The following is a 46196-nucleotide window of genomic DNA, read 5'->3' on the forward strand; positions in this document are numbered from 1 at the left end:
TATTCGAATTCATGGAACACTGGGCTATTTAACACCGGTGGAATTCAAGCAACAGTCCTTATAAAAGTTGTCCAGTTTTGTGTTGACACACCATTTACATTCGAATTGAGTTATTTAAGTTTTAGGAGACTCTATAGCAAGTAAGGAACAGCTGAGAGTTTTAATAATTAGCATGATAGTCTAATAACTTCATACTGGAAGGAGAATCAGATGTCAGAATATCATCAACAATCATCAACTGAAGTCATGGATATGTTGGACGTAACAAAACAAGGGTTAAGTGATTATGACGTCGAAAAGAGACAAGAAAAATACGGTTATAATGAATTGGTGGCAGGAAAAAGAACAAGTGCAATTGCCGTTTTCTTCGGACAGTTTACAGATTTATTAGTCATTATTTTAATGATTGCCGCTTTCGTTTCATATCTATTAGGTGAAGTAGGAAGTACTATTGTGATTTTGATTGTAGTTATTTTAAACGCAATCCTAGGCACTGTACAACATGTGAAGGCAGAAAAGTCTTTGGACAATCTGAAAGAATTGACCTCTCCAGTTGCAAAAGTGATGCGAGATAACCAGATTGTTGAAATTGATTCAGAAGATATTGTGGTTGGAGATCTGCTCTATTTGGAAGCCGGTGACTATGTAAGTGCTGACGGGAGATTATTAGAAAACTATAATCTTCATATAAATGAAAGCTCGCTGACAGGGGAATCGTTGGCTGTAGAGAAAAGTACATTAGCCATTAATGATGATCAAATTACGATTGGTGATAAAAAAAATATGGTTTTCACGGGGAGCTTTGTCACAAATGGACGTGGTATTGTCATTGTTACAGCTATTGGCATGGAAACAGAAATCGGGAAAATTGCCAATTTACTAGATACTGCAAAGGAAAAGAAAACACCTCTACAAGTTAGTCTAGATCAATTTGGAGAAAAATTAGCATTAGGTATTACGCTGATCTGTTTAGCCATTTTCACAATCGATCTTTTTAGAGGCCGTGAAATAGTAGAATCTTTTATGTTTGCTGTTTCGCTTGCCGTTGCTGCAATACCAGAGGCATTAAGCTCAATTGTTACCATTGTGTTGGCTTTTGGGACACAAAAGATGGCAAAGGAAAATGCCATTATACGTAAGCTTTATGCAGTTGAAAGTCTAGGTAGTGTTTCTGTTATTTGTTCAGATAAAACGGGAACCCTCACTCAAAATAAAATGATTGTGCAACAAGTATATGTTGATCAAAAAGTTATTTCACATAATGAACTCCATACAGAGAATGAAATCGAGAAGGATCTTATCTTAAAGGCAATCTTATGTAATAATGCCTTGGAGAGAGAACAAAAAGAAATTGGAGACCCTACTGAAATTGCACTTGTAAAATTAGGGAAGCAGTACAATCTCGACGAATTAATCGTAAGAGATCAATTTCCAAGAATGGCGGAAATTCCTTTTGATTCAGACAGAAAGCTTATGAGTACAGTGAATCATATTAATCAACAAAATGTCTTGATTACTAAGGGAGCATTAGATGTTCTTCTAGCTAAAATTGTGAAGATCAAAACATCTCAAGGCATCATTGATATTACGGCAGCACATCGTAAAAAAATAGAAGAAGTAAATCGTGCCTTTTCCATGAATGGTTTACGGGTACTAGCGATTGCTTACAAAGAAATTAGAAAAAATCAAACGATTCATGTCTCAGTCGAAAATGAATTAACCTTTTTAGGATTAGTAGCGATGATGGATCCTCCTAGAGAAGAGTCAAAAGAAGCGGTAGAAAGCTGTATAAAGGCTGGTATTAAACCAGTTATGATTACAGGGGATCATAAAATAACAGCAACTGCTATTGCTAAACAAATTGGTATTTTAAAAGATCCTTCAGAAGCCATCGAAGGATACGAAATTGAAGAGTTAAGTGATCAACAACTACAAGAAAAAGTTCCAGATATCTCTGTCTATGCCCGAGTAACCCCAGAGCATAAGATTCGTATCGTTAAAGCTTGGCAGGAGAAAGGGAATGTCGTTGCAATGACGGGAGATGGAGTCAATGATGGCCCTGCCTTAAAACAAGCAGACATCGGTGTAGCGATGGGGATAACCGGTACCGAGGTAGCGAAAGATGCATCCTCTATGATTTTAACAGATGATAATTTTTCAACGATTGTCAAAGCTATTTCGAATGGTAGAAGCATGTATACCAATATAAAAAACGCCATTCTATTCTTATTGTCAGGTAATGCAGGTGCTATATTTGTTGTTTTATATGCAACAATATTAGGTTTACCAGTTCCATTTGCCCCTGTGCATCTATTATTTATCAACTTACTTACCGATAGTTTACCAGCTATTGCAATAGGCTTAGAGCCACATAATAAGAAAACAATGAAGGACAAGCCTAGAAATATTAACACTCCATTATTAAATAAAAAATTTACTACTCGAGTGGTGCTCGAAGGATTATTAATTGGTATTTCAACCATCATTGCTTTTCAAATGGGATTGTCAACGGGAGATACTCTAACCGCAAGCACAATGGCATTTACTACATTATGTTTGTCAAGGTTAATACATGGCTTCAACTCGAGGTCAAAAGAATCGATCTTCACTATCGGTATATTCTCGAATAAATATACTTGGCTTGCATTTTTAATCGGATTTATAAGTTTACATTTAGTACTATTTGTTCCATCACTTACGGGTCTATTTGAAGTTGCAAAATTAAGTGGGGTACAATTAGGTATTATTTATAGCTTGTCTATTATGCCGTTTTTAGTGAATCAGTGGTATAAACTTCTGTTTGTTAGAAATAAATAAACTCATAAAGATTCTACGGTCTTTTTCTATTAAAAAATAAATAGATAAGATCGTTATTTCCGCTACGGTGGTCGCATTCCGCGGGCGGGCGCCAAGCCGCTTCGGCAGGGTCTTGTACTGTCCCGCTCTTCCCGCAGGAGTCGCCACCTCCGCTCCAATCAACTACGTATGTAATATAAACAAGTCTTTTGAGATGATAGAAAATAATGACATGAAAAACCCTGAAAGAGATCAAAAATAGTGACCCTGCAGGACCGCGGTGATTTAAAAATTCGCAAATTGAACTTGGCAAAGTTCAAAAATGGAATACATGTTAACACTCAAAGAGTCTTTTATCTATAAAAGTGAATTTTAAATAACCAAAATATATAAAAATAACAAAAGACATTCGAGATGTGAGAATTCTGAGTGCCTTTTGTCGAAATACTGAACAGACACTCTTAGCAGTGTCTGTTTTTTTTGCACAAATATTTGAATAATGGTAGTTCTACATTTTTGGGTTGATAACCAGAATAATTCCTATCAATTAAAGAATTTCTTCTATAGATTTATTACATAATAAATAATCATTGAAAATGAGCATTATTCAAATATAATCAAAAAATTTAGAGAATAATGACTTTGAGAAAAAGGGTTGCATTTCGCCTTATAAGCGAATATTATATTTAATGTTGCGAAAAATGTTCGTGTTTAAGAAGGAGGAATATAAATGTTTCGTTTAAAAGAACATGGTACGAATGTTAAGACTGAACTTATTGCAGGAATGACTACATTCCTCACTATGATATATATCGTTGTTGTAAACCCGGTAATATTATCGGATGCAGGTGTACCACTTGATCAAGTATTTATGGCAACTATTATTTCTGCTGTAATAGGTACATTATGGATGGCACTTTGTGCGAATTATCCAATCGCAATTGCTCCTGGTATGGGGTTGAATGCATATTTCACTTATGCGGTCGTATTATCCTCTGATGGTAAAATTGATTATTTAACTGCCTTTGCTGCTGTTTTCGTGGCAGGGATAATTTTCATTCTTTTATCTCTGACTCCATTACGTGAAAAACTAATAACGACAATCCCGCAAAATTTAAAACATGCAATTACTGCAGGGATTGGTTTATTTATCGCATTCCTTGGTTTACGTATGGCCAAAGTGATTGTCGCAAGTGATAGTAACTTAGTGATGCTAGGTGATTTAACTTCTCCTGGTGTACTCTTAACGTTGTTTGGTTTATTCATCACTGTAATTTTAATGGTACGTAATGTCAAAGGTGCACTATTTATCGGTATGATTGTTACTGGTATTGTAGCAGTGCTAACTAATCAATTACATATTGAAAAAGTGGTAGCTCTTCCTCATTTACCAGAAGGTATTTTAATTTGGAATCCAATTGAAGCATTTAGCCAAGTCGTTTCATTTGGATTATATGGCGTTGTATTCTCATTCATTTTAGTTACACTCTTTGATACAACAGGTACAATGGTTGGTGTCGCAAAGCAAGCAGGTTTGATGAAGGGCGATAAATTACCACGTGCACGTTATGCATTATTAGCTGATTCAGTTGCCACAACTGTTGGGTCTATGTTTGGTACAAGTCCAACAACAGCATTTGTTGAATCTTCATCTGGTGTTGCTGCTGGTGGCCGTACAGGTTTAACTAGCTTAACTGTAGCTATTCTATTCATCGTTGCTTCATTCTTTGGTCCATTAGTTGGTGCTGTTTCTGGTGTTGCTGCTATTACTTCTCCAACTTTAATTATTGTTGGTACATTAATGATTGGATCAGTAAAAGATATTGAATGGGGTAAATTTGAAGAAGCGTTCCCAGCATTCTTAATCATTTTGATTATGCCGCTAACTTCAAGCATATCAACAGGGATTGCTTTTGGTTTTATCACTTACCCAGTTTTGAAAATTGTTAAAGGTGAAGCAAAAGAAGTACATCCAATGCTTTATGTTTTCGCTATTCTATTTGCATTCCAATTACTATTCTTACCTCACTAATACAGAAAATGCTCACTGCCTATTTAGATGCAGTGGGCATTTTTTTCTCGTTATAGGATGATGGGTATTTCTTCACTTTCCAATACAACAAATAAACGGATTCTTGGATTTTCACAGGATTATCCTCTTATCTATAATGTGTTAATATATACCTATGTAATAACATTTAGGATGATATTTAAGGAGTATAAAACAAGTTAGCTCTTATAAAGCTTTAATGGAGTAACTCGTTACTATAAATAAGCATATTTTTTACATAGAAAACTACGTTTCATGTTCGAAAAGGTATGAAGCATCAACTGCTTATTATAAATAAAGGAATGAATTGAAAGATAAGTAATAAGATATTCATCTGAAAAGAGGACATAGTAATGGAATATAAGAGTATTGAAGAACTAGAAATTAAAGCTCAACAAGCCCGTGGTCTTACGTTTAGAGAAATCGACAAAAAAGGTCGTTTATTAAAAAAAGGAGCCACAGGGGCATTAGGTAATATAATAGAAGAAAGCTATTTTGAATATGAAATCAATAGTAAAGCAGAAGCGGATTTTGCTGAACTTGGTGTAGAGCTTAAAGTAACACCTTTTAAACAAAACAAAGATAAAAGCCTTTCAGCTAAGGAACGTCTCGTTTTAAATATTATTAACTATATGGAAGAAGTAAATTATACATTTGAAAATTCTAGTTTTTGGAATAAAAATCAAAAAATGTTGTTAATGTTTTATGAATGGAAAAAAGAACTAGAACGTGGTGAATATAAAATTATTGAGGCAATTCTTTATGAATTCCCTGAAGAAGATCTAATTATCATCAAAAAAGATTGGGAGTTTATCACCGATAAGATTCGCCAAGGAAAAGCTCACTTACTTTCTGAAGGAGATACACTATATTTAGGGGCTTGTACAAAAGGAGCCAATAAAAATTCTTTACGCAAACAGCCTTTTTCTGATGAGCTTGCTATGCAGCGAGCGTTTTCTCTGAAAAGTTCATATATGACATCTATTGTTCGGGAATACATATCCAAAGAAACATTAACGTATTTTTCTTCTAAAAATGAATTGAAAGAAAAAACAATAGAACAGCTGTTAAAAGAAAAATTTGCTCCATTTATCGGTATGACTTTCTATGAGATTGCTGATCAATTACAAGTTAAAATTAATCCTAGTAATCGATCATCTGTTGCGAATTTAATAAGTGCTTTATTAGGTGTAAAGGGAACTAAACTAGATAAAGTAGCAGAATTTGCAAAGGCGAATATTCAGTTTAAAACAGTTCGCTTGCAGCAAAATGGTAGACCACAACAAAGCATGTCATTTAAAAACATCGATTTTCATGAAATTCTTGAAGAAGAATGGGAAGATAGTTACATTCGAAACTATTTTCTCGAAATGCAGTTACTATTTGTAGTATTTCAGTTTGATCAAGAAAATATTTTGCGCTTCAAAGGTATTAAACTTTGGCATATGCCAATGGAAACAATTAAAGATGAACTCTTTAATTATTGGACGGAAATTCGCCGTGTTTTAAATGAAGGTGTCGTTTTAACTAAAACGAAAAAAGGGATTGAAAATAACTTTCCTAAAACAAATTATAATGGTGTATTGCACGTTCGTCCTAAAGGAGCAGATGGAAACGATAAAATTCAGCTACCTGATGGGCAATGGATAACAAAGCAATGTTATTGGTTGAATGCAGGGTATGTTGCTGAAATAGTTAAGGAGTAGGTGTAATAATGGCGGGATATATCTTTACGTTAGATAGTTTTGATTCATTGTCAGAAATCATTAATAATGGAATTTATAGTACAAACCTAAATATTCCTAGTAAGGATGTTTGGAGCAAACATCACGAGGGGACATTTGCAGATTATCTTTCAATGTCAGAGGGAGATAACGTTTATTTCTTTATTAAAAGAAAAATATATGGTGTAGGTAAACTGAAAAATATAGAAGGAGACTGTAAATTATTAAACTTTCCAGATGCGGATATTCCTAAGTGTAAAAAATTTCAAGATTTACAGGACCAAATGATTTTGAATAAAACTGAATTTAATTTAGGGAATCGCTTTATCTGTACTTTTGAAGGGGCTCCTCATTTTTATAAACAAGGTATTGACATGGATGACGTTTTAGAATCAAATCCGCAATCATTTAAAATGCTTAGAGTTTTATGGAAACTTTCATTTATTAAAATTGATGACATTGAAAATAAAGCATTATTAGATGTCATATTAAAAACGAATGAGTCAAAAATGTTCGATCAAGAAAATATTTTCGATACATCCATATTTCTACATGATAGAGTAAGAGCATTACATAGTGAAAGATATAAGGCGACATCTGAAAATATATTAGAACTTGCATCTAGCGAAGCCTTTATAAAACATGAAATGGCAATAGAAGCAGGAATCATCTCCTACATAAAAAACAACCCAAATGGAGAATTTGGTCATTGGGATTACCTTTCACACCAAGTGGTAGCTTCTCCATTTAAACCTGTAGATTATATGGATAAAATGGACGTTTTTGGTTATAAATTCATTCCGAACTTTCACACTGTATCAAAATATTTAGTAATTGAAATAAAAAAAGATAGTGCAACAGTTGATGTTATTCATCAAATTATGAAATATGTTGACTGGGTCAATCAGGAATATACTTACGGGGATTATGATATGGTTGAAGCTTTTGTTGTTGCAAGAGACTTTCCGGTAGATGTAATAGAATTAAAAAAACTAATTGGTAGAAGAGTTTTTACAAAAGGAAGAAGACCTCCTAAAACAAGTGAGTGGTTTAATTTGAAGCTCTTGAAATATAGTTACAATAAACAATTAAAAAAATTACAATTTGAAGAAGTTAAATAATTTATACGTAATTATGATATTAAAGTTAAGGTTTTTAGTTTCTAATTTAAAAAATTTAAAATTTATTAGCAGAAACAGTATTAAGTATGGGTATTTAATCCTATTGAGAATTAAAGTGATAATATTAATATGGTAGTATTACTAGTTTTGATCTTGACTTAAGGTGTTCTTTTTCATTATAATAAAGAAAGATAAGAAAGGATGTTCGCTATATGAAAAATGCTCTAAATGTAGTCGAGTTATTTGCGGGCGTGGGTGGATTTCGATTAGGTTTGGAAAAAGCGAACTCAGATGTTTTTAAAACAGTTTGGGCAAACCAATGGGAGCCATCGCGCAAAACGCAAGATGCATATGATTGTTATACTCGAAACTTCAATAGTGGAATTCATAGTAATGAAGATATTACGACAGTTCCGGATGAAGTATTCCAGATGTTAAACATAGATTTATTAGTAGGCGGTTTTCCTTGCCAAGATTACTCCGTAGCTCGTACTTTATCAAATGAAAAAGGACTTGAAGGCAAAAAAGGGGTATTGTTTTGGGAAATTAAACGAGTTCTTGAAAACTCACATCCTAAATATGTACTTTTGGAAAATGTCGATCGTTTATTGAAATCACCGTCAAAGCAACGTGGGCGTGATTTTGCAATTATGTTAGCGACATTCCGTGATTTAAACTATATTGTGGAATGGCGAGTAGTGAATGCAGCTGAATACGGATGCGCACAAAAACGCCGTCGTGTTTTTATTTTCGCATATAAAAATACACTTGATTTTGCAGAAAAACAGCTTGATTTTAATTCACATGATATTGTATTTAAAGAAGGCTTTTTTGCAAATACTTTTTCTGTAAAACAAGAACCTTATAAAGAACGTATTAGTACAGTAACTTTACCAGAAGATATTGTTGAAATTTCGGACAAGTTTTCTTTTTCTTTTCATACGGCAGGCGTGATGATGAATGGAAATGTCTATACAGCACAAACAATTGTAGAAAACGAAAAATCTATCCCTCTAAAAGATATTTTAGTAGAAGAAGCTACAGTAGATGAAAAGTACTATTTAACACCTGCTCAAGTAGAAAAGTTCTCCTATTTACGAGGACCAAAAAAAATTGAGCGAACATCAGCAGAAGGTCATAAATACATTTTCTCTGAAGGTGGCATGTCCGCAACTGATGATTTAAATGGGCCAGGCCGTACAATGTTAACTAGTGAAGCTTCAGTAAACCGTAGTACACATATAGTTGAGGTTGATGGACGAAAACGTTTCTTAACACCTATTGAGTGTGAGCGATTAAACTCATTCCCAGATAACTGGACTGCAGGAATGCCAGAACGTATGCGTTACTTCTGTATGGGAAATGCATTAGTGGTTGATCTTATTAAACAGATGGGATTAACAATTTTAGATATTGAAGTAAATGAACACATTACTTCAGAACAAATAATGTTAATGTTATGACGTATGCTGCATCTCAATCTCAATGATTGTAGGTGCAGTTTTTTCTTAACTTAAATACTTTTTGCTTCTCATTTGGCTGTTAGCTAGAAAGAGGGCTTAATAAAAATTCTGAGAAGCATAAATGCTCAACCAGATAGCCAGAAAAACAACCATCTATTTTTATAGATGGATTACTAGAAATGATTACTCTGACCGAATCTCACTCAATTTTTGAAGAGAAGGATAAAATCAGTGGGGACAGATTCAAAGTTAATAGCATTTAATTTTGCAAATACCGTCATCTTTTGTATGATACAAATGAGGAGTGAAGACTATGCAATTTCAAACAACAAGATCATTTATTTTAGCATCTGCATCACCACGACGTAAGGAGCTTTTCGGCCGTTTAAATATACCATTCGAAATTGTTACTGCTGATGTAGAAGAGACGAGTGTACAAGCGTCAGCAGTCTCGCAATATGTAACAGAGGTGGCACTATTAAAAGCGCGCGCAGTGGCGAAATTATCACCAGTTCAAGTAGTCATTGGTGCAGATACAGTCGTAGCAAAAGACAATCAATTGCTACATAAACCAAAGAGTCATGATGAAGCAATGGCACATCTTCGAACATTACGTAATACAGCACACGATGTTTTAACTGCTGTCGCAATTATTGAAGAGGACGGGACAGAAACAACATTAGTTGAAAAAACAACAGTTGTCTTTAAAAACGTTTCCGATGAATTGCTAGAAGCATATGTCGCAACTGGAGATCCTTTTGATAAAGCTGGTGGTTACGGCATACAAACTGAAGGTGTCTTTTTGGTCGATCGTATTGAGGGGGATTATTTAAACGTAGTTGGCTTACCGTTAGCATCGTTATGTGAGCATCTCATTGCTAGAAAACTAATCACATTATAAAAGTAACAATTTCTGTTTTTGTTTCGAAAAGTTAATGATACAAACTGTACATAAAAAGAGGACTTCAATTTTGAAGTCCTCTTTTTTAGATACCATTCCTTTTAAAGTCTATATTTTTTAAACACTTTAGAAGGAGATAGAAAGTTCGTTTCATCGAATTTATAACATTCTTTATATTCCCTGATTGTACCAAGTAGAATGACCTAAACACTACCTTTTTCTAAATCTAATCAAAATAAATTAATTTAGATAAGAAACATTTTCACGGCATTTTCGACATAAGTTCTTAATAACGCTCTCATTTCTTACGGAGTTATCAGTACGGATGAAGGGGGAAAAGTATTGATTGTCGATGGGGTATTTTCTGGTGGGGGAATTAAAGGCTTTGCATATTTAGGAGCATATCAAGTGCTTGAGGAAAGGGACATTCATTTTAATCGAGTTGCTGGAACGAGTGCGGGTGCTATTTTCGCAAGTTTTATCGCAGCCGGATTTACCTCAACTGAAATAGAGAAGATGTTAGATGAACTGGATGTTTCTTCGTTGCTTGATCCACCTAGAACATTGTTTGGATTGTCATTTCTGAAATGGCTAAATCTATATTTTAAAATGGGTTTATATCAGGGAAAAGCGCTAGAGAAATGGTTTTATAAAAAACTAGCAATTAAAGACATTTATACATTTGGTGATTTACCCAGCGGTTCTTTAAAGCTCATCGCTTCTGATTTAACGAATGGCAAAATGCTAATACTCCCCGATGATTTAAAAAACTACGGGGTAGATGGGGAGTCATTTTCAGTTGCACGCGCTTTACGAATGAGCTGTGGAATTCCTTTTTTCTTTGAGCCGGTCAAACTAAAGATTGCAAATGAAGAATCAATAGTAGTAGATGGAGGAGTACTTAGTAATTTTCCGATATGGATATTTGATAATGATAGTGGTTGGAAAGAACGGCCAGTAATTGGATTAAAGCTAAGTCATCCTAGAGAAGAAATGGATCCGCAAAAAATTAACAATGGACTGCAATTATTTGAAGCACTCTTTACAACTATGAAAGATGCACATGATGAGCGATATATTTCTCGTAGACTTGAAAAGGACATTATTTTCATACCCGTTGAAAATTACAGCGCGACACAATTTAATCTAAATCAAGAAACAAAAGAAAGTTTAATCAGTATTGGAAGAGAAAGCACATTGCAATTTTTAAAAACGTGGCAAAATGTGTTTTAGTCATAAAGTTGTTTATTTTAAATTTAAAACTGTAATAACCTCCTACCAATTAATTTGATAGGAGGTTATTACAGTTATTTGTTAATTTCTGTATTAAAGAATTCCAGTATCTTCTTATACACGTAAATTTCGTTCGCCTTTTTCGTGAATCCATGTCCCTCATCCTCTAGGACAGTATATGACACATTTCTCCCTTTTTCTTTCAATGCAGCAACGATTTGGTCAGATTCCTTTTGAACAACACGAGGATCGTTCGCCCCTTGAATAACTAACATAGGCTTCGTCATACCGTCTAAATACGTAATTGGTGAATCAGCTATTAATCTATCTTTATCCTGCTCGGGATCACCTATCCATTGCTTCATAAATGGTCCCCAAAACTCTGGAACAGACTCAATAAATGAAAATAAATTACTTGGACCAAAAATATCGACAACCGCTTTAAAGTAATCTGCATGACGGCCGTGTAGGAGAAGTGCCATATAGCCGCCATAGCTACCACCTAAAAGCAGCATTTTATCACGATCTGCATAGCCTTTTTCAATAAGCCAATCAATCCCCGTAATATTATCAAGACGAGGGCCATGACCCCAATCACCCTCAACCATTTTCATAAAGTTTAAACCGTAGTTCGATGAGCCTCTAAAGTTAGGTGCAAAAATAGAGTATCCTTGGTTCACAAGGAATTGGAACATCGATCGAAATGATTTACGTTCATTAGCCTGTGGACCACCATGTGGCCATAAAATAACATAACCATTCGAATTTTCTTCCTTTGCCTTGAACAAAAGTGCCTCAATTTCTAAACCATCAAACGATGGATAGCGCAGCACTTCGGGTTCCACCAAATCCTCGTCTCGAATACCTGGTACTCGATAGTGCGTTAACTCTAACCAGGAACTTCCTGTTTCCTTTGAAACAAAAATATTATTTGGTTTCGTAGCCGTTTTCCCAAGCAAATATAAATGTCCGCTTGGCATGATAACCATTTTCTCAATAATATCTACAGGTATTTCGGTTTTTTCATTTGTTCCATCTGCAATTGTATAACGATAAAGCCGATCCTCTACACCATAAGAACCAACAATATATAGTGCATGCTCTTTTTTTGAATAATAAATACTTGTAAAGTCTTCTTTTTCTAATTGAAGCACCTTTTTAAATTGTCTCGACTGAATGTCAAATTTCGCTAAATAGCTAAGATCGTCATCATAGTTTGTTAAAAAATAGATTTCGTCTTCAGAAGTATATACAAAATCGGATACGGTATGCTGTTCATCCGTTGGTGGTGTGAGCAATACATTCTCAACATCGGTCTGTACATATGCTAATGAATGCGAATTACCAAACGATTTTATATAAACAAATGATTTTTCTTCAGGGCTAACTGCAGTGATATAAGTAGGTGCAACACTACCTTCTATAAGTATCTTTTCCTTACCACTCTCAATGTCATAAACTAGACTATTTAAATACTTCGCATTCCCATCAGTTGTAGTGTAATATAGGTTTTTACCATTCTCGGTCAAATGTGCGTAGAGATGACGCTCTCCTTCTTTAAAGCGAATAGGTACTATGCTTCCTCCCTCAGGTGCAATCGCATAAATTTGGCTATTTTCATCACCATCTTTATCAAATCCAGCTAAAAGGAATTCACCTGTTTTCGAATATGTTATAAAATCAGAAATTTGATTATTAAAAGTCAGTGGATATGGGAATTTTTTCTCTACATCCATTCCCCATAGATTAAAATGACCATTAAAATTCGTACATAATACAATCTGCTTTTCATCAGGACTAACGGCAAAATCACTAACGGTTAAATTTTGTAAAAAATTTGTAATATCCGGCTTTCCAAACTGAATCATAGCTATTCCTCTTTTCTTAAAGTTAGTAAATACGAGTAACATCTCTTTATAGGTACCATATTAAAATGCTCTAATGTTTAAATGAAAGAGATATCTAAATATTCCCACTTTATATTATACAAGATAAAATGAAGAAATGGAGTTAAATTCCAATTAAGTTCATCCTTTTAAGGGCTCTACTAGTTTCTAACTGAATATATGATCAATAAAGGGTTTGAGTTCAGTATTGTACCGAGCTCAATCCTTTTAATTTTGCTTTTTTACGCTATAATGTATGGGGAAAATTGAATGCCTCATACTAAAGAGGAATCATTTGTTAGAGGAGATCAGTTCTACATGAAAAGCAACACTAATTACAGCTTAATTATAGGGATCTTTATCATTATTATTTTTACTATTACCTTTAGTTTATTGTATATATTTAGCCAACTTAGCCAACTAAGCCAAATAGAAGATAACAAATATGTCCTCCTTGGGGATGAGGCGCCAATCCCTACGGAGCTACATCCTATTGTGGAAGAGAATAAAAATGTCTTATTAGAAAAAGCAGATGAAATAGATATTGATGTCATGATAACAGAAGGGCTTAGACCATTTGAGAAGCAGAATGAGTTGTATAACCAAGGTAGAACTACTAAAGGGAACATCGTCACAAATTCAAAGGGAGGAGAATCTTTTCATAATTATGGATTAGCCTTTGACTATGCCATTAAGAATGCGAATGGCGGAATTGAATGGGATATTGAATATGATGGTAATCACAATGGAAAATCAGATTGGTTCGAAGTCGCTGAAATAGCAAAGGAGCTTGGGTTTGAATGGGGTGGAGATTGGAAACAATTCAAAGATTATCCGCATTTACAAATGACCTTTGGATTGAATATCCCTATGCTTCAAGAAGGGTATCGCTTAGCTGAAGATAATAATTTAAAATGACCATCTCAAAAGTTTGCTTTGGAGATGGTTCTTTTTTTAGGATTTTCTTCTAAAAAATGTTACAACTTAGTTTTTTAAAAAACAGAGTTTGAGTTTTAATTCGTGTAAAATTAAGCCTATTATTATATTAGTATTGAATAAATCATATGTTTAATGAAAGCTCGTCATTAGTGAATTAAGATAATTGATATTTACTAATTTTTCTTATTTTACTTCATGTAATGTCTTTATAAATCCAGTAAACTTTTCTATATTAAAATTTACTGATGGGCGAATAAATACTTGATAAATATATCTACCAATCTTCCAATGAGCATACCAACCATAATATTGTGTATTTTGTTTATGTAATAATATTGTTATTTCCATATTTCCTATTAGGAGTTTTTCTTTTTTTACATTCCAACTTTGTCTTACTCCTATATTTTCTCCCTCTTTATAAGAGAGATTTTCAATCATCTCTTCTGGAGCTAACCAAAACCAAATACCATCAGTATAATTAACCTTTGATCTATATAGGAAATGAGTTTCTACACCAGATTTATATTGATTAAATCCTATTGAATCCAGGAAAAATTCTTGATATTCAAATGCAGGTATATAAATGTTTTGCAATGTAATTTTTTTGTTAATATCGAAATTTTTTTCATACCATTTCACCCTAGAAATCTCATCTTCTTGCCATTTCGGTATACCATATCTTGCTGTATAACTCGTAGTTGTATATGACTTTTCTCCTAATCTTTCAATAGTAAACGACTCAAGTGGTGAAAATGATTCAATAATTCTAATAAGCTCATCTTCTTCAAATCTTCCTTTTAAAACAGATAATTCTACATTTGTGAACCATCTAGCATAACAAGCAGCTTGATTTCCTTTGTAATCTATACCAATAAACCCAACAATCCCGTTTATCTCAAAAGATTTACCAGGAGAAACAAGGTTTGTATCTGCATATACAGTAGGAATTCCCCAATCATAGAAAAACTGTTTTACTCTTACTACTCTATTTTTACTTGAAATTTCAAAACGGATCGAAGAACGAGAACTTCTTGTTTCTTTTTTTAGAGAAATATTCTTAACTGAACAGCCATTAGGCAAGTTAAAAGGACATAATATAACAAAATTAACAGATTGTTGTGCTAGTTCAAATGATGAAACATTAACATTTAGATTCAATATACTATCCTCCATTATATTATATTTCCTCCGTTATTTAACTAATCTGCTTTATTTGAATAATGGAGAATTATAGGTGAAAATGTAATTGCAATTCTTATTTACAATTGCAACTACTGCCTAAAAGTAGCTGAAAAAAGATACTTTTGTTTTTTCTCAATGATGCTATTTTGAAATAGTTAGATTTTGACAAGCTAAAATAAGCATTCGAACTAACTACAACTCTTGCAATTTTACTTATATGTTACTCCTTTTAGTTTACTTAATTTTTTGTATATTTTACAATTATTATGTATTGTGGTTAATTGTAGCTTTTAAGTATTTCTGATAGGGATAATTATACCAATAAATATAGAACGAACTAACTTATAAATAAAAAAGGTCAAAGAAATAGAAGGGAAAAGAAATAATGAATTTAATAATGATTCTAGTGATAGTTGTGATCGCTATCATTATCTATAACATATTAATGATAAATAAGAAAAGACTAAAAACGTTTAGGAAAGAATGGGCAACAGGAAAGTTTAATGCGCGAAGTGAAGATAACGAATCAGTGTCAATGTACTGGGAAAACAAAATAAATAGTGAACCAAGATATGACGGTATAGATCAGTTGACGTGGGATGATCTTGCTATGAATACGGTTTTCAAAAAGATAAATTACACACAGACCTCTGTTGGATCGGAATATTTATTTAATCAACTTCGTGATATTGATCCATCTCTAAAAGATATACAAGATAAAGAAAAACTTTACGCATTACTGGAGAGTAATCAAGCATTAAGAGAAGATATTTTAATCATTCTATCGGGACTTGGAAAACAAGATTATACAAACTCATCTTCTTTTTTTTATGAGAATCAGAGAAACATAAAATATGTAGCTATATATGTAGTGCTTGCTTTAATGCCATTTGCTTCAACCATTTTGATGTTTTTCAGCTTAAAGTACGGGATTTTTAGTTTAGTAGGATCTTTTCTGATTAACTTATTCGTATACTATAAAAATAAACCAGCGTTAGAGAATAATCTATACTCCACATCGTATATAGCAGCTGTCATCAATACGGGAAAACGCTTTGCTTCCGTCAAACATCTGGAATTTACGGCAAATGCAAACGAGTTCAAAGCCAAAGTACAGCCCCTTAAAAAAGTTTTAGTTTTAAGCAATATTGCTTCAATAGGAAGAGGCAACGGAGATTTTGATATCATTTTTGAGTACATACGAATAGTATTTTTGTTGGATTTTATTAGTTACAACAATATTATTAAAACGATTTCAAATCATAAAGCAGAATACCACGATTTATGGCAACTTATTGGGCAACTGGATGCAGGGGTAGCAGTTGCATTTTACCGTAAATCAATAGATACATATTGTATCCCTACATTTGTGGAGGAAGAGGAACTTTCATTCAAAAATATGTTTCATCCACTTATCAAAGAACCAGTAAAAAACACGTCAAATCTAGGCAAGAGCACACTCATTACAGGGTCTAATGCATCGGGGAAATCTACCTATATTAAAGCAATTGCTATTAATACAATCTTGGCACAAACAATTAATACAGTGTTAGCAGAAAACTGGACAATGAAACCTAGCTATATTGTAACTTCAATGGCGATTCAAGATAATGTTCTAGATGGTGATAGTTACTTTATAGCTGAAATTAAGTCACTCAAACGTATTATCCAACTGTGTGAGCAAGGTAAACCATGCATCTCATTTATTGATGAAATATTAAAGGGAACTAATACGATTGAACGGATAGCAGCATCGGCTGCAATGATGGAATGGCTTTCTTTGAATAAAGGGATGAATATCATTGCCTCTCATGATATCGAATTAACCGAAATTACCAAAAGTACTTATACAAATTATCACTTCAGTGAGTCAATTGAGAATGGTCAAGTTCATTTTGATTATACAATTCATTCTGGACCGTCAAAAACGAAAAATGCGATTAAGCTTCTTGAAATATTGGATTATCCACAAAGCATCACAAACAAGGCGAATGGGTTAGCCGAGTATTTCTTAGAAAAGCATGAATGGAAAGAAATGGAACAACGTACAGCTCCTTTTATTCCATAATTAGCAGGTTTTGTAATTAAGTCTGGAGTTTCATTTGTTGCAAGAACTTCTACTGGACATGTAGTTAGAGTAACAGAACATGCTGCAAAACGTGCAGTAGAGCGCAAGATTACTGGGAAAATGATAGATCAAAGTTTAGCTAAAGGTACAAAGTATGTAGATGCATTTAGTGGTGAAAGGGTTGCTTGGGCAGGAAATGGCAATAAAGTTGCTGTCTTACTTAAGAAAAATACAGTTGTAATTGATACTGTTTATGATGAAGATCCTATGAAAATGAAGTGGTTTCAAATATCTTGGCAATATGTGGGAGATATTAAAAGTTAATTGTAATATATTTAAATTTCATATAGGCCGACAACAATCCATAGAATAATGACTGAGGATTGTTGTCATGTATTTAGTTATACTTTAGTGCTAAAAAGTAAAAAGGAGTTTTTTATGGCCATATTAAAAGATTGTTCTAGTGTACCTAGTAATTGTGAAGTTGAAATAAATTTAAAGTTAGTCAATGAAGAAAGTGTAGAATTTTTTATTGATTTTCGCTCTGGTCCTGCTTTTCCAGATGTGCAAATGGAAATAGCTTGTTTAAAGAGGGACTTCTTAAAGTTATTAGATGATTTACAACAAATTAATAATGTACACTTAAGCATGCTAGAGACCCAAGACCCAGGGCTGTGTGTTTATCATATTCCTCAATTTGGAAAATATTATTACCCTGATTATGGTATTCTTCAAATACCTGAAAATGAGAGGGACGAATGGGAGCCTAGTTATAAATTAATTTTTGTATTAGATGCAGGCTTTAAAAATCACCTTCGCGCAACAGGGTGTGGTCCTTCATTATGTCTAATAGTTAAAATGGAACAAATTAATGAATTCGTAGACAGTTTAAAATCAGAGGTAAATAGTTTTTGAGTTTATAAAGAAATTACTGGTGTTCATAATAAAACTATACATAAAGCCTAGGTACTCAATTAATTTTGAATCTGGTCTTTTTTTACTTGTAATAAGAACGAATGTTCTGTTTGGTGAACCGAGTGTTATTTGGTGTTCTTTATGATTGTCATATTTATTGTTGGTTTGGCTATTATTCCGTTTCCTTAAGAAAAACGTTCATAAATGACTTTATGAAGCCTGAACAAATTGATTGTTGGTTTTTCAATTATAATTCCCTGATTTAAAGTGATGCCGTGAATTAAATGACTACTTAAAAAAGTAGTCATTTAATTTAAGTAGTTAATTTCATAATCTAAAATGCCCTCCAGATTAATTTATTGGAGGGCGTTTTATTTTGTAAGCCCCAATATTTCTCCTTTACTGAGGAGAGCAATAAATGAACTACATTACAATCATCAGTTATGACAAACAGTACATCCAATTTAAATGATGTGTATGCAGTACTACAGCTAACACATAAACAATTCATTTACAAATTTAATAAATTGACAATATTATTTAACTTTTAGATAAATATTCACTCTTTCAATCGATGGATTATTTATTACAAACTCCAAAGAAAGCCTGAAGCAAATGGATAATATGAAACAAATGCTATAAAGAATTGAATTTATTAATAAACCTTGATAATTTACTTTTATTAATAAAAATTTACATGTTGTTAATTAAAAAGAATCATTATATTAACAAATAATGTAAAGATTGATGTTACAATGAACAGGCTATCAGATGTAATGAAAAACTGTTTCGATAAAACCATCTCATTTAGGAGGATACTCTAATTGTCAAAAACTAAAGTATTGATTATCACTCAAAATTTTCATCCTGAAATCGGTAGCCATGCAAATAGATTGAATAATATTTTTCAATTACTACAGATAGATGGCTATGAGGTCTCTGTCTTGACTACAGAACCTTCTTATCCCAATAAGCATCTTTATGAAGATGAGAAGTTTTGGAATAACAAATCGTTAAATGATCATGAGAATATTCATAGAGTACATGTTAAAAATAGGAAATATGCCTTTAGTATGTTAAATAGATTAATCCACTATATTGAAATTTCATTAAAAATGCTATTTTTTGTTTTATTTGATAAACAAAAATATGATGTAGTATTCGTTACATCGCCAGCAATATTTATGGCATTTGTTGGTGTTATAGCAAAAATTAAGTATAAATCAAAATTTATTTTAGACATTAGAGATCTTTGGCCCGAATCATTAAAAGGGGTTGGAGTCTTTAATAACAAGTGGATCATAAAGTTTTTTTCCATATTAGAAGTTTATTTATATAGAAAAGCAAACTATATCGTCATTAATAGCATTGGTTTTATGGATTATATAGTGAAAAAGTCAAAAGTAGACCGCAACAAAATCATATTCATTCCAAATGCTGCTAGAGAATTTGAGCTAAATGTAGTTAACAAACAAGATGAACTATTTAAAATCATTTATACAGGAAATATTGGACTGGCTCAGGATGTAGATTTCCTCAAAAAATTAGTTTATCGCTTGGCCGAGAATCAAATTATGATCACTATCGTTGGCTATGGACAAAAGAAAAATGAGCTATTCAAGTTTATTAGCGAAAACAAATTGGCTAATGTAACAATCGAAAATCCTACTACTCGACATGAGTGTTTAAAGTTAAATGCAAAACATGATGTAGGTGTGTTGGCATTAAATGATAAGGAAGTATTTGAAACAGTTTTACCAGGTAAATTAATCGATTATATGTCATCTGGATTGCCAGTTGTAGCAGCTGTTTCAGGTTATTCCAAAGAGCTTATAGAAAATAATAAAACAGGTTTTGTTTCTGAAAATCGTGATGCAGCTGAAATAGTAGAATATATTTTGATGTTAAAAAACAATCCTGAAATACGACACAAAATAGCAAATAACAGTATGAATTTGATTAGAAAACAATTTTTGTGGGAAAAAAATATAAAAAAATTATCATGTCTATTTGAAAGTAATTATAAATTCAGAGAAATAGAAGCATTAAACAGCAAAATAGATAGGGATTTAACATTATGAGTAAAACTGTATGTATGTTTGTTTGGAACAATTTCACTAACGATGCTAGAGTGCTGAGGGAATGTACCGCGTTATCAGAAGAGGGCTATAAAGTAGACCTTATTTGTATTCATGATCCAACTGATAAAAGGATGATACTTGAAGAAAAAAGAAGTGAAAACTTTAATGTTTTTAGAGTTCGCAGATACCCCATCCTCTTTACCGTACTTCAATTATGTCTCAGATTTTGTTTGAAGTATAAATTAGTAGGAGGAGTTGTAGCATTCGTTTGGTTGTTTTCAGTTTACTATTTTCCTTTAGTCACGATCTCTTTAACTTTTATGGGGGTGCTGCTCCTAAAGACAAAGGTTAAAACAGTGTTTATTAGAGGGAGTATAATTTGCCGAATGATTATGAGGGGGAACAAGAAAAAGTATGATGTGTATCATTCCAACGACTTAAATACTTTACCCCAAGGCTTTATATGTTCTAAATGGCGACTAAAAAAGAAACCACTTATTTACGATTCTCATGAAGTTCAAACAAGTAGAACGGGCTATGATAGTCCAATTTATGGCATGATGGAGCAGTTTTTTATAAAAAGAATTGATTCTATGATAGTAGAAAATCATACAAGAGCTAAATACAATGAAGATTTATATGGATTTTATCCGAATGTAGTGCATAACTATCCTTTTTTGCAGACAGAAGTTTTAAATGAAACAGTAAATCTTCATAGAATGCTTCAATTACCTGTAGATGAAAAGATCCTACTTTACCAAGGGGGAATTCAAGCTGGAAGGGGTTTGAAACAATTAATACAGGCCGTTCCAAAATTTAAGGAAGGAACACTTGTATTAATTGGAGACGGTAGAGTAAAACCTGATTTGGTGAAAATGGTGAAGGAAATGAATCTTCAGGAGAAAGTAAGGTTTATACCAAAAGTACCACTTACTGAGTTACCGAAATATACAAAGAATGCTTATATCGGTTTTCAAGTATTAAATAACACAAACTTTAATCATTACTCAGCTTCTTCAAATAAATTATTTGAATATATGATGGCAGGTGTACCAGTGGTAGCATGCGACTTTCCAGAAATCAAAAGAGTAATTGAGGGAGAAAATACAGGGATATGTATCGATTCTCATAATCCAAGTGCTATTGCTGATGCAGTAAATAGACTATTAGAGAATAGCGAATTACATAACCAATTAAGTGAAAACAGTTTAGCGGCTAGTAAAATTTATAATTGGGAAAGTGAAAAGAGATTGTTTCTAAATGTTTATACAAAAAGAATGTCAGGTTATTTTAAAGCGGTGGAAACGACCATATCTCATTAAAAAAATAGGAGTGTTAATGTTGGACTTAAAAACAAATGACACGTCTGAAGAGCTGGATCAACTAACGAAACGACTAATATATGAGAAGCAGTCTAAAATAAGTATTTTTGAAGAGCTTTTAAGAATTTACGAAAGTGAAGAAAAGTTACTAACGTCGTATAAACAATTATCTGCCCAACATTATGCAATTAGTAATTCAAAACTAGCAAAGGTTACTTATGCATATTGGAGATTTTTGAAAAGAATTAAGCGAGGCAAGAAAAATGAAAATAGCTAATTTGGATGAGCAAATCAATCAAGTCAAATCGAGAAAAGAACTTATTGAGTATGCGATTAAAAAAGAAAAATATGAGATCAATCACTTATTAGAAAATAGCAAGTTACCAGATAATATATCTATGGAACCAGTTTCTTTATTTAATGATGAAGTAGATACATCAATCAAAATGGATAAAGAAGAGTATTTATCTTATAGGGAAGAAGTTGCTGATTTCGAGTATTTCGAAAGAATTAAACCATTGCTTGAAATGATACCAGATAGCAATGGGAGTCGTTATTACCAAAAGTATAAAGTAAATGTCGGGATCATAGCCGATGAGTTTTTATATCAGTCCTACAAAGACGTAGCAAACTTTTATCCGATTACATTTTCTAATTACAAATATTATAAAAGTAAACTAGATATTTTATTAGTTGTTAGTACTTGGAAGGGTTTGGATCAGGCTTGGGAGGGTTTAGGGAATCCTTCATCACGAAAAAGAGAAGAAGCACATAAAATTATACATTTTTTTAAAAAGAATAGGGTTCATACGGTGTTTTACTCTAAAGAAGATCCTGTTAACTATGAAGCATTCATCGGATTAGCAAGAAAATGTGAGTATGTATTTACTACAGCAGTAGAGAAGGTTGAAAGTTATCAAAAAGACTGTCGTCATAACAACATCTTTGTATTAGAGTTTGGTGTGAATCCACTTTATCATAATCCAATTGGGATAAAAAGTATTCAAAAAAGTAATGATGTTTTCTTTGCTGGATCGTGGTTAAACAAATATCCGGAAAGACAAAAGGAAACAAGCGAACTATTTGATGGAGTAATCAAGACTAATAGAAGCTTAAAAATAGTTGATAGAAATTTTCAGCTAAATAAGCCTAACTACTTCTTTCCATCACAGTATTTACAATATATTTCACCAGCTATAGAACATGAATATCTTCAAAAAATTCATAAATTATATGATTGGTCTATCAACTTAAATTCAATTAAATTTAGTGAAACAATGTTTGCGAATAGAATTTACGAACTACAAGCAATAGGAAATATTATTATCTCTAATTATAGTGTAGGGGTAAATGATAAGTTTCCAAACGTATTTCTAGTGAATGATCGGAACGAGTTAAAGGATATTCTGAATGGATTTACTAATGAAGAAGTGTACAAACATCAAGTGGTGGGCATTAGAAATGTCATGTCTTCTCATACAACGTTTGAAAGATTTGATTATCTATTAGACTGTATTGGTTTTAACAGGCAACTACATTCAAAGAAAGTACTGGTTGTCGCAAATTTAATAAGTGATGATGTAATACGAGATTTTGAAAATCAAACGTATGTAGAAAAGCATTTAATAACTGAAGCTAACTTTGATGAAAAAGTAAAACAAGACTATGATTTTATCGCTTTTTTTAATTCCAAATACAATTATCAAGAGTATTACTTAGAAGATATGATAAATGGATTTAAATATACGAATTCTGATTATATTGCAAAAAATAGTTATTATCATGGCAGCGAGCTAGTCGAAGGTCTTGAACATACTTATATAAATGAGATGAAAGATAAATATAAAACAGTTTTTTGGTCAGAATCTTTCCGAGCAAATGAATTGTTGAATATGAACAAAAAACATATAAGAGAAAATGGCTATTGTATTGATCATTTTGAATTAGATACAGTATCTAAAAATGTGCAATTAGAGAGTGAAGATAGAACGTATGAATTATCTGTCATTGTCCCTGTTTTTAATAATGGAAAATACTTGCTAAACAAGTGTTTTAATAGTCTTAAAAGAAGTAGTGTTTTCAAAAAAATGGAAATCATCATTTTAGATGATGGTTCTTCAAAAAAAGAGACGATCGCTACAATAAATAGAATAGCTAGGGAACATGCTAACGTCGTAACCTATTTCTATCGTGAAGGAGGAAGTGGGAGTGCTTCAAGAGCTAGAAATAAGGGAGCAGAACTTGCTACTACCGAATATGTAACTTATTTAGATCCAGACAATGAAGCCGTTAATGATGGTTATGCCAAATTGTTAAATTTACTGAAAAATAATACGGCATTAGATATAGCCATTGGAAATATGATTAAGCTAAATAATTTGAAAATTAGTCATTTTAAATATTTTGAAACAGTAATTAATACTTGTCGTAGCGACATTATTAATGATCCAAAAAAACTATTAATGGATACCGATTTAAGGACACAAAGTATTCAGGCATTAGTAGTGAAAAGGGAAATCATCATTAATAACAATTTGAAAATGGTTGAAAATGCAGGTGGACAAGATACGTTATTCTTCCAAGAATTACTGTTGCATTCTAGTAAAGGGGTTGTGATTGATAAGGATATACATATTTACTATGCAGCTGTGTCTGGATCTGTCACGAATACGGTAACGAAAGCGTTTTTTGAAAAGTATTATACATTAGAGAAAGAAAGACTACTGTTTTTGATAAAAAACGACCTATTGGATTTATATATGGAAAGAAGATTTAACTTCTACTTTAGAAATTGGTATCTCATTAGAATAAAAAAAATTAAGCATGAGGAACAACAAGAGGCTATTGATACGCTCTACAAGATCTATTCATTGTATAAAGAGTATATAATCAAAAATTCCGTGGATATAGAAAAATTTGCTGCTCTATATGAGAAAAGAAAATATAAACAGATTATAAAATATTTTTCTAGTATGAATTGAAATATTGAAATTATTTTGAAAGGAAGTGAGATATAAAAGATAACTTTTACTTCGCAAGTAGCGAATACGAATAGAGGAATTTCAATATCACTATTTTGTAATGGGTACATCATCAATTTATTGAACTTACTACCTTGAATATTGGAGGGAAATAATGATGAAATTATGCACTATTGGCCTAGGGTATATCGGTTTGCCGACATCTATCATGTTCGCAAAACACAATGTAGAAGTAGTAGGAGTAGATGTAAAGAAAGACGTAATAGATGCATTGAATAATGGTGAAATTCATATTGAAGAGCCTGGACTACAAACAGCTCTTAATGAAGTCATTGCAATGGGTACTTTTAGAGCGTCAATTACTCCTGAAGAGGCTGATGTGTTTATTATGGCTGTTCCTACACCTAATAATCAGGATCTGTATAGATCTTGTGATTTAACCTATGTTATTACTGCGATAAAGTCTATATTACCCTATTTAAAAAGAGGTAATATAATAATCGTTGAATCGACAATTGCTCCTCGTAGTATGGATGATGTTATCAAACCGTTAGTAGATCAAACAGGCTTTGTTGTTGGAAAAGACATTTTCCTTGTACATTGTCCTGAAAGAGTACTACCAGGTCAGATTTTCCATGAGTTAGTGTTTAATAATAGAATAGTTGGTGGAATTACTCCTGCATGCGAAGAAGCAGGGGCTATCGTTTATAGTACTTTCGTAAAAGGTGAAATTATTAAAACGGATGCAAGAACAGCGGAGATGTCTAAACTGATGGAAAATACATTTAGAGATGTGAATATAGCACTTGCAAATGAATTGGCGAATGTATGTCATTTATTAGAGATAAATGTATTAGATGTTATCGAAATGGCCAATAAACACCCACGTGTTAATTTACATACACCAGGTCCAGGTGTAGGGGGTCACTGCTTAGCTGTCGATCCGTATTTTATCGTTGCAAAGGCACCAGAAATTGCTCAGTTAATAAAGTTATCTCGTACGATTAATACCTCTATGCCTCATTTTGTAGTAGAGAATGTCAATAAACTAATGAATAATGTCGAAGGAAAAGTAGTTACTATTTTAGGTCTCACATATAAAGGGAATGTGGATGATATTCGTGAAAGTCCAGCAATCGAAGTGTTTAAACAATTACAAGCAGAACATAATTATGAAGTGCGAGCTTATGATCCACACGTTAAATTAGATTGGGTTATACAAGATTTAGAGCTAGCGGTAAAAGACTCTGATCTCATTGTTGTTTTATCAGATCATGATGAGTTTAAGGAATTTGGAGATCCTGATTTTTCCTGTATGTCAAATATAAGAATTTTTGATACTAAAAATGTAGTGAAACGTGTTCCGAATTATGTTGAATATATTAATTATGGAAACCTTTTTAACTATACTAAAAAGAAAGCTACTGTTGTATGAATTTTGTTCGGCAGATATTAAAAGAACAATTTTCTCATCTTAATTTGATATTTCGATTAAGTATATATGAAGAAAAAGGTAAGTATGCAATGCACTATTTGGGTGCTTTATGGCAAATATTAAATCCATTCATTCAAATTGGTGTTTATTGGCTCATTTTTGGTTTAGGAATAAGAAAGGGTTCTCCTGTTGAGGGAACCCCGTTTTTCCTTTGGCTGATTATAGGGTTAGTACCGTGGTTATATATTAGTAGGACAATTACACAAGCTTCAAATAGTATTTACGCAAAAGTAAATTTAGTAGCTAAAATGAACTTTCCCGTAAGCGTTCTACCTACTATTATAATCGTTGGTAATTCAATTTCATTTCTACCTATGATTATTCTAACTTTTGGCATTACTCTAGGATATGGTATTTTCTCTGGAATATATTTAATACAAATACTATATTATTTAGTTTGCCTGTATTTCTTTCTGTTTGCTTTGACACTGCTTTTATCAACACTTACAACTATTATCCGAGATATTCAGATAATAATACAATCAATTGTTCGGTTAATGATGTTTTTCTTACCAATCGTGTGGAATGTTCATAACTTCCCTGAATTGTTAGTCAGTATTTTGAAATTGAATCCTTTATTTTATATTATTGAAGGATTTAGGTACTCTCTCTTAGGAGGGGGATGGTTTTTTGAGGATATGCCGTATACCTTTTATTTCTGGAGTATAACTACCCTAATACTTACAATTGGTTCTTATGTACATTTAAAATTTCGTGATAGATTTGTTGACTACCTATAGTCGGAGGAAAAGAAATGAATCCGAAAATTCGATTTATGAATGTATCAAAAGGTTTCAGTTTATATAGTAAGCAATCTGAAAAACTATTTGATATCATATCTCTAAAAAAAAATAGAGCTCATTTTTTTGCACTTAGAAATATTAGTTTTGAGGTGAATGCAGGAGAAGCAATTGGTCTTATCGGACTAAATGGTTCTGGCAAATCGACTCTTTCAAACCTACTAGCGCAAGTAATACCTACAAGTTTAGGTAAGGTTGAAATAAATGGAGAAACATCTCTAATTGCTATTTCCGTTGGATTAAATAATTCGTTAACAGGTTTAGAGAATATTAAGCTGAAATGTTTGATGCACGGTTTAAGTAGCGCTGAAATTAATCAATTAAAATCAGCTATAATAGACTTTGCAGATATAGGGAAGTTTATTAACCAACCTGTAAAAAACTATTCTAGTGGCATGAAATCTCGTTTAGGTTTTGCAATATCAATTCATACTAATCCGGATATTTTAATTATAGATGAAGCCTTATCTGTGGGAGATCAAACATTCTACAAGAAGTGTCTGGATAAGATAAATGAATTTAAAAGCCAAGGAAAAACAATTGTTTTTGTAAGTCACTCATTGTCCCAAATAGAAGCATTTTGTGATAGGGTGATGTGGATTCATTTTGGAAAAATAAAAATGTTCGATGAGGCAAAAAAAGTGATAAGTGAATATAAACAGTTTATAAACTGGTTTAATTCCTTAAGTGAAAGTCAAAAGAAGAAGAGTAGAAATGAAATGTTAGAAGAGCAATATAAAGAAGTTTCTAACGGCCAAATTCAACAGGAGAAGCGTAAACGTGGAAATTCGAATTTGGTATTCGTGCTACAAATTTTAATATTAATCTTTATAGTGATTTCAAGCGCTACCTATATGTTTTAACCACGAAAGAAAAGGTCAATAATACCGTCTAGCCAATCTGAATTCGAGGGCGTAACTCGCTTTTACTCTACTGGGCTTTTTGGTAAAGCGTTTTTCTACATGGATTCTTATTAAAATAGCTCCTCAATAAAAAGTTGATCAGCAGTAAGCGAACAACTTTTTACTGAGGAGCTAAATTTTTTTATTTCTGTTAGTAAAACAGTTTTGACTGAAGAATGTCTAATGCACGGTCAATATCCTCTAAATCTTCTACAGAAGCATGTTTTATGCGATTTTGGAAGCGAGATTCAACTAACTTAAATGTTTCGTTCATCATAGCTTCCCCATTTTTTGAAAGACGAATATATTGCTTCCGTCGATCTTTTGTATCACTTAACTTTTCGATTAGATTTTTTTCACTTAACTTTTTAAGTTCTCGACTTGTATTTGGCATAGATAAATGTTGGCAATCACTAATTTCACTAGGGGTAACAGGCTTCTGACTTACTGTAATAGATTCTAAAATGTTATATTGCACTGGCGTGATGGCATCAGATTTAGCGTCTTTTGTTAATTCATGTGTCACACTATGAACAGAAGTTGTAAATGAAACCCATTTATTAAAGAGAGCATTTTTGTCCATAAATTTCACCTCTTACTGTGAAGATAACAAAAATATTATCATATTACAATTATCATTTGACAACAAAATGAATCAACTGTATATTTTAGTTATCAAATGATAAGTGAAGAGGTGCATTATGAAAATATTGGTAATTTATACATATCCAAATCATAAAAGCTTAAACTATGCATTTTTACAAGAAGTTATTAAAGGGAGCAAAGAGAATCCTAACATCAAAGAGTTACAGATATTAGATTTATATGAAGAAGATTTTGATCCACTTCTAGTATTTCATGAGAATAAAAGAAGACGAGATATGTATCGTGAGCCATCATTAGAAAAATACCGTAATCAAATTATTTGGGCAGACAAAATTGTTTTTGTCTATCCAATCTGGTGGGGGAGACCTCCATCAATGCTTATGGGATACATTGACCAATTATTTGCATCGAATTTCGCCTACAAAGATAAGAAGGGATTGTTTCCAGAAGGGCTTTTGAAAGGAAAGTCTGTTGTCTGTATCTCCACTATGAAGGGACCTACAAAGTATCCACTTTTATGGTTGAATAACGCACATAAAGTATTGATGAAAAAAGCGTTATTTAATTATGTGGGGATCAAAAAAGTGAAGTTTTTCGAATTTGGGAATATGGAAAGTCCAAAGGGAAGACAAACAAAAAAATTAGAAAAAGTTTATCAATATTTCAAAAAAGTAGAAATGTAAGATTTCTCAGTTTGAGATAAGTATTATAGTTTAAAGTAAGAAGCCGGCTCAAAGTAATAAATTTGAGCCGGCATTATTTATCTTTTTTAATTGTCTTTTTTCATTATAAAACTTAAGTGTCTGCCAGCTTGTTTATCCTGACGATAGGAGAATCCATCAGGGCTTATAAAAGTGCATGTTTGATCAATTGTAATTCGATCAGCCGGGATTCCTGCAAGTTCACATTGTTTTTTCACTGTTTGCTGATTATCAATATGATACTTGTAAGTTTTATCATTAAAATAGATAAAATCATCTGCGTAGCCTAGGTTTTTGAATTTTACATATACATCAGCATCAACTTCAAATTTCTCTTGGCTAAGAGCCATACCAATATGAATATGCAAATCATTAGGATTACAGTTTTCGATTTGTATTAAATGATTAAAAACGTGCAATGATATTTCTTTTACTGTACCTTGCCATCCAGAGTGAATAACCCCGATAAGACCAGTTACTTCATTATAAAAAATCACAGGGACACAATCCGCAGTAAAGGAACATAATAATAGATTCGGTTCATAAGTATACAGAGCGTCTGTATCCGTAATAGCGGTATCAGTACAATCTGCACCACGGCCTTTATCAGCAAGTGTTACCTTATGCAAATTCGAACTATGTGTTTGACTGGCACAGACGAAAGTTTCAACATCACAATTCAACGAAGCGGCTAATTTTCTACGATTCTCCATCACATCATCTTGGTTTACACATGCATGAAGAGCCATGTTGTTGCTTTCAAGTACAGTTTCATCTTTTAAGGTTATTCCTGCAATTAATCTCTCATTGTTTAAATATATGTTTGTTTTCATATCATCACCTTACTTTAATATACAATAATGGCTTACTGATGTATATGACAAACAAAATGAAAATTGTCATATTGCTGCTGGAAATTCACTCAACATATACATTCGATTCGTGATTAGTAATATTATCCTTCCTAATATCTTCATTTTTTACTAGAGCTTGGACAATAACTGTTGTAAACTTAATCAAGTGGAAGATCTTTTTCTGTGATTTGTTTGTGGTGAATTCATTTTTCATAGAAAAGGCTTCTTTTTTCTATGTGTTCGTTTACATGAGACATTTTACGAGCTACTAGAAAAGTTGAAATATTAATAAAAGGAGTTTGTATGTTTAAGAATTATAAAAGTAATAATCAGAGATTATATTATTTTACAATACTAATAGTAATAACGATTATGACCATGGGGTTGTTGATTAAGAACCCCCATATTGGAGAGTTAGGTGTTGGTTTTATTATCCACCTATCTATTGTTGTGATTATTTCCTTAAGCTTACTACTCTATCCAAAGTATGGAACGCATCGTTTTAGAACAATCATTATTATTGAAGCGTTCATCTATTATTATAATATTTTCTTTTTATATCCAGAGACTTGGTCTAATTTTATTTTCGTTTGTTTTATACCCGCCGTTGCGATTATGTTTTTTGATTCAAAACTTTTTTATTTTTCTATTTTTATTAACTCTATATTAGTAGTAATTACTTTCGGTTTTATTGCGTTTTTTGATCACGGTAATCAATTTATTTATATTAAACAAGACTTAATAGGTAATTTTATTAACTATGTGGGTAGTCAAGCGCTCATATACTTTATTTTCTATCTAACAAATCTACGTGTGAAAAAACAAGAATTATATTATGAACAAATAAAACAAGCAGAGCGTTTGAAAACAGCAGGTCAATTAGCAGCTGCTGTTGCGCATGAAATTAGAAATCCGGTCACGGTTGTTAAAGGTTTTTTGCAGTTATTTGAACAAGATCCTCAATTTAATGATGATGTAAAGAGCAAATTTGCTTTAATGATTGATGAATTAAATACAGCTGAGAGTGTGGTTTCTCAATTTTTGTCTATCGCAAAGCCAGATAAAAAACAAGATATTGAATCAGTGAATTTAAAAGTTGTTCTTCAAAGCGTAACTGACTTACTAAATTCTTATGGGCTATTAAATAATAATAATATCGAATTAGAAGTAAAAAAAGATTGTTACATAGCAGCTAACAAGATAGAGTTTAAACAATTAATGATCAATATTATAAAAAATGCAATTGAGGCTTCTGAAATTGGGGAGTCTGTTATTGTAACTGGTGGAATGAAGCAAGATTTTGTAGAGATTCAAGTAATAGATCATGGGCATGGAATGTCAGAAACGGAAGTAGAATGTCTTGGTACACCTTTTTACTCTCTAAAAAGTAAAGGGACTGGTTTAGGTATGATGATTTGCTACAATATAGCAGCAAAATATAATGGAACAATTGAATTCCAAAGTTCAATAAATGAAGGAACTATTGTAACTATTCGCTTTCCATCGAAAAATTAGACTGTTAAATAAGATGGCATAGGATCTACATTTTACTAGTGATGAATAAAATGAGGAAACTTGAAATATATTGATTATTATTTTATGGAATTCTCAACAGCAATTCCTTTACTCAATTGAATCATGAAGTAGACTTGTCTGTACGCCAATCTAATGACTTGCCCCGTGGGTAGGTCATTTTTTCTTTAGTTCTATGTCTTAGTAATCGTCTGAAAATAGGAAGGTTACTTTAATGGAGTAACACCAAAGAATTTGTAGCATTATTTGGTGTAGTTCCTCTAATTAGATAGTAGGGATATGAGAACATGACTTAAAAAATAAAAACTTTTGCTAATACTACATGTTTTCATTAATTGAGAACAACTTGATATTACAGGGTTCAACGTATTCTTAGTTAAACTAATGAACAAATAATTCCTGAATATTACCACTAATTCTGTATTAATCCAATAGTTCTAAGCTGTGTGATTTCTAACATATCAAGATAATTAGGAGGTAGGTAGAGTGTCAAAAAGAATAATGGATTCCATTGACTTTCCAATGGTGAAAATTCCAGGTGGAGAAATAGAATTAAGAGACGATAGATTAAAAAGTAAATGGAATGTTGAAATAAGTCCGTTTCTTCTTACAAATTATCCTGTAACTATGAACCTTTACAATGCCATTACAAATAAATCGACTAATTCCTTTGACGGGAATCTAAAACCGGTTGTGAATATTTCTTGGTATGATGCAATTTCTTTTTGTAATCTACTTTCACAAAAAGTTGGACTGAAAGAGTGCTATTCTAAAAGTAATGATGGTGAAATCATTATTTGTGATTGGGGATCAAATGGCTTTCGACTTCCTTCAGAAGCTGAGTGGCAATATGCATGTAAGGCAGGGACTACGGGTTATAGATACGGAGAGCTTGATAAGATTGCCTGGTATAACGAAAATTCAGGAGGGAAAATCCATGAAGTAGGAAGAAAGGAACCGAATGCATGGGGACTATATGATATGTTAGGAAATGTTTGGGAGTGGTGCTTTGATTTATACGACGAACAAGTGTACGGCTCCTACCGAATTTTCCGAGGAGGTAGCTGGGCTGAAAAGGCAAGGGGATGTGGAGCAACTTGTCGACGTCGTAGCCATCCTTCGTTTTGCATAGATGACCTTGGATTCAGACTTGCTAAGTCTTTGTAACTTCTACAAATAACCCAACTTTCTAGGTTTACATCACAACTAACTGTCACTTTGTTGGCAGTTTTTTTGATCCCAAAACAACATAAAGACTTAATAAAGCTATTAATAAACCTAAAGGGAGTAATGAATTGTTATTCGAATTTCATAAAAATCCTACTAATAGTCATATCCGTATATGTATGACAAGTAAACATGTTTTGCTCCAGATGATTTGTATGAGAAAATGAATAATAAGTTATTAAACAAGAATGTGAGTAAAGTATGAAAGAAAGCCTAGAAAGGACCAAAAGATGGATTTTTCAATGAATGAAAAAAAGATAAAAATTTTATGTGGAGAAGTCGCTTTTAAAAAGGGTAAATCTTATTATCAAGCTGGAAAAGTAAATCTTGATCCCTTTCAACAAGATGATTCGATCATAGTAGCCCATGTAAAAGCCGGAGCTGATTTTGACGTCACGGTGAGAAAAGATGCCGATGGGGAAATTGTAGCTCAGTGTAGTTGTCCGCCAGTAGGATTTGTGAAAACGTACTGTCAGCATATTGCGGCTGTCCTACTAGCTATTGAAAAGAAGCAGCAAGTTGAAAATGCCTTGACTACCAGAATGTTGGGCTTATTTGAAAATAAATTGAAGCAACCTAGTGGCGAGGGATTACATTTTGACAATAGACAGTCACTTAATGTTGAATTTACTTGCTTGCCAGTTTTACTTCCTAATATGGAGTATGTGTTTGGAATTGAGATAAGGTTAGGTACTAATGTATTACATAACATCTCGAAAGTAACTCAGTTTTTTCGTGAATTAGAGCTAAGAGAACCGTTTGAATATGCACAGGGATTGGTTTATGTTCCTGAGCTCCACAGTTTTCCAAGAGAATCCGATGACGTCCTTCAATTTTTGATAAGGAGTCAACGTGTAAAAAGTAATATTGACTTACAAGATGAGTTGGTTTTAATTTCTGCGACTGATTGGGAGCAGTTGCTTCCTTTATTAGCTGTTGCACCGGCAGTAAGATTCATGCAAGGGGATAATATTTATAAAGGGGTACAAATTGGAAAAGATCTTCCTTTAAGTTTTGAATTTGATGAGGCTAATACAGTGGACTACCGCCTGAATGTTAAAGGTCTTGAAGAGATAAACGTTATAAAAGCTTATGGCTATGCTTTTTCAGAAGGCGTATTGTTCAAACTTCTTCAGGAAGATTGTCATCGATTAGCAGAATTAAAAGGGATGTTGGATCAATCTGGAAAACACCAGCTCGTTATTTCAGAAAATCAAATCGATCATTTTATGAGGAATATCATACCTGGCTTGATGAAACTAGGACAGGTAAATATTGCAGAATCCGTTTCAAAAAGAATGGGGGAAACCCCACTGCGAGCCAAGTTATTTCTGGACCGTGTAAGGCATAGATTGCTTGCAGGTTTGGAGTTCCATTATGATCAAGTCGTTATTAACCCTTGTGAAGAAGCAGAGCAACCCTTTCCACATTTTCCAGGGATTAAGCGTCAGCGAACAAAAGAAGAACAAATTATCAAGCTACTACTTGAAAGCTCCTTTACTCAAACGTCAGGTGGATTTTACTTATATGATGAAGAAGCAGAGTATCAATTTTTGCACCATAACATCACTGAATTAGAAAAATCGGTTCAAATTTATGCTACAACTTCAGTGAAAATGCGGATTCATAAAGGGTATACGGGACCAAAGATAAAAGTCGAAGTAGGTGAGCGAACAGATTGGATTGCATTCCAATTCGACATCAAGGGCATTTCAGAATCAGAAATTCAAGAGATACTCACTTCATTGGAGGAAAAACGAAAGTATTATCGAATACCAAATGGCACGTTAGTATCATTGGAAACACCTGAATTTTTAGCACTATACCAAGTTGTAAGTGATTTGGAACTGTCTGCTAGAGATATCATTGGAGAAGAAATCAGAATCCCATTAATTAAAGGAATGCAATTAATAGATTCACTTGATCAAGGTAATTTAGTCGATCCGGGTGAAAATTTCACCAAGCTTATGAAAAACTTAAAGGATCCAGAGAAGGTCGAAAATACAGTGCCTAGTACTTTAACTACAGTGCTTCGCGATTACCAAAAAGTAGGTTTCAGTTGGTTCAAAATGCTAGCCAAATATAAATTCGGTGGCATTCTTGCGGACGATATGGGGCTTGGGAAGACACTACAAAGCATTGCTTTCATCGAATCAGTTCTACCGGATGTTCGAACACGAAAATTGCCGATATTAATCATTGCACCTTCGTCTCTCATCTATAATTGGAAAAATGAATTAGACAAGTTTACGCCTCATATAAATGTACAAATCATTGATGGCAACAAAGCGACAAGAGTTTCTTTGTGGAATAAGTCTATTGGTGCCGATGTTATCATCACTTCGTACCCATCATTACGAATGGATGCATCACTTTACCGCAAAGAGAAATTTCATACATTATTCTTGGATGAGGCGCAGACCTTTAAAAATCCAGTTACCAAGACTGCTAAATCGGTGAAAATGATTCAGGCAGATTATCGGTTTGCACTAACGGGAACGCCAATAGAGAATTCTTTGGATGAACTGTGGTCAATATTTCATGTCGTCTTCCCAGAGTTGTTGCCAAATCGAAGAGCCTTTAGCGAATTAAGTCGAGAAAATGTAGCAAAAAGAGTACGTCCATTTATATTAAGACGTTTGAAAAAAGAGGTTTTGAAAGAGTTGCCAAATAAAATTGAAACAATGCAATTCTCGGAGTTTCAAGATGAGCAGAAAACATTATATGCCGCTTATTTAGCTGAGTTGAAAAACGAAGCTTTGAAACATTTAAGAAATGGCAGTTTTCAAAAAAATCGTATAAAATTTTTATCTGGTCTGACAAGACTCCGTCAAATCTGTTGCCATCCTGGATTGTTCGTTGATGAATATACAGGAGGTTCGGCAAAGTTTGAACAATTGAAGGGGATAATTGAAGAATGCCGTAATTCAGGTAGACGAGTACTGATCTTTTCACAATTTACTCAAATGCATAGCATTATCAGACACCATTTAGCCTACCAGGGTATACCCTATTTTTACTTAGATGGACAAACGCCTCCGGAAGATCGCGTAGAATTATGTGAGCGGTTTAATAATGGAGAAGGGAATATATTTCTTATTTCCTTAAAAGCTGGAGGCACAGGTTTGAATTTGACTGGTGCTGATACAGTGATACTTTATGATCTTTGGTGGAATCCTGCAGTCGAGCAACAGGCTGCAGACAGAGCACATCGTATGGGTCAAACAAATGAAGTACATGTAATTCGTTTGGTGTCAAAAGGTACGATAGAAGAGAAAATATATGAGCTTCAGCAGAAAAAGAAGCATCTCATTGACGAAGTAATTCAGTCGGGCGATGATTCCTTGACCTCTATGACAGAACAAGATATTCGGGAGATTTTAATGATTGAATAGATGCATCTAAAGGGAATATAGAAAACAAATCCTCCAAATTCTTAGCGAATTGGAGGATTTGTTTGTGTTAATTAGTTTGCGTATATACATGATTTAGCCACAATCATAACGATGACTTTACTGGAACCAGAATATTCATCCTGTTAAAATTATTTACTTTGAAATTACAAATAAACCACCACAGTGAGAAATGTCTTGGAATTCACATTTAGCTACATCAAGTAATGATGATTTTATTTCGTCATAAACAAAATAAAACTCATCATCATCCCAATAGCTAATACTATCATTTCTGCAATTTTCAAGATTTGTTCGTGATTGGAAAGCGATATCGCCGATTAATATTTTTCCATTCTCAGACAGCAAAGGTAGTAAGCTCTTAATAAAATACACTTTTTCATCATCTGATAGGTGGTGTAATGTATACGTACTTACAATAAAGTCATATTTATTACCATGTAACTGCTCAGGTAAACCATTAGAAATATCCCACTCCATCAGGTTAGCTAGTGGCATTTTAGATTGGGCTATTTCTAGCATATTCGCAGAAAAGTCTAATCCATCAATGTGATGATCATTTTCGTATAGTTTATTTGTTAAAACACCTGTCCCAAACCCTATATCTAATACCTTTGCTTGCTTTACCTGCATGATTTCATTAAATATAGTACTTAATATATTTTTATATCCTGCAAATGGATACAAATTATTATCTTCGCTTACTTGTACAGTTTGATCGTAATCATTTGCCCACAAATCAAATCCTTGTTTATTTAGCATGATGCTCCTCCTATAATATGAACGAGCTTTCAAACATGGCTTTAAAAGTTAATGCTTGATTAGTCGCCCATCAGTTCTCCTAAGTTCTTATGATATTGAATAGTAGTAATGTTTTTCATCATAAACCCCACCTTTCTTAGTTGAAATAATATTAACATAATTCTGAATTTTTTAATACCATATTTTAGTATCAATTTTAATTGGTTAATTTGTAAGCAAGAAAAAAGCAATGGATTTATTATTAGGATTTACTCATGAAGTACAAATGTTTGCCATATATTGAAACAAAATAAGTTGGTGTGTTGAGGAGGAGTATTTTATTCATACAAAAAAAATGCGATTACGGAAGATTCAGCAACTTGCCTATGAAATAATGGATGAGATAAATACTAGTAAAGAGAAGAAGCAGTTTGATACCTTAAGTCCTGTGATTGACAACCTATCTCGAGCAATCGGTGACTTAACTGATCCTTTAGGGAATTACTCGTTGGACTATATAGAGGAAAAAGTGAAGAATGCTCACTATCTATTATTAAAAAAAGAAAATGTTAATTCTTATAAATAACAAAAGTGAGAAGGGGCTACTCCTAAAAATGCGGTGATTATCGTATTTTGGGAGTAGCCCTATTTCTTTGAATTTTTATATAGAGAAAAAAACGAAAAAAGGTTCTAAAGAAAAACAGTGCGTTTTCCTTTAGAACCTTTATTTTAGGTACTTATTAGTCAGTCCCCTAAGAAAGTTAGTGTTTCTCCGGATCGAATGTTTTACAATCCGTTTCTTCACTATTAGATGCTTGTTTACCTTTTTGACTTACTACATAAATTGCTTCAGCAGTACATTTGTTTCCAGAGCCCCAATACGTACAGTTATTCACTTCGCAAAGAACCTGTTGAGTCATAGTATCACACCTCCTCTTTCGTTTATCTTTAACAAAATTGAAGTGATTAATACTTAATTCAGGAAAGGGCAGCAAAAACAATTTCTGTACTACGGTGGTTATAGATGCTAACTCCTTAAGCCTTGAACTTCTAAAAACCAGAATAGAACAAAATGTATTTACAAACGAAACTAAAGAATGATCTAACAAAGTTCTATAAGAAAGAAGAACTATAAAGCGTATTTGACTCTACTGTGATGGCTTACTTAGAAGTTTCTTGAAGTTCAATTTTAACTACTTTTTCTGTATCGGTAGTAAACTCAATTTTCACAAAAACACCGAATTCTCTGTTTCCCACTTTTAACCATAACTTAAACTTTTCAATTGTTGTATCTTTTTTCGATTCTCTACCTTGATGAAGGTAGTCAATTATTTTTGCATTGGGATATTTTGAATGAGTTTCTATTAAAGCGAGCTTTCCCCACTTAACGTACGTTGGAACATCTTGTTGCGCATGAGCGCTATTTAGTGTATGTATTGGTGTTGAATTAGCAATAATAAAAATGCCAAGTGCAATAAACGTTTTTCGCATATTTGAACTCATCTCCTTTTGTATAGAATGAGTAATTTGCTTAAAAGCATTCTGTATTTAGTATTCTTTTTTGAAAAACTTTTTAGTATTTAGACAATAAATAAATGGCCAAACTATGAGGGAAATGTAAGTAATATTTAGTTGTAAATAAAAAATATAAAAAAACTAGTTAATTTAAGTAATAATAGTTGACTAAAACTTAGTAATCTTATAGGATTTAATTGACTGATGGATCAGTCGAGGGAGTTGACTAACATTCAAACACAAGATAAACGCAAACAAGAACGTAAACAACAGCTACTTTCGATTGCTTTAGAAATGTTCGCAACACAAGGCTACGATAACACAAAGATTTCTGACATTGTTGCAAAAGCTAATGTATCCCAGGGAACATTTTATTGGTATTTCAAAAGTAAGGAAATGATTGCTATTGAAATGTTGAATGATGGACGGTTAGCAATTTTACATACAATATCAATGGGTTATAGAGTAGAAAAAGCTTCTGTTCAAGATGCATACATATCATCAAGAAATCTTTTTGAACAACTTTTTCACTTTGCGGGGAAAAATCGATATTTTATGGGAATCCTACTTAAAGGAATCCATTCTCAACCGATTTTGCAACAACAAGTGGACTTGATAAAAAAAGAGATGCAAGAAGCTTTTGCAAATAATATTCGAAGAGCTTCTGCCTTGAAAATGTTAACACGTCCAGTAGATCCCGTATTACATTCAGTGTTTGTTATGAGCTTGTTGGAAGGCATATTGTCAAGATGGTTATTTCATTCTGCGAATGAGGAGTGGCAACAATTAGAGTTAGAGCAGCTTGTTGAAAAGACCGTTCAATTTGAATTTTTTGGACTGTTTGGTATGTAATCAAAGGAGGAAAACATAATGAAAAAAGGTAAAATTTTCTTCGCTTTAGCTGCAACAGCGGCACTTATTTTAGGTGCATGTGGCAATAGTGAGACAAAAAAAGAAAGTAATAACAATACATTAAGCGCAATTCAAGAAAAAGGTGAAATGACAGTAGGGATTATGGGAACTTATGCACCTTATAATTTCATGAATTCAGATAAAGAATATGATGGTTTTGATGTCGATATTGCAAAAGAATTGGCAAAACGTTTAGATGTTAAAGTAAAATTTGTAGCACAAGATTTTTCAGGATTAATACCAGGATTACAAAAAGGAAAGTTCGATGCTTTATTAAGTCAAGTAACGATTACACCAGATCGTGAAAAACAAGTTGATTTTACTGCACCATATATTACAAATGATGTGAAAGTTATTGTGAAAGAGGATAATACTTCTATTAAGGCAGTAGAAGATTTCAAAGGTAAAAAAATCGGTGTTGGTCTCGGTACGAATGACGAAGCATTTTTACGAAATGAATTAATGCCAAAAGTCGGGGACTTCAAAATTAACACATATGATGATGTCATCACAACGTTAAAAGATTTAGATTCAGGCCGTGTAGACGCAACAATTAATAATGTATATGCATTAAAACCAATCATTGAAAAGAATGGTTTTAAAGTGAAAGCTGTCGGTGAGCCAATCAAATCTGATCAAGCAGCAGTTGCAGTGAAAAAAGGTAATAAAGAATTAGTTGAAGCGATGAACAAGGCATTAGCTGATATGAAAAAAGATGGAACATATAAAGAAATCTTCGTAAAATGGTTTGATGAAGAACCAAAAGCAGATTTAGGAAAGTAGGAAGTTTAGATGGATATAGTTATTGATAATCTTCCTTTTTTACTAAAAGGTGCTTATTATACACTATTAATTACAGTGGTATCAATGTTCTTTGGCTTAATAATCGGTTTAATAACGGCGATTGCTCGCATTAAGGGCAATCGTTTCTTCCGCGGAATTGCGAGAGTTTACGTATCGATTATTCGAGGAACACCGCCACTTGTTCAAATAGTCATCGTCTATTATGGGCTTGTAGATTATGGGGTCGAATTAGATGCTTTAACAGCTGCTTATATTGCGTTAAGTATTAATATTGGTGCCTATGTTTCTGAAGCATTCCGTGGTGCAATTCAATCTGTACCAACTGGTCAAACAGAAGCGGCACTTGCAACAGGGATGACTGAAGCACAGGCGATGCGTCGTGTAGTTATTCCACAAGCGATTCGCTATGCCATTCCACCACTTGGTAACACATTTGTTGGTATGTTAAAAGAAACATCTTTAGTTTCAGTCATTACGGTAACGGAACTTATGCGTTCTGCTCAGCTACTAGTAGCACAGTATTATGTATATATGCCGTTCTATTTAGCAATTGGATTAATGTACTGGATTATGAGTACAGTCTTTACATTTATATTAAATAAAATCGAAAAAAGATTATCGGTCTATTAAGGGGGGAACATAATGTTACAAATAAAAGACTTGTCAAAGAGCTTCGATCAAAATGAAGTCTTAAAGCACATTTCATTGACGATTCCTGCCCATCAAGTTGTTGCTGTTATTGGACCAAGTGGTTCAGGGAAAAGTACATTTTTGCGTTGCTTAAATGGACTCGAAACTATCACTGGTGGTAGTGTTACTGTTAATAATCATTTATTGCAAGCAACAGACTCGAAAAAGGATCGCAAAAAAACAATTCACTCCATAAGACAAGATACAGGAATGGTATTTCAACAGTTCAATCTGTATCCGCATAAAACGGTTATTGAAAATGTTATGGAAGCTTTACTAGTCGTGAAAAAACAATCAAAAGAGCAGGCCCAAAAAATGGCTTCTGCATTATTAAAGCGTGTTGGCTTACAAGAGAAAGAAGATGCTTATCCTTCAAGATTATCAGGTGGTCAGCAACAACGTGTAGCCATTGCTAGAGCACTTGCAATGGAACCAAAAATTATGCTATTCGATGAACCAACATCTGCACTGGATCCAGAACTAGTCGGTGAAGTTTTACAAGTAATGAAAGAACTTGCTGAAGAGGGTATGACGATGGTGATTGTCACTCACGAAATGAAATTCGCTAGAGATGTGGCAGACCGTATACTATTTATGGCAGACGGACAAATTGTCGAAGATGCAGAACCAAAAGTATTCTTTACCCAACCATCGACAGAACGTGCTCAGAAATTTTTAGCAAAAGTAAATGAATTTTAATGGAAGAAAGGTTGATTAATATGCTAATAAAAGCAAAATGGCAAGGTGGACGTGCCTTTGAAGCAGTAGGACCAACAGGATACCCAATGGTAATGGATGCAACTGCTAATTATGGAGGCGAAGGTAAAGCTCCAACACCAACTGAAATGTTACTTAGTTCTTTAGCAGGTTGTATTGGTATTGATGTTACAATGATTTTAAAACCACATTTAGATAAAATCGATTCTATCGAAATTACAGTAGATGGTGAACGACGTGAAGAACTTCCAACGGCTTTCACAGCAGCAACTTTATTATTTGATGTAAAAGGCGATATAGATGCAAAAAAAGTCTTACGTGCAATTAAGCTTGGAGAAGAGAAGTATTGTGCAGTTTCTGCCTCTTTGAAAGCTGAAGTTACTTATCGTTTATTGTTGAACGGTGAGGAAGTAGCGATAACTGAATAAAATTTATTTAGGAGCTGCCTAGGATATAGGCAGCTTTTTTTGTATTCAATGATTTTTTGTCTACATATTAGATTGGCTTATTAATCAACTGTAACGGAAAGTTCCTTAACAAGTAGTGAAGGGGAACCGTAGCCGTCTGGAAGGAAGTAAAGGTCTGTACAGGTTTCCTCAATATCCTTCATCAATTCATAGAAGTTACCTGCAATGGTCATTTGCTTAACTGGCGAAGCAATTTTACCTTCTTTAATATGGAAACCAGTCGCCTCAACGGAGAAATCTCCAGAAATTGTATTCGTGCCAGAATGAAGACCAGACAAGTCTGTAATAAGGATTCCTTCAGATACTGATACGAGTAAGTTATCTAAAGTTCTTTCACCTGTTGCAATGTACATATTTTGTGGTGCGATAGAGAGCGTGCTTTTGTAAGAAGGTTTATATGCATTTCCTGTTGTTTCGCAGCCATCTAATTTTGCTGATTTCCTGTTATGGAGTAATGTTTCAAGAGTTCCATTTGAAATAATTGCTTGTTTTTTTGTAGCAACACCTTCTCCGTCAAAACTTGATCCAGACAGTGCCTCTGGGTGGAATGGATCATTTAGTACTGTCACTAAATTTGATGCAACTTGTGTTCCCACTTTTCCTTTTAAAAGTGACTGATCTTTTTGCGCGTTCTCTGCTGAAAAGATAGGCGTAAATATTGAAAGTAATGAAGCAGCTGCGTTATGGCGCATTATTATAGGATATTTTCTAGACGCAATGGATTTCTCACCGAGATTAGATAATGCTTCTTCTGCAGCTTCTTTGGCAATTTCATCGGCATCGAGCGATTGGAAATCACGAGTCATTTTCCTGAAGCTACCTGTTTTCATTTCTTCGCCGTCTTTAACGACTGTTGAAACGAATATGATAAGCCCATTCTTTTTCTCTGTTAATGAAAGACCTTTACTGTTTGCTAATGATTGTTCTCCTGAAAAATCATGAAGTACACAATAGTCGAGTGTTACAATACGCGGATCGTATGCACGTATTTTCTCTTCAATAGACTTTATTAACTTTATCTTTTCAGAGGTTTGTACATTCGCAAGCTCTTCACTATAAGATTGATAGATTGTATATTCATTACTTCCTTCGAAAATATCCGTTCCATCATCCTCATCAAGCACGTCTGCATTTGCTTTTGCATTGTCTATTAAAAATGATATCGAATCTTCATCGGTTTTTTCTGTATAGGCATAACCCATTTTACCGTTATAAAGACCCCGTAAACTAAGTCCACCATCCACAGATGTTTCGTAGCTATCAATTTCTCCTTCAAAAATCATACATTGAAATGATTCAGCTTTTTCATAGAATACTTCAGCTTCTTTGAAACCGGATTCCATTGCTTTTTGAAGCAGTTTTTCTTGAAATTCAGTGATTTTCATTACTTATTCCCCCTTTGTTCCACCGACAGTAATTTCACTGACACGAATCATTGGCTGGCCGACATTAACTGGAAGGCTGCCACTCATCGCTCCACACATACCTGCGCCGTGTGCAAGGTTATTCCCAACGCGATCAACTAACTGTAATGTTTTTGCTCCGTTCCCTATAAGTGTTGCTCCCCGTACTGGGTGTGTAATTTTTCCATCTTTTACGATGTATGCTTCTTCAACTGCAAAGTTGTAGTCACCAGTGGCTGGATTAACTTGACCTCCACCCATATATTTTGCGTAAATGCCATACTCTGTTGAAGCGATAATATCTTCTGGTGTTGATATACCTGGAGCGATATACGTATTTGTCATACGTGATGTCGGACTGAAGCGATAAGACTGGCGGCGTGAAGAGCCAGTTGATTCAGCTTTCATACGACGTGCATTCAATTTATCAATTAAATAACCTTTTAAAATACCATTTTCAATTAAGACATTTTTTCTTGTTTTCTCACCCTCATCATCAATATTAAGTGAACCCCATTCGTTTGCTAGGGTGCCATCATCAATGTAGGTGACGATTTCTGGTGCAACTCTTTCACCAACTCGATTTGAGAACACTGAATTGTTTTTTGCGACAGCTGTGGCTTCTAGTCCGTGTCCACAAGCCTCATGGAAAATAACGCCACCAAATTCATTGTCAATGATTACTGGGAATTTCCCACTAGGGCATTCTTCTGCATGTAGCATTGTTACTGCTATACGTGCTGCTTCTCCTGCATAGTGAGTCAAATCTAGGTTTTCCATAAATTCAAATCCGGCATGAGCACCAGGTCCGTAGAAACCAGTTTGCAGTTCATTGCCGTCTGAAGCAGTTGCTTGAATGGCTAGTCTACTGTGAACACGAGTGTCTTCCACAAACTTTCCTTCTGAGTTGGCAATGAGGATGTTTTGTTCTTCGTCCATATAGCGTATACCAACTTGACGAATGCGTTCATCATAATTTCTAGCAATTTCATTTGCCTGTCTCATAATAGAAGCTTTCCTTGCATGTTCTACAGTTTGAGGCATTTGCGCGATTTGGTGAATTGGGTTAAATATCTCTTTTTGGAGCGGGTGAATCGTACCTGTTCCGCCGCCTTTTATAGCAAGTGCAGCCCGCTTAGCTGCGAGTAACAAGCCTTCTTCAGATATATCATTCGTATACGTGTAAATACTTTGAAGACCAGAAAAAATACGTATACCTATTCCAAAATCACGACCAGATATACTTTTTTCTATTTTGTTACTTTGTAATGCAATGTTATTTACATACTTATCTTCAATGAATATTTCAGAGAAGTCACCCCCCGTAGAAAGAGCCGCATTAAGCACGTTTTCAATAATAGATTGTTTGATCATTTACCTTGCCCCCTTTACTAAATTATAGCGTAATATGTAATATTTGGTTTGTATTTATTGGATTTTTTGTATAATTAAAATTAATTTTCAATAGCATTATTGATCACCATAGTTAGTAAAGTCAGTATACTAGAGATTTATTAGTAATAAGAAGAATAATAATAGACATAGAATGACGACAATATCACGTTAATTTGAAAAAACATCTTAATAAAAAAGGATATTTATATTAAATATAGAAGTTAATGTTAAGTTGAATTTTTGGAGGTTATTAGAAAATGAAAATCATGATTAAAAATCTTCCAGACTATGAGGTAGCTTATATTAGGCATTTTGGAAGTTATTTTGAACCTAGTAATCATTGGGAAAGACTAGGGGAGTGGGCAGCGAGGAATGGATTATTTCCACCCACTCAAAATTATATAGGACTGTCTATTGATAATCCTGAATTTGTAGCTCCGGAATTGTGTAGACACGATGCTTGTATTACATTACCAAAGGATTTTGTAAAAGAAGAGCACTCGGAAATACAATTTAAAACAATAACAGGGGGACTGTATGCTCTATACCAGTTCTATGATACACCTGATAAATTAGCAAACGCTTATCAAGCCGTTTTTGGAGATTGGATACCTCAAAGTGACTATGTTGCAGATGATAAGGTTTGCCTTGAATTTAGTATGAATAACCCTTTAGATGATCCAGATGGGAAATGCAAAGTCGATTTGTATGTACCTATTAAGAAAAAGCTATCTAAAGATGAATTAATTACAGAATTTGAGCAGGCACAAGATTGGGTAATTAGCTTGAAAAAGCATTCTGAGAATGATTTTTTCAAACCTATTGCAAAAGATAAATGGTCTGTAGCAGAAATTATTGGGCACTTAGCATATTGGGATAAATATGTACTGGAAGAAATCCTGCCAAATATGAAACAGAATGCTGATATTAAGAGTATAGACTTTCAAAAATTGAATGATCAGGCGTCTAACTATGCTTTATCAGGTATATCTGATATGAGCCTAATAGATCAATTTGTAGAAGGCAGAGAACGTCTAGTAGCCGAATTAAAAGGCAAATCTGACGCTGAATTTTATGTGCAATTTAAAATCAATGGAGATGAAGTTGACCCAGATTCAGGTGCGCCTTTTTCAATGTATAGCTATATTAGTAGTTTTATTTGGCATGATAACCATCACAAAAAGCAAATAATTGCATTTTTTAATAGTAAGTACTCTAAAGATTTTCAGGTGAAATAAGAAACAGGAGTTAAGCCGTGTTAATATTGAACTGCCCCGTAAAAGTTAGACACCATTCTAACTTTTACGGGGGTTTTTTTATGGCAAAAGTACGAGTTGAACAACGTATTCAAGCGGTTCA

At 33.4% G+C, this 46196-nt stretch carries 38 protein-coding genes and 1 pseudogene; 30 read left to right on the top strand and 9 right to left on the bottom strand.

Going from position 1 to position 46196, the window contains the following annotated elements; all coding sequences use genetic code 11:
• Positions 1–210: 210 nt before the first annotated feature.
• The 7 genes from ACQKM9_RS19340 (at position 211) to ACQKM9_RS19370 (ending at position 11288) form a co-directional block, all read left to right on the top strand.
• Positions 211–2817, top strand: coding sequence for a cation-translocating P-type ATPase (locus ACQKM9_RS19340; protein WP_427736005.1), 2607 nt, complete (start codon positions 211–213; stop codon positions 2815–2817).
• A 709-nt stretch (positions 2818–3526) separates the two neighbouring features.
• The gene (locus ACQKM9_RS19345; RefSeq protein WP_427736006.1) at positions 3527–4828 is read left to right on the top strand and encodes an NCS2 family permease; all 1302 of its coding nucleotides are present in this window, start codon (positions 3527–3529) and stop codon (positions 4826–4828) included.
• Positions 4829–5199: 371 nt separating this feature from the next.
• Positions 5200–6552 (top strand): Sau3AI family type II restriction endonuclease, encoded by a 1353-nt coding sequence (locus ACQKM9_RS19350; protein WP_427736007.1) that lies wholly within the window; start codon positions 5200–5202, stop codon positions 6550–6552.
• A 47-nt stretch (positions 6553–6599) separates the two neighbouring features.
• A complete protein-coding gene (locus tag ACQKM9_RS19355) occupies positions 6600–7691 on the top strand; it encodes a hypothetical protein (protein WP_427736008.1) in 1092 nt (363 codons plus the stop codon).
• 212 nt (positions 7692–7903) lie between these two features.
• On the top strand, positions 7904–9154 hold the full coding sequence (gene dcm, locus ACQKM9_RS19360) for a DNA (cytosine-5-)-methyltransferase (protein WP_427736009.1): 1251 nt from the start codon (positions 7904–7906) through the stop codon (positions 9152–9154).
• A gap of 313 nt (positions 9155–9467) precedes the next feature.
• Positions 9468–10055, top strand: coding sequence for a Maf family protein (locus ACQKM9_RS19365; protein WP_427736010.1), 588 nt, complete (start codon positions 9468–9470; stop codon positions 10053–10055).
• Between the two features lie 342 nt (positions 10056–10397).
• Positions 10398–11288, top strand: a complete 891-nt coding sequence (locus ACQKM9_RS19370) for a patatin-like phospholipase family protein (protein WP_427736011.1) — start codon at positions 10398–10400, stop codon at positions 11286–11288.
• A 74-nt stretch (positions 11289–11362) separates the two neighbouring features.
• Here the strand turns inward: ACQKM9_RS19370 and ACQKM9_RS19375 are convergent, their stop codons facing one another.
• Positions 11363–13156 (bottom strand): S9 family peptidase, encoded by a 1794-nt coding sequence (locus ACQKM9_RS19375; RefSeq protein WP_427736012.1) that lies wholly within the window; start codon positions 13154–13156, stop codon positions 11363–11365.
• 336 nt (positions 13157–13492) lie between these two features.
• Here ACQKM9_RS19375 and ACQKM9_RS19380 point away from each other — a divergent pair, with 336 nt between their 5' ends.
• Entirely contained in the window at positions 13493–14092 is a 600-nt protein-coding gene (locus ACQKM9_RS19380; protein WP_427736042.1) for a M15 family metallopeptidase, read from the top strand.
• Between the two features lie 204 nt (positions 14093–14296).
• Here the strand turns inward: ACQKM9_RS19380 and ACQKM9_RS19385 are convergent, their stop codons facing one another.
• Positions 14297–15271 (bottom strand): hypothetical protein, encoded by a 975-nt coding sequence (locus tag ACQKM9_RS19385; protein ID WP_427736013.1) that lies wholly within the window; start codon positions 15269–15271, stop codon positions 14297–14299.
• Positions 15272–15680: 409 nt separating this feature from the next.
• On the opposite strand from ACQKM9_RS19385, the gene ACQKM9_RS19390 reads away from it, so the two are divergent.
• The 10 genes from ACQKM9_RS19390 (at position 15681) to ACQKM9_RS19435 (ending at position 27820) form a co-directional block, all read left to right on the top strand.
• On the top strand, positions 15681–17363 hold the full coding sequence (locus tag ACQKM9_RS19390) for a MutS-related protein (RefSeq protein WP_427736015.1): 1683 nt from the start codon (positions 15681–15683) through the stop codon (positions 17361–17363).
• 120 nt (positions 17364–17483) lie between these two features.
• Positions 17484–17687, top strand: coding sequence for a hypothetical protein (locus ACQKM9_RS19395; protein WP_427736016.1), 204 nt, complete (start codon positions 17484–17486; stop codon positions 17685–17687).
• 114 nt (positions 17688–17801) lie between these two features.
• Positions 17802–18278 (top strand): hypothetical protein, encoded by a 477-nt coding sequence (locus ACQKM9_RS19400; protein ID WP_427736017.1) that lies wholly within the window; start codon positions 17802–17804, stop codon positions 18276–18278.
• Between the two features lie 824 nt (positions 18279–19102).
• The gene (locus ACQKM9_RS19405) at positions 19103–20359 is read left to right on the top strand and encodes a glycosyltransferase family 4 protein (protein WP_427736018.1); all 1257 of its coding nucleotides are present in this window, start codon (positions 19103–19105) and stop codon (positions 20357–20359) included.
• Positions 20353–21681 (top strand): glycosyltransferase, encoded by a 1329-nt coding sequence (locus tag ACQKM9_RS19410; RefSeq protein WP_427736043.1) that lies wholly within the window; start codon positions 20353–20355, stop codon positions 21679–21681. The genes ACQKM9_RS19405 and ACQKM9_RS19410 overlap by 7 nt, the downstream gene beginning before the upstream one ends.
• Before the next feature lie 19 nt (positions 21682–21700).
• A complete protein-coding gene (locus ACQKM9_RS19415; RefSeq protein ID WP_368538020.1) occupies positions 21701–21958 on the top strand; it encodes a hypothetical protein in 258 nt (85 codons plus the stop codon).
• Positions 21945–24662 (top strand): glycosyltransferase, encoded by a 2718-nt coding sequence (locus tag ACQKM9_RS19420; protein WP_427736019.1) that lies wholly within the window; start codon positions 21945–21947, stop codon positions 24660–24662. The genes ACQKM9_RS19415 and ACQKM9_RS19420 overlap by 14 nt, the downstream gene beginning before the upstream one ends.
• Positions 24663–24819: 157 nt before the next feature.
• Complete coding sequence (locus ACQKM9_RS19425; RefSeq protein ID WP_427736044.1) at positions 24820–26097, top strand: nucleotide sugar dehydrogenase; 1278 nt, start codon at positions 24820–24822, stop codon at positions 26095–26097.
• Complete coding sequence (locus ACQKM9_RS19430) at positions 26094–26897, top strand: ABC transporter permease (protein WP_427736020.1); 804 nt, start codon at positions 26094–26096, stop codon at positions 26895–26897. The genes ACQKM9_RS19425 and ACQKM9_RS19430 overlap by 4 nt, the downstream gene beginning before the upstream one ends.
• A gap of 14 nt (positions 26898–26911) precedes the next feature.
• Positions 26912–27820, top strand: coding sequence for an ABC transporter ATP-binding protein (locus ACQKM9_RS19435; protein ID WP_427736021.1), 909 nt, complete (start codon positions 26912–26914; stop codon positions 27818–27820).
• Positions 27821–28010: 190 nt separating this feature from the next.
• Here the strand turns inward: ACQKM9_RS19435 and ACQKM9_RS19440 are convergent, their stop codons facing one another.
• Positions 28011–28442, bottom strand: a complete 432-nt coding sequence (locus tag ACQKM9_RS19440; protein WP_427736022.1) for a MarR family winged helix-turn-helix transcriptional regulator — start codon at positions 28440–28442, stop codon at positions 28011–28013.
• Between the two features lie 118 nt (positions 28443–28560).
• Here ACQKM9_RS19440 and ACQKM9_RS19445 point away from each other — a divergent pair, with 118 nt between their 5' ends.
• Positions 28561–29148 (top strand): NAD(P)H-dependent oxidoreductase, encoded by a 588-nt coding sequence (locus tag ACQKM9_RS19445; RefSeq protein WP_427736023.1) that lies wholly within the window; start codon positions 28561–28563, stop codon positions 29146–29148.
• Positions 29149–29234: 86 nt separating this feature from the next.
• Here ACQKM9_RS19445 and pgeF read toward each other — a convergent pair whose 3' ends face one another.
• Entirely contained in the window at positions 29235–29999 is a 765-nt protein-coding gene (gene pgeF, locus ACQKM9_RS19450; protein WP_427736024.1) for a peptidoglycan editing factor PgeF, read from the bottom strand.
• 324 nt (positions 30000–30323) lie between these two features.
• On the opposite strand from pgeF, the gene ACQKM9_RS19455 reads away from it, so the two are divergent.
• The 3 genes from ACQKM9_RS19455 (at position 30324) to ACQKM9_RS19465 (ending at position 36175) form a co-directional block, all read left to right on the top strand.
• Positions 30324–31535 (top strand): ATP-binding protein, encoded by a 1212-nt coding sequence (locus ACQKM9_RS19455; RefSeq protein ID WP_427736025.1) that lies wholly within the window; start codon positions 30324–30326, stop codon positions 31533–31535.
• Between the two features lie 519 nt (positions 31536–32054).
• Positions 32055–32720 carry a formylglycine-generating enzyme family protein gene (locus ACQKM9_RS19460; RefSeq protein WP_427736045.1) on the top strand — a complete coding sequence of 222 codons (666 nt, stop codon included), beginning with the start codon at positions 32055–32057 and terminating at the stop codon, positions 32718–32720.
• A 290-nt stretch (positions 32721–33010) separates the two neighbouring features.
• The gene (locus ACQKM9_RS19465; RefSeq protein WP_427736026.1) at positions 33011–36175 is read left to right on the top strand and encodes an SNF2 helicase associated domain-containing protein; all 3165 of its coding nucleotides are present in this window, start codon (positions 33011–33013) and stop codon (positions 36173–36175) included.
• 153 nt (positions 36176–36328) lie between these two features.
• On the opposite strand, the gene ACQKM9_RS19470 is transcribed toward ACQKM9_RS19465, so the two are convergent.
• Positions 36329–36955: a class I SAM-dependent methyltransferase gene (locus tag ACQKM9_RS19470; RefSeq protein ID WP_427736028.1), complete on the bottom strand. Its 627-nt coding sequence runs from the start codon at positions 36953–36955 to the stop codon at positions 36329–36331.
• 334 nt (positions 36956–37289) lie between these two features.
• On the opposite strand from ACQKM9_RS19470, the gene ACQKM9_RS19475 reads away from it, so the two are divergent.
• Entirely contained in the window at positions 37290–37520 is a 231-nt protein-coding gene (locus ACQKM9_RS19475) for a hypothetical protein (RefSeq protein WP_427736029.1), read from the top strand.
• A 175-nt stretch (positions 37521–37695) separates the two neighbouring features.
• Here the strand turns inward: ACQKM9_RS19475 and ACQKM9_RS19480 are convergent, their stop codons facing one another.
• Positions 37696–37854 (bottom strand): DUF1540 domain-containing protein, encoded by a 159-nt coding sequence (locus ACQKM9_RS19480; RefSeq protein ID WP_427736031.1) that lies wholly within the window; start codon positions 37852–37854, stop codon positions 37696–37698.
• A gap of 241 nt (positions 37855–38095) precedes the next feature.
• On the bottom strand, positions 38096–38425 hold the full coding sequence (locus ACQKM9_RS19485; protein WP_427736033.1) for a DUF3889 domain-containing protein: 330 nt from the start codon (positions 38423–38425) through the stop codon (positions 38096–38098).
• Positions 38426–38653: 228 nt separating this feature from the next.
• On the opposite strand from ACQKM9_RS19485, the gene ACQKM9_RS19490 reads away from it, so the two are divergent.
• The 5 genes from ACQKM9_RS19490 to ACQKM9_RS19510 are packed head-to-tail and all read left to right on the top strand — an operon-like array spanning position 38654 to position 42000.
• Positions 38654–39301 carry a TetR/AcrR family transcriptional regulator gene (locus ACQKM9_RS19490; RefSeq protein WP_427736034.1) on the top strand — a complete coding sequence of 216 codons (648 nt, stop codon included), beginning with the start codon at positions 38654–38656 and terminating at the stop codon, positions 39299–39301.
• 18 nt (positions 39302–39319) lie between these two features.
• On the top strand, positions 39320–40144 hold the full coding sequence (locus tag ACQKM9_RS19495) for a substrate-binding periplasmic protein (protein ID WP_427736036.1): 825 nt from the start codon (positions 39320–39322) through the stop codon (positions 40142–40144).
• 9 nt (positions 40145–40153) lie between these two features.
• Positions 40154–40795, top strand: coding sequence for an amino acid ABC transporter permease (locus tag ACQKM9_RS19500; protein WP_427736037.1), 642 nt, complete (start codon positions 40154–40156; stop codon positions 40793–40795).
• A gap of 12 nt (positions 40796–40807) precedes the next feature.
• A complete protein-coding gene (locus ACQKM9_RS19505; RefSeq protein ID WP_427736038.1) occupies positions 40808–41554 on the top strand; it encodes an amino acid ABC transporter ATP-binding protein in 747 nt (248 codons plus the stop codon).
• 20 nt (positions 41555–41574) lie between these two features.
• On the top strand, positions 41575–42000 hold the full coding sequence (locus ACQKM9_RS19510) for an OsmC family protein (RefSeq protein ID WP_427736046.1): 426 nt from the start codon (positions 41575–41577) through the stop codon (positions 41998–42000).
• Between the two features lie 80 nt (positions 42001–42080).
• Here the strand turns inward: ACQKM9_RS19510 and ACQKM9_RS19515 are convergent, their stop codons facing one another.
• Together ACQKM9_RS19515 and ACQKM9_RS19520 are read right to left on the bottom strand one after the other, a co-directional pair.
• Positions 42081–43424 carry a TldD/PmbA family protein gene (locus ACQKM9_RS19515; RefSeq protein ID WP_427736040.1) on the bottom strand — a complete coding sequence of 448 codons (1344 nt, stop codon included), beginning with the start codon at positions 43422–43424 and terminating at the stop codon, positions 42081–42083.
• 3 nt (positions 43425–43427) lie between these two features.
• Entirely contained in the window at positions 43428–44816 is a 1389-nt protein-coding gene (locus ACQKM9_RS19520; protein ID WP_427736041.1) for a TldD/PmbA family protein, read from the bottom strand.
• Between the two features lie 278 nt (positions 44817–45094).
• On the opposite strand from ACQKM9_RS19520, the pseudogene ACQKM9_RS19525 reads away from it, so the two are divergent.
• Positions 45095–45562, top strand: a pseudogene (locus tag ACQKM9_RS19525) (AraC family transcriptional regulator); the annotation flags it as partial.
• A gap of 60 nt (positions 45563–45622) precedes the next feature.
• Positions 45623–46075 (top strand): DinB family protein, encoded by a 453-nt coding sequence (locus tag ACQKM9_RS19530; protein WP_427736047.1) that lies wholly within the window; start codon positions 45623–45625, stop codon positions 46073–46075.
• Positions 46076–46196 lie beyond the last annotated feature (121 nt).

This window comes from Viridibacillus sp. NPDC093762 (genome assembly GCF_050279675.1).
In the GTDB taxonomy this organism is placed as follows: domain Bacteria; phylum Bacillota; class Bacilli; order Bacillales_A; family Planococcaceae; genus Viridibacillus.

Bases quoted from the DNA above. Each gene is read 5' to 3' on its own strand.
- ACQKM9_RS19340 (WP_427736005.1), top strand. From the start codon at position 211: ATGTCAGAATATCATCAACAATCATCAACTGAAGTCATGGATATGTTG.
- ACQKM9_RS19345 (WP_427736006.1), top strand. From the start codon at position 3,527: ATGTTTCGTTTAAAAGAACATGGTACGAATGTTAAGACTGAACTTATT.
- ACQKM9_RS19350 (WP_427736007.1), top strand. From the start codon at position 5,200: ATGGAATATAAGAGTATTGAAGAACTAGAAATTAAAGCTCAACAAGCC.
- dcm (WP_427736009.1), top strand. From the start codon at position 7,904: ATGAAAAATGCTCTAAATGTAGTCGAGTTATTTGCGGGCGTGGGTGGA.
- ACQKM9_RS19365 (WP_427736010.1), top strand. From the start codon at position 9,468: ATGCAATTTCAAACAACAAGATCATTTATTTTAGCATCTGCATCACCA.
- ACQKM9_RS19375 (WP_427736012.1), bottom strand. From the start codon at position 13,156: ATGATTCAGTTTGGAAAGCCGGATATTACAAATTTTTTACAAAATTTA.
- ACQKM9_RS19380 (WP_427736042.1), top strand. From the start codon at position 13,493: ATGAAAAGCAACACTAATTACAGCTTAATTATAGGGATCTTTATCATT.
- ACQKM9_RS19390 (WP_427736015.1), top strand. From the start codon at position 15,681: ATGAATTTAATAATGATTCTAGTGATAGTTGTGATCGCTATCATTATC.
- ACQKM9_RS19395 (WP_427736016.1), top strand. From the start codon at position 17,484: ATGATAGATCAAAGTTTAGCTAAAGGTACAAAGTATGTAGATGCATTT.
- ACQKM9_RS19400 (WP_427736017.1), top strand. From the start codon at position 17,802: ATGGCCATATTAAAAGATTGTTCTAGTGTACCTAGTAATTGTGAAGTT.
- ACQKM9_RS19420 (WP_427736019.1), top strand. From the start codon at position 21,945: ATGAAAATAGCTAATTTGGATGAGCAAATCAATCAAGTCAAATCGAGA.
- ACQKM9_RS19425 (WP_427736044.1), top strand. From the start codon at position 24,820: ATGAAATTATGCACTATTGGCCTAGGGTATATCGGTTTGCCGACATCT.
- ACQKM9_RS19430 (WP_427736020.1), top strand. From the start codon at position 26,094: ATGAATTTTGTTCGGCAGATATTAAAAGAACAATTTTCTCATCTTAAT.
- ACQKM9_RS19435 (WP_427736021.1), top strand. From the start codon at position 26,912: ATGAATCCGAAAATTCGATTTATGAATGTATCAAAAGGTTTCAGTTTA.
- ACQKM9_RS19440 (WP_427736022.1), bottom strand. From the start codon at position 28,442: ATGGACAAAAATGCTCTCTTTAATAAATGGGTTTCATTTACAACTTCT.
- ACQKM9_RS19445 (WP_427736023.1), top strand. From the start codon at position 28,561: ATGAAAATATTGGTAATTTATACATATCCAAATCATAAAAGCTTAAAC.
- pgeF (WP_427736024.1), bottom strand. From the start codon at position 29,999: ATGAAAACAAACATATATTTAAACAATGAGAGATTAATTGCAGGAATA.
- ACQKM9_RS19455 (WP_427736025.1), top strand. From the start codon at position 30,324: ATGTTTAAGAATTATAAAAGTAATAATCAGAGATTATATTATTTTACA.
- ACQKM9_RS19460 (WP_427736045.1), top strand. From the start codon at position 32,055: ATGGATTCCATTGACTTTCCAATGGTGAAAATTCCAGGTGGAGAAATA.
- ACQKM9_RS19465 (WP_427736026.1), top strand. From the start codon at position 33,011: ATGGATTTTTCAATGAATGAAAAAAAGATAAAAATTTTATGTGGAGAA.
- ACQKM9_RS19470 (WP_427736028.1), bottom strand. From the start codon at position 36,955: ATGCTAAATAAACAAGGATTTGATTTGTGGGCAAATGATTACGATCAA.
- ACQKM9_RS19475 (WP_427736029.1), top strand. From the start codon at position 37,290: ATGCGATTACGGAAGATTCAGCAACTTGCCTATGAAATAATGGATGAG.
- ACQKM9_RS19480 (WP_427736031.1), bottom strand. From the start codon at position 37,854: ATGACTCAACAGGTTCTTTGCGAAGTGAATAACTGTACGTATTGGGGC.
- ACQKM9_RS19485 (WP_427736033.1), bottom strand. From the start codon at position 38,425: ATGCGAAAAACGTTTATTGCACTTGGCATTTTTATTATTGCTAATTCA.
- ACQKM9_RS19490 (WP_427736034.1), top strand. From the start codon at position 38,654: ATGGATCAGTCGAGGGAGTTGACTAACATTCAAACACAAGATAAACGC.
- ACQKM9_RS19495 (WP_427736036.1), top strand. From the start codon at position 39,320: ATGAAAAAAGGTAAAATTTTCTTCGCTTTAGCTGCAACAGCGGCACTT.
- ACQKM9_RS19500 (WP_427736037.1), top strand. From the start codon at position 40,154: ATGGATATAGTTATTGATAATCTTCCTTTTTTACTAAAAGGTGCTTAT.
- ACQKM9_RS19505 (WP_427736038.1), top strand. From the start codon at position 40,808: ATGTTACAAATAAAAGACTTGTCAAAGAGCTTCGATCAAAATGAAGTC.
- ACQKM9_RS19510 (WP_427736046.1), top strand. From the start codon at position 41,575: ATGCTAATAAAAGCAAAATGGCAAGGTGGACGTGCCTTTGAAGCAGTA.
- ACQKM9_RS19515 (WP_427736040.1), bottom strand. From the start codon at position 43,424: ATGAAAATCACTGAATTTCAAGAAAAACTGCTTCAAAAAGCAATGGAA.
- ACQKM9_RS19520 (WP_427736041.1), bottom strand. From the start codon at position 44,816: ATGATCAAACAATCTATTATTGAAAACGTGCTTAATGCGGCTCTTTCT.